This is a genomic window from Epilithonimonas tenax DSM 16811, assembly GCF_000428485.1.
GTDB lineage: Bacteria > Bacteroidota > Bacteroidia > Flavobacteriales > Weeksellaceae > Epilithonimonas > Epilithonimonas tenax.
Genome location: NZ_AUAA01000021.1, coordinates 1 through 57,671, shown reverse-complemented (window position 1 = coordinate 57,671; position 57,671 = coordinate 1). Strand labels below are relative to the sequence as shown.

Below are 57,671 nucleotides of genomic sequence, written 5' to 3'. Positions count from 1 at the left end.
CGCCCAATCTCGTTCCTCGATTTCACCAACGGCTACTGCTATTGAATCCTTCAGAGTCTTTGTAATTGCATTATTTTGGAACGCCATACGATTGCAGCCCGGCCTGAACGGAAATCCTTTTTTGCGTGGTAATCAAGTGATATTTTAAACTGAAATCGTCTGCAAAAAAGATTGACTTCTTCGAACCACTCCGTTAGGTTTGGCAGTGGAGGACGGAAAAGCTGCCCAAAATAATATCTCATTCATCATCATTTTACAAATCGGTCACACAACCTTGTGACGCATCTGCTACGGATTTAGCATATTTGTACAGCACACCTTTTTTCACCTTATAATCTGGCTGTTGAAATCCGGCTTTTCTTTTGGCAATTTCTTCCTCTGAGAGAAGTGCATTGATGGTATTTTTTTCTGCATCCAGTTCTATCACGTCGCCATCTTTTATTAAGCCAATCAGACCTCCGGAGAAGGCTTCCGGCGTAATGTGACCCACCACAAAACCGTGCGTTCCTCCGGAAAATCTACCATCGGTAATCAAGGCCACGTTTTTGCCCAAACCAGAGCCCATTAATGCGGATGTTGGTTTCAGCATTTCCGGCATTCCGGGTGCGCCTTTTGGACCTTCGTTCTTGATAACAACTACATTTCCTTCTTGGATTTTTTTGTCTTCGATGCCTTTGATAAATTCTTTTTCACCGTCAAAAACGATGGCTGTTCCTTTGAAATAATCGCCTTCTTTTCCTGTAATTTTCGCCACAGAACCTTTTTCAGCAAGATTTCCGTAGAGAATCCGAATATGTCCTGTCGCTTTGATTGGGTCTTTGATATCGTGAATGATATTTTGTTGTCTATCGATAATTGATGTGACGTGTTCTAGATTTTCAGCAATCGTTTTGCCTGTTACCGTCAAGCAATCGCCGTGGAGCAAGCCCAGATCCAATAGATACTTCATCACTGCCGGAACGCCGCCCACATTGTGAAGGTCTTCCATCAGGTATTTTCCACTAGGCTTAAGGTCAGCTAAAAATGGAGTTTCATCGCTTATTTTTTGGAAATCGTCCAAAGTCAAATCGTATCCGATGGATTTTGCAATCGCGATAAAATGAAGAACAGCGTTGGTACTTCCGCCTAAAATCATAATCAACCGTAAAGCATTTTCGAAGGCTTTTGGCGTCATTATGTCGGATGGTTTGATGTCTTTCTCCAAAAGGATTTTCACATAATGACCAGCGAATTGGCATTCTTCTTTTTTTTCTTTGCTTAAAGCTGGATAAGATGAAGAATACGGCAAACTCATTCCGAGTGCTTCAATCGCCGACGCCATTGTGTTGGCTGTGTACATTCCGCCGCAAGCACCGGCGCTTGGACAGGAATTTTTTATCACGCCTTTGAAATCCTCATCAGAAATTTTTCCTGCGATTTTATTTCCCAAAGCTTCGAAAGCCGAAACGATGTTCAAATCCTGACCTTTGTAATGTCCGGGCGCAATACTTCCACCATAAATCATAATTGAAGGTCTATCCAATCTTGCCATCGCCATCAAAGAACCTGGCATATTTTTATCGCAACCTGGAACGGTAATCAATCCGTCGTAATATTGACCAGCGCAAACGGCTTCGATGGAATCTGCAATGATATCGCGGCTTACCAGCGAATAACGCATTCCGTCTGTTCCATTGGTCATTCCGTCACTGATTCCAATAGTGTGGAACATCAATCCGACTAAGTTTTGTTCTTTGACGCCTTTTTTCACAATCTCAGCCAAACCGTTCAGGTGCATATTGCAAGTGTTGCCGTCGTAGCCCATACTTGCGATTCCGATTTGTGCTTTGTCAAAATCCTCTTCTTCAAAACCAATTCCGTAAAACATTGCCTGAGTGGCTGGTTGCGTCGGGTCTTTCGTCAGTGTTTTGGAATATTTATTAAGTTCTACGTTACACATATTGAAGGTCTTTTTTTAAATAAGAATAATCTGCTTCTAACACCAAATGACGGTAAGCTTGTTGGACTTTCGATGCTACACTTTCTTCCCAATTCAATTTGAAAGGAACATCATCAAGAGAACCTAATGCTACGATTTCGGCTGCAGTTCCACAGAAAAAACCGGCGTCTGCGCCTTTCATTTCTTCTGGTTTGAAGCATTTTTCCTCGTAAGGAATTCCCAGTTGGTCGCAGATTTCGAAAACTGTTTCTCTTGTGATTCCGGGAAGAATACTGCCTTTTGCAGGTGTGAAAAGTTTACCGTCTTTTTCGAAGAAGATATTGGCGCCGGAACTTTCTGCTACATTTCCGTCAGCATCTAAAACCAAAGCTTCATCAAAACCTTTATCCTTAGCTTCCTGGCAAGCCAAAATCGAATTCACATAATGACCGCTTACTTTTGCTTCAACCTTGAAAGCTTTTGGATTTGGACGTTCGAATGATGACGTCATAATTCTCATCTGATTGGCCATATAACCGTTGTCCCAATTCCAGACCTCGATGACGAGATAACTTTTTTGTCCTTTTGATAAAGCCATATTTGGAGAACAAATGACCAATGGGCGAATGTAAGCGTTTGATAAATTATTAATCTCCAATAATTTGTAGGTTGCTTCCATCATTTCTTCGGTTGAATAATCGAAAGGTATCATCATCGTTTGTGCAGACTTTCTTAGTCTGTCGTAATGCTCCTCTGCTTTGAAAATCTTGGTTCCGTTCGCGGTTTTATAAGATTTAATCCCTTCGAAAACAGCATATCCGTAGTGTAACGATTGACCGTACAAATCGGTCTTGGCTTCTTTTGCTTTCACATATTCCCCATCAAAAAAGAGAACACTGTCGTCATTGTAATACATTCTTTATTATTTTTAATTTTATCCATTTTTCAAAAAAAAACCATCCTCGTGATGAGAATGGTTTGTATTATTTCAAATTCAATAATTAGTACAAGCCATCACTCACCATCGGAATCCGATAATGACAAGAATGACAAGAATAATGATTGTGCTATTCATCTGTTTGTTTTCAACGGTACAAATGTATAAACTAATTCCAATAAACATTGGCACTTTCATAAAATATGGCTTTTAAAGTTATCAAAAACACATAAAATAGTGCTATTTTTACGATATTCATCAAAACAAAATTTAGATATAAAGTATTGGTTCTCAAGTTATGAAAGCTGAAAAAATTACGATGCCTGAAATTTTACTGTGAATCTCATTTTTTACCTTTAGATTTTAATTTTCGGTAAAATTTTAATCAGTAAAAACGAAAAATCCACCGAATTGGTGGATTTTATATAGTAGACACTTCGACAAGCTCAGTGTGACAACTTACTTTATTACTAAAAATGAACCTGCTGGATTTCTTCTCCAATTTCTTTCGGAGTTTCTTCCTGAGATTTGATAAAAATCAAAGTAATCAAAGCACCTAACAACATACAAGCACCTCCAACGACAACGTAATCAATCGCCATATTTCCGAAAAGATTTGCAACTATTGGTCCTCCGAACACACCGTTGATGATTTGTGGGACTACAATGAAGAAATTGAAAATGCCCATATAAACGCCCATTTTTCTTTGAGGAATGGCATCAATCAACATTGCATAAGGCATTGCCAAAATACTTGCCCACGCAAATCCCAATCCTATCATCGATATCCAAAGCATAGAAGTATCTTTGATAAAATACATTGAAATCAATCCCAAACCGCCACTTGCCAAAGCTAAAGCGTGCGTTTGTTTTTTCCCAATAGCTTTTGCAATCGGCGTTAGTAAGAATGCAAATGGAATTGCAAAGAGATTATATAAACCGAATAAATGTCCGGTCAAATCTCCAGCTTTGTTGAACTCAATCGATTTTGTGTCTTCCGGAGAAAGCCCGAAATGATGCGTCGCCAAAGCACTCGTGGTGAAAACCCACATTGTAAAAAGTGCGAACCAAGAAAAGAACTGAACGATTCCCAATTTCTTCATCAGATTAGGAATATTTGCAAAATCCTTGAACATATCAGAAAACTTCGAATGTTCTTCTGCCACTTCTTTTCCACCTTCGAATTCTGCAAATTCCTGCGGTGAATATTCTTTAGTTGTAAAAATCGTATAAAGAATCGAAATAATCAGAACTGTTGCTCCAACGTAGAAAGCGTAAATCACATTATCTGCCACGTAGCCTTCCGGTGCAACATTAGAAACACCTAATTTTGTCAGCCAGTTTGGCATTTCTGAACCAATCACCGCTCCAATTCCAATCAAAATAGTCTGGATCGAAAAGCCCAAAGTTCCCTGATGTTTCGGTAGCATATCGCCGACCAAAGCCCGGAAAGGTTCCATTGCAATGTTGACAGAAAAGTCCATCATCGCTAGGAAAATTACAGCTAACAATAGAACATTCGCTGCAATCATATGCGTTACGGAAGCCGCATTTGGAAGCAAAACCAAACCGATGGCACAGAGGACTGCACCAATCAAAAAGTAAGGTTTTCTACGGCCAAGCGGACTCCAGGTGTTGTCGCCCATATGACCGATGATTGGCTGAACGATCAATCCTGTAACAGGCGCCACCAACCAAAACCACGAAAGCTCGTGGACATCAGCACCAAGGTTTGCGAGGATACGGCTCGCATTTCCGTTTTGCAATCCAAATGCCATTTGGATTCCCAAAAATCCCATACTCATATTGATAATCTGGGCGATGGAGAGATTGGGTTTAACTTTTTTTATCATCGTTTATTTTAAGGTATATAATTATTTTAATTTCTGAATCAAAGCATCTTCAATCGGTGATTTTATTTTCACCACTTCGTCCACCACTTCATTTGGAACTGTTACCGAAAGAACGTATTGTTTCACTTTCCATTTCCCACCGATTTTTTCTGCAACGCCGGAACCTCGGCAGATTTTCATTTGCGTATCAAGAATTTCATCGAACCAAGCGTAATTTCCGTCTTTGCTGAAGTAGATATTTCGTTTCAGAGATTTGAAATTCCAGGTTGTTTTTTTATCGAAAAATGGTTTCGCCCATTCTTTGAATTCTTTTTTGTTCCAGACTTCGGTCGCATCTGTTCCGATGAAAGTAGATTCTTCCGCGAAACAATCAAAGTATTTATCGAAATCTGCATGGGCTGCAAAGGTGTTGAAGTTATCTAATAATTTATTGACATTCTTCTTTTGAACATTCTCATAAAAGCCTTTTTTCTGGGCAGAAAGAGGAATAGAAACAGAGAGAATTAGAAACAGTAATAGAGAAAAATATTTTTTCATAATCTATTTTATGGTTTTAAGTTTATTATTTTCGAGTAAAGATTTCATTTGAGTGATGGCCACTTTATTGAGTTGAACAAGTCTTTCGTGTTGAGACAGATTTTGCTGGATAAAAAATGCATTGATACTTTCAAGATTACTCAAAATTACCAATTGTTCCAATGTTGCCTCATCTCTAATATTTCCTTTTTTCTCAGTATTGTTGTCTCTCCATTCTTTGGCTGTAATTCCGAAAAGTGCGACATTCAGCATATCTGCTTCATTAGCATAAACAAAACTACATTGTTGTTTTGTGATTTCTTTAGGAATCAAATTAGCTTTGATAGCGTCTGTATGAATCTGATAATTGATTTTGGAAATGGTTCTTTGTAAGTTCCACTCGAGGTTCAATCGGTTGTTCTCATCATCCTTGAGACGTTGGAATTCTTTGATTACATACAGTTTAAATTCTATAGAAATCCACGATGCAAATTCCAAAGCAATATCCTTATGAGCAAAAGTCCCTCCGTATCTTCCTGCTTTTGAAACTATTCCTTTTGCATTAGTGCTATCTATCCAGCGTTTGGGTGTCATTACAAAACTGTTCAGTCCAGCCTGTTTCCTAAACCCCTCGAATTCGAGGGGTTTAAAATCGGGATTGTATATCATTTCCCAAAAACCCAAAAGTTCAACAGTATTTCTATTTCTCATCCAATTCTGAACAATAGTATCTGTATTTTCAGAATCTTTATGCCTTGCAATATCAGTCAAAGAAATAAAATCACTGCTATTGTCTTCATATAAAACAATATCAACTCCTTGAACATTTATCTTTTTATTTTTCGCCATTTCAAAACGATAAAACTAATTTTATTTAAGTTCTAAAATTAATGAAGATTTCCCGGCGACAGACAAATTTGTTTTCAAATCAAAATCTTTGTCAGAAAGGATGTCTTTTCCTTTTGTCAAATTATTAAGACCTTCGGAAAAACGCTTCAAATCCAGGTTTTGAGTTTCTTTGTTGTTATTGATGACCACCATTACTCTTTTGTTATCGGTGTAACGGAAGTAAACATAAACATTGTTATTTGGGATGTAATGCAAGGTTTTTCCTTTGTGGATCGCTTCGTTTCCTTTTCTCCAGTTCAGGATTTTTTTGGTGTAATCGAAGTATTCATTTTGGGAAGAAGTTCTTCCTGATTTTGTAAAAGCATTGTTTTTGTCGCCAGCCCAACCTCCAGGAAAATCCTGACGAATCTCGCCGTCGCCGCCTTTTCCTTTGTCACCCGCCATTCCGATTTCTGAACCGTAATACAATTGCGGAATGCCACGAACAGTTAAGATTAAGCTCATTGCGAGTTTGTAATCTTCAACTTTTGGAAATATTTGGTTGAATCTATTGGTATCGTGATTTTCTGCAAACACCAAAAGATTGTTGATATCCGGATAAAGGAAATCGTTTGCAAAATTATCATAAACCCTTTGCATTCCAGAATCCCAGCCGGGCTCTTCTTTGAAAACCTGACCGATGGCATCGTGGAGTGTAAAATCCATCACCGAAGGCAGATAGGAATTGTAACCTTCTATCGCAGCAATCTTAGAATCTTTTTGCCAGTAAGACATCTGAGCTTGGTCGTGCATCCAAACCTCACCTACGATGTTGAATTTTGGATATTCGTCCGTTATTTTTTTGGTCCAATCTGCAATTCCTTTTTTATCGTTGTAAGAATAAGTGTCGACTCGTAATCCGTCTAGTCCAGCGTATTCTATCCACCAAATCGCATTTTGCGCCATATAATTGACAACCATTGGATTGCCTTGGTTCATATCCGGCATTGTAGTATCAAACCAACCGTCCATACAGGCAGCTTCATCAACTTTAGCTGCGTTGGTATCGAATTGTGTGGTCATTCTGTAATTGCTTCTTTGGAAACCATCTTTTCCTTCGTTCCAATAATGAATCCAATCTTTGGAAGGCAAATCCTGAATGATCCAGCTTTTTGAGCCCCAGTGATTGGTGACATAATCCATCACAAGTTTCATTTTGCGTTTGTGAAGTTCGTCCGCCAGATTTTTATAATCTTCGTTGGTTCCGTAACGCGGATCGATTTTGTAATAATCGCTTTGTGCGTAGCCGTGGTAAGAATAAGAAGGCTCATTATCCTCCAACAAAGGCGTGTTCCAAAGTGTGGTAACGCCCAATTCGCTTAGATAATCTAGGTTTTTTACGATTCCGGCAATATCGCCGCCGTGACGGCCGCCGGTTTTGGTTCTGTCAGATTTCTCTGCTGTGTCTGGTGTGTTGTCGTTTTTCGGATTTGCGTTGGCGAAACGGTCCGGCATGACCAGATACATCACATCTGAGGAAGTGTAAGAATCTCTGTTGGCAGAATTCTGTTGTCTTTGTTTGAATTCGTAGTCGATGGTTTTGACGGTTTTGTTTCCGCTTTTGAAATTCAGTTTTGTTTTTCCGGGCAGAATACCACTGGTGTCTATGGTTACGAAAAGGTAATTTGGGTTTTCAACTTTTTTGACTTCTTTGATTTTGATGCCGTTGGCGAATTCGGGTTGAAGGTTGTTGATGTCTTTTCCGTACACCAAGAGTTGAAGTTCCGGATTTTTCATTTCGCTCCACCAGAATGCAGGTTCTACTTTCTGAACCTGAGCATAGAAAATGGAGGAAAGTATGATTGAAGAAAATGCGATTATTTTTTTCATAATGTTAATTTAGATTTTGATATTTTATTTGTAAGTTCTTTTGTCTTGAAACAAAAGAACCAAAAATTCAAGACTCTAAATTTTTGACTACAAATTAATATTTCTGACTAAAAAATTTAAACTCGCTTTGCTCAAACAGTAAATTTTTCTTAACGTCAAAAATATTAATTTGCTTAACGTCAAAATTTTAAGGTCGTTAAAATGAAGACCAAACTTGTTTTTGTTCAGAAACCCATAGCCCCGATTGCAACGGCATCCTTTTTTGTTTTTTGATAAATTTCGATTTGAAGACAAAACGTCGTAAAACAAAAAAGATATAGTGGAAAGCGGGATTAAGCTTCTAAAAAAACTACCCCCGATTATAGAACAAGTTTGAAAATCTCCCCTTCAGGGAAGGGGAATTTATAATCATTTTACAGGTTTCAAAGAAATGGCGTAACCGCCGCTTCTTACCAGATGGATTGGCAATTTGGTTTTGTTGTCGATTGTTTTTTTGTAAATGTGGTAACTCTGTGGATTTGTGATGTAATCTGCGTCTTTTCCGTCTTCGTACACGGTGGCTTCGTACTTTTTGCCTTTGTCCAAGAAGGAGAAATCTACGGTGTAATCTCTTGCATTTTCGTCTGTAACGCCGCCTACGAACCAGTTTTCTGTTCCTTTAGCTTTACGCGCGGTGTGGATGTAATCGCCAGGTTCTGCGGCAAGGATTTTGGTATCGTCCCAATCTGCGGCAACGTCCTTAATAAATTGGAATGCGTCCATATGTTTGGCGTAGTTTTCCGGTAAATCTGCTGCCATTTGTAACGGCATATACATCACGACGTAAAGCGCCAACTGCTTGGCCAAAGTCGTTTGAACGAAACGTTTGTCGCCTGGGAAATAGTAATCTAACTTGGTTTGGAAAATCCCCGGTGTGTAGTCCATAGAACCGCCCATCCATCTTGTAAACGGAAGAATTGTCTGGTGGTCCGGCTTGTTTCCGCCGAAGGCTTCGTACTCTGTGCCACGAGCGGCTTCTGCAGAAATATAGTTCGGATATGTACGGCTTTCTCCACCCGGACGAACAGATTCGTGAGAGTTGACCATAATCTTGTAGTCGTTCGCTTTTTCGACAATTCTGTAATAATGGTTAATCGTCCATTGGGAATAATGGTGTTCGCCTCTTGGAATGATGTCGCCTACGTAACCGGTTTTCACGGATTTGTAGCCGTATTTGTTCATCATTTGGAACGCTTTGTCTGCCCATCTTTCGTAGTTTGAAGCTGAGCCGGAAGTCTCGTGGTGCATGATTAGATCCACATTTTTTGAATGGGCGTAATCATTCAGCATCTTGAGGTCGAAATCCGGATAAGGTGTAATGAAGTCGAAAACAAATTCTTTGGAATGTCCAAACCAATCTTCCCAACCTGTGTTCCAGCCTTCTATCAACAAGCCATGGAAACCGTTTGCAGAAGCAAAATCGATGTATTCTTTGACTTTTGTATTGTTGGCAGCGTGTTTACCGTTGGGTGTTAATTTTGAGAAATCGGTTTTATCGATATGGACATTTTCTGCTGTAGAATAGGCCCATTGGGATTTTCCGATGATCATTTCCCACCAAACGCCCATGTATTTGGTTGGTTTGATGTAAGATGTGTCTTTGTATTTTGTAGGCTCATTCAAGTTGAACATCATTTTGGAATCCATCACCACTTCTGCTTTTGGGGAGACGATGATGGTTCTCCAAGGTGTTGTAGAAGGTGTTTGGATGTAACCTTTGGCACCTTGTCTGTCGGCTGTCAAATGGGTTTTGAATTTAAAATTCTGAGCGTCCACTTCCAGATGCGAGGCCGGATAGCCTAGCACTGCAGCTTCACCAACATTGACGTAAAGTGGTTCTTTGCCTTCTTTTTTCAGCATCAATGGTGACTGCACGGCATTTTTGATCAAGGTCTGAGAAGCGTTGGCGTCAAAAGCTTTTGGCCATTGTGCCGGGATCTCGGAGATTTTGGTGGTTTGGTATTGGTATTCCTGAGAATCATAATCTGCAACGATCCACCACGCTTTCATATCTGTCGGAAAATCGATCTCAGAATCTTCTTCTCGGATGACGAAATAATTCAGGTTTTTCTGTTGAGGAAACTCGTATCTGAAACCTAAACCGTCGTTAAATAATCTGAATTTGATAATGATATTTCTGTCGGATGAAGTCTGGTTAAGAGTCAGCGCTAGTTCGTTATAATCATTGGTGTAATTCTTTTTTTCTCCCAAAATTGGTTGCCAGCTTTCGTTTTTGGAATCTCTTTTTTCGGCTGTTTTTGTGAAGCCGTTGTTGAGGTCGAAAGTTGCATCTTCCGGTTTTGCAATTTCGGAAGCGAACTTGATAGATGAATCTTTGAAAAGTCTCAATCCTAATTTGGAATCCTCGACCACTACGTTCCCGTTATACTTTAAATTGTAAACTGGAATGCCGTTTTTCAGTTGGAAATTCATTTCGAATTTACCGTCTGGGGATTTTAAACTTTGGGCATTGATTCCTGTAAACATCATAGAGAGCAAAGCTGCTCCAATGGTGAATTTTTTCATTTTTTCTAAGGTTTATATATGTTCTACAATATAAAAAAAGTGCTGCACTTTGGCAACACTTTTTTATTTGAAAATCTATTTTATTATTGTTTAACCACAGTATAAATTAATTTGAAAGGGTTAAAAGTTATTTTATATGTGCCTGCTTCGGTAACTGCAATATTACTTCCGCCGGCTGATGCAGATCCGTTTGTACCACCATAATTTTCATCCCAAGCATTGTTAACTCTGAATTTCAGACTTCCTACTGCCAAAGTTGTGGTTGCAGTCCAGGATAAGTTGGCATCATCCCATGTCATTGCGACATCTGGGCCATTCCATCCATTGGTTGTTGCGTCTCCTACCAATCCCATGGCATAAGGAGCCAGGCTGAATGTAAGATCATTGGTGTTAACCATCAACTTCTGATAACCTGCAGATGTAGCTGACAAATTGCCTCCATCGTTATAAAGCAAATGTACATTGTCATTGGTTCCATAGCTATTATCCCAAGCTCTTGCAGGTGTCACTTTGAATTCAAGATTACCAGCCGTAAAATCGATAAAACCAAAATACACACCATTACTAGTAGAAGAAACAAGTGTATTAGCTGTGTCTATAGACCATCCCTGGTAAGCTCCGGGAACATATAGATATGATAACATCTCATAAGGTGTCACGTTGAAGGTCACCAAATCTGATACTTTGCTAATAGTCCCTCCTGTAGATACAGAAGTAGCTGTTACACGGATGTTGACATCTGAAGGGCTTCCTGCCTGTGCACCAGTTTTAAGAACAAGTGTATTCAGTTCTTTTACACTGATTGGTGAGGACTTTGCATTGATCACCGTTGCTACTGGATAATACACTGTTGATCCTTTTTTAGCAATCTCTAATAGATATTTCACATCCACACCATAAGTTGCATAATCATCCCAGGTAAAAGTAATGGCATTAGCATCTGGGGTTGTACCGTTCAAGACTAACACTTTCCCTGCTGTAGGTGCCGTGATAACGGGTATTGCTACAGGATAAGGGGTCACTGCAAAACTGATAGCATTAGACACTTCTGATCCGGATTCTATTCTTATATATAATGTTTTTGAGGCATAAGGAGAAAATCCGGCTTGTAAAAGTTTAGTATTTACATCACCTATCGTTGTAAGAAAAGTATTGGTTGTTGCAGTTCCTAGTGTTACTTTCGCAGCAAAATCTGCAGTAGCCGACATTACTACAGTGTAGTTAGACGTTTTAGCGCTTTCCCAAGTTAGAATAAAAGGATTATTCTTCATTGTTTCATACAACACATTGCTGCCAAGAGAAGTGTCTTTGAGCTTGAAACTAGCTTCTGGAGTTGTCCAGTCTCTATCTGCTTCATCACTACAAGCAACGAATAATAATGCCAGTAAGACTATTGCAAAAGCCGATTTAAATATATGTTTCATATTGATTTTTTAATTAAAATTTACAGAAATCATTTAACAGGAATAAATGTATAACTCCCTGAAATGTCGTTAAAATATATATCATATTGCCATTCAGCAGAAACCGGAATGTCTGCGCCGCCGTTGACTCCAACCCCAAAGAATTCACTGTTTGTGCCCCAATTTACAGTTCCGGAATTGTTTGCACGGAATTTGAAAACACCTTCTTTTAAAGTAACCTTTGAAGCAGACCAAGAATGGGGATCAAAAGTTGATTTGGTAAGTTGAATATCTGTAGATAAAGTTGATGTTCCAAAAAGAGAGACTGTCGTATAAGTCACCGCTGGATTTGGAATCTTCACCAAAGAGAAACTAAGAGCGCTTGTATCAATAGTCAATTTGTAATACCCTTCTTCAGGAACTGTAAGGTTTCCGGAACCTCCGCTGGTACTCAAATTTCCTGGAGATCCGAAACCGAATTGAGCATCCCAAGACCCTTTCACTTTGATAATTTTGAATCCTACATCTGTACCCATTTTAAATAGGCCTGTATACGTATACACATTGGCGCTAGAGGTTTTCAAAAGTGGAAGAAGGGTGTTATTGGATGCCGCATTATCCCAATTTCCAACAGCTGCATTACCTATTAGAAACAAATCCGAATAAGGGTACGTAGGACTTGCCAAATATGGCGTTAACATCAAATTTGTAATGTTTGACACCTGAGCTAACTGATTACTGGTCGTAAGAGAAGTGACACGAAAATACATATTCTGAGCTTGATAAGCTACAAGACCAATGCTTTTCGCTGCCTCATTCAAATCCTTAAAAGTAAATGACAAATTTGTCTGTGATTGATTTGTTGAAGCCAAAACCTTGGAATTGGTAAATGCTTTATTAGCACTAATCTCTAGATTATACTTGAGTTCCACAGGAACTGTGGTTTTCGCAGATTTCCATGTGATCGTTAGCGCTGGGTTAGCAGGAAAATTAGGATCTAACACAAGGCTACTTTTTGATAAGTCCATCAACACCGGAGTGGTCTCTGTGTCTATCGTAACAATCTCGCGATCATCGCAGGCAGACAATCCTGATAAAATAATAATGCCTGCTGCCAGTTTTTGAAATATTGAATGTTTCATAATTTTATTAAATTATATATTAATAACCAGGATTTTGGATCAGGTTTGGATTTGCAATAATATCTTTTGCCGGAATTGGATAAAGATTTCTGAAATTAGATACCGCAACACCGTCTTTTACACCACCTTTCCAAGGCCATAAATATTCTGAAGTTGTAAATTTGTTAAATCGGATCAAATCGGTTCTTCTGGTCATTTCCCAACCAAGCTCTCTTGCTCTTTCGTCCAGAATAAAATTCGGGGTCAAAACAGAGACTACTGGTGCATTAGCTCTCGCCCTAAGTGCATTAACGAAACCTAGTGCTTTGGCAGCATCTCCACCGCCACCTCTCGCGAAAGCTTCTGCATACATTAGATAAACATCACCTAGTCTTAATAGAGGAATATCTGTGTCAGCAAAATTTCCTGCACCATCGGAACCCTTAACACCAGTACTTGTCACATTTTTATATTTTACAAATGCATAACCATCTGAAAAAGAACCCAAATCATTTATTTCTAAACTTTGACCATCTTTGAAGAAATTACCGCGAAGATCTGCTGCTGGGAACAGATTGACATACGCTTTCGTCGTTCGAAGACCTCCCCAGCCTCCATTGATTCCAAATTCTGATGCATTCATTTTACCTCCTACAGATGCATGAATCATGTATGTACTTCCGCCATAGCTTTGGATTCTAAGTCCATCAAATGCTACAGGCAAAATAGTTTCTGTATTATTCTTATCATTATCTGCTAAAAATAAATCTGCATATTTCGATTTTAAAGAATATCCTGCACCAATTACTTTTTCACAATTCGTAATGACATCAGCATATCTTGCTGTTCCTGTATAGACCTGAGCATTCAAATACAATCTAGCAAGCAAGGCCCAAGCAGCTGCCTTATCTGCTCGTGCATATTGATTGGTTTTAGCATCTTTCAGATCTGTTGCACAAGCCAATAATTCCGATTCTACAAATTTGAATAATTCTGGTCTGGTAATTCTTGCTGGTGGATTGATAGACCCTGGAAGATAATCCTCTTTTACAAATGGAACATTTCCGAACAAATCTAATGCATCATAATACGCATAAGCTCTTAAGAATCTTGCTTCAGCTCGCATGTATTTTGCTTCTGTAAGATTTGCTCCCGTGATATTATTACTTGCTAATTTCTCATCCGTTGTATTTCTCAAAAACTCATTACAGAAAGCGATCTCTGTATAGATTCTATAATACATTGCTCCGACGAATTCATTTTGAGAATCCCAAGTCATTTTATGAATCGTTTGCAATGTCCCATCATTCCAAGCAATTACAGCTTCGTCCGTAGGTAAACTTTGCATTGTAAATAACTGTCTGGTATATTGGGAGAAGTTACCGTCGATACCATTGATGTCCGCGTTTCCTCCACCACCTTCTTGTCCACCATTGGCAAGTCCGCCATACACTTTAGCTAAAGCACTTGGATAGTTGGCAAAATCAGCAAATACACTTACTGAAGTTACATCTGTGATTGGCTCTTGTTCCAAATCTTGAAGACACGAAGTTGTGCTAACTACGCTCAAAAATGCCGCAGCGATTGTTATTATTTTTAATTTATTGTATTTCATTTTTTTTAGAATTGAAAGTTAAAACCTAGCGAATAAATTTTTGGCATCTGATAATAGCCGTTATCTACACCATTAAATACTTCAGGGTCAATTCCGGAATATTTTGTAATCACAAAAACATTTTGAGCCATCCCATAAACTCTTAAGCTAGATCCTGGATAAAAAACATCTTTGAAATTGTAACCAAGATTTGCATTATCTAGCCTAAAAAAGGAAGCATTCTCTACATAAATATCAGAAAGAAGTCTAGGTGTTGAAAATTGATAAACTGGTGCTGTACTGTAAACATTTTGCAAGTAATCATTGGTAGAGGCAGACTGTAGAGAACTGTTGGATGCTGCATTGTTATAGACATAATTCCCTAATACAGCTCTAGCACTGAAACCAAAATCCCAATTGCGGTGTGTTAACTTGGTGTTAAATCCTAAAATAGCATCTGGTTGAGTAGATTTGTAGAAATACATATCTTTTGCATTTATGGCACCATCTCCGTTTCTATCCACGTAAACACCGTCCATAGGTTTCCCATTATTATCATATACCTGCTGATAAACATAATAAGAATAAGGTTTTCCTCCCACATAATGAGCCTCAATAGTGTTACCTACACCTCCGGCAATCCCAGGATCTGTCACTGAAATGTTATAACTGGCATCTGCACCATTGATCAATTTTGTGATTTTGGAATTGTAGTGAGTTGCATTGACTGAAAACTCCCAAGTTGTGTTTTCGCTTTTTACAGGAATGAAGGTTATATTTCCTTCAATCCCTTTGGTTTCCATATTACCTACATTCAAAATATTGTGATTACTCAAATCTCCTGCAGCAATAGGGCTGTCTAATATCAGATCATTGGTGTTTTTTTGATAAATCTCCACAGATCCATTAATCCTATTTTTTAGAATGCCAAAATCTAACCCAACATTTTTAGTAATAGTAGTTTCCCATATCAAATTTGGGTTATAGATATTGGGCCTGTACATAAAGTAATATTGGTTACCAAATTGATAAGATGCACCACCATTACTGGTATTATAAGCAGCAAACGCAGGGTAAGTTCCACCGGTAATCTGTTGGTTACCTGTTTTTCCCCAACCTCCTCTTAATTTAAGATTGTTAATTCCTGAATCTTTCAAGAAATTCTCTTCATTAACTTTCCAAGCGACAGATACACCTGGAAAAGTTCCCCACAAATCGCCCTTATTGGTTCCATCCCAAAATCTAGATGATCCATCCCTTCTAAGTGATCCTGAAATAATATACTTATTGGCAATTGTAAAAATGGCCCTTCCGTAAAAAGACAATAAAACAACTTTGTCTTTATAGTCAGCAGATGGTACTATTGGCGTATTAATACCATCTCTAGTTGGTGCAAATGGTACATAATTTTGAAAACTTTGATACGCATATCCAGCTACCAAGTCTAAACTGGTGTCGATAGCCGAAATATTTTTCACATAATTGAAGTAAGTTTCCAACAATTTATTTTTCTTATCCTGAGAATATTCTCTAAAGGTTCCTTTGTTTGCATATCCAATCTTGTACGTTCCATCTACGGTTTTTGCGCCATCACCTTTAGAATAATCTATCCCTGCATTGACATTAAAATGTAAATCTGGAAGAAAATGAAATTTATAATCCAACTGTACATTACCAAGACCTCTAAATATAGAAGAAATGTCTCTGGTAGCAGCCAAGGAAGCCAGTGGATTCGGGTTTCCATTAACATTCAAGCCTCCATTGAGCAACCATTCGTAATATCCGCCATAATTTGAATTTCCAGAATATACGGGTTGCGTAGGATCAAAACGTACGGCATCACCAATCACACTCGCTGGAAATCTGTTATCCGTAAAAGTTCCTTTTGCATTCACGTTTACAGAAAGATGATTATCCAAAAATTTCGGGTTGATGTTTAAACCAACTGATGTTCTTCTAAAATTGTTAGTTCTGACAATACCATTTTGCTCATTATAGCCTAAAGATAATCGATATGGTAAACCTTTGACACCGCCAGAAAAAGATAAATTATTATCAGTACCCCAAGCTTTTTGATAGATTAAATCCTGCCAATTGGTATCAGCATTTCCTAATCTTGCCTTATAACCTGCAGAAGCGTAAGTGTTTACAAAATTTCTGAAATCATTTGCACTCAAGACATCTACATTTCCCATTTTGGTAGAAACAGATGCTAATGTCGAAAAACCAACTTTCAGTTTTCCTGCAGATCCTTGTTTTGTGGTAATTAAAATAACACCATTGGATGCTCTGTTTCCGTAAATAGCTGCTGCAGAGGCATCTTTTAGAATATCAAAACTTTGGATATCATTAGGATTAATAAGCGACAATGGATCTGAAGCTCCAGAAATCCCGCTAAAATCTTGAGGAACCCCATCGATCACGATAAGCGGCGAATTATTACCAGTTAAGGATGAAATACCTCTCACTCTAATAGAAGAACCCGCTCCTGGCGCACCACCATTGGAGGTTATTTGAACCCCTGGAGTTTTACCCTGAATCAGCTGTGCTGGTGATGTCGCACCTCCATTAAAATCCTTCGCGGTAACAGAAGTGATAGACCCCGTAAGATCAGATTTCTTCTGCTTACCGTAACCAATCAGCACAACCTGCTCGATAGCGGTTTCTTTTTTCACCGAATCGGAGCTTTGTTGTGCATGTAACATTGATCCAAGCAATAGGAATGCAGGAGCAATTTTTAATACATTATAGTTTCTCACAAAAAATAAATTTTTAAGGTTTATATTATTTTCAAATTTGTTTCAGAATCATACCTGATCCTGTTTCGCAATTTATAAAAAAAACAACATTCTGTTAAAATATTTTAAAAATTGTTATTTTCAGGCATGTCATTTTAGACAAAAAGGGCATACAACAGACTCAAATCTTTAATAATCAACACATTAAAACTATTAACACTTTTGCAGGAAACGTGAAATTTTAACACTTTTTTTAAACGTTTGTTTAACGTTTTTTTCTCCTAAATTAACCAATATTAATCCTATATTAATGAAAAATGAAATAAAAATCAACAAATGTTAAAATTTTAATTATTGATATTCAAACACTTTTTAACAATCATCATCAAATTAATAATGATACAACCCCCGATAATTTTTAATCGAAAAGTTGTATTTTTGCAAATCTAATTTCAGATTATAATGTCAGACAGAAAATTGATTACGGCAGCGTTGCCTTACGCAAACGGACCGGTTCATATAGGGCATTTGGCAGGTGTTTACATTCCTGCAGATGTCTATGCAAGATTCCAGAGAAGATTGGGAAAAGATGTTGCTTTCATCTGTGGAAGTGATGAGCACGGCATCCCAATCACCATCCGGGCAAAAAAAGAAGGCGTAACGCCACAGGATATTGTGGACAAATACCATGGGATCATCAAAAAATCATTTGCAGATCTGGGGATCTCTTTTGATGAATATTCCAGAACGACATCTCCAAAACATTACGACGTCAGCCAGGATTTTTTCAAAACACTTTATAATAAGGACAAATTCACAGAAGAAGTTTCTGAACAGTATTTTGATGAGCAGGCCAATGAGTTTTTGGCAGACCGTTATATCGTAGGAACTTGCCCCAATTGTGCTAATGAGAATGCTTACGGCGATCAGTGTGAAAAATGCGGTTCCACCCTTTCCCCTTCAGAACTCATCAATCCTCACTCTATGTTGAGCGGCAATGTGCCGATTCTTAAGGAAACCAAAAACTGGTACCTGCCACTTAATGATTACGAAACTTTCTTAAATGATTGGATCATAGAAGGTCATAAAAACGACTGGAAAACCAATGTGTACGGACAGGTAAAATCCTGGCTGAACGACGGTTTGAAGCCTAGAGCCATGACAAGAGACCTCAACTGGGGCGTTCCTGTACCATTGCCGAATGCAGAGGGAAAAGTACTGTACGTATGGTTTGATGCACCCATTGGCTACATCTCCTTCACCCAGGAATGGGCTGAGAAAACCGGAAAAAACTGGAAAGATTATTGGCAGAGCCCGGAATCTGATTTGATTCACTTTATCGGGAAAGACAATATCGTGTTCCATTGTATCATTTTCCCTGCGATGATGAAGGCACACGGCGATTACATCATGCCAACCAATGTTCCTGCTTTTGAATTTCTGAATCTTGAAAACGAGAAAATATCGACTTCCCGCAATTGGGCAGTCTGGGCACACGAATATGTAGAAGAATTCCCAGGACAGCAGGATGTTTTGCGCTATGCACTACTTTCTTCCGCACCGGAAACTAAGGATAATAACTTCACCTGGAAAGATTTTCAGACCAAGAATAATTCTGAACTGGTAGGGATTTTCGGGAACTTTATTAACAGAGTGGCTGTTTTGATCCACAAATATTACAACGGTATCATTCCTGCAGGAAATGCAGATGCCGAAGAATTAGCTGAAATCAAAAAATCAGCAGCAGAAATTGCACAACATTTAGAAAACTTCGAATTCAGAAATTCTTTGTCAGCTTTGATGAACCTGGCGAGATTTGGGAATCAATATCTTCAGATCGAAGAACCTTGGAAAACCATTAAAGTGGATCCTGAAAAAGCAGCCCATTCCTTATTTGTTGGCGCTCAGATTGCAGTAGCTTTGGCTCAGTTATCAGAACCTTTTATGCCTTTCAGTTCAGAGAAATTATTGACGTTGTTCAATCTTGAAAAGCTAAACTGGAGTGACATTGAAACCAAAAACATCCTGATAGAAACCGGACATCAAATCGGTGAAGCGTCTCTTCTTTTCTCCAAAATAGAAGATGCCACCATAGCGTTCCAGATTCAGAAATTAGAGAATACCAAAGCGGAAAATAAAAATACAGTTTCGCTGATCACCCAATCACAGTCCGAAGGTGCAGCATCTGAAGTACAAGTTCCTCAGACCGTAATGCCTGTAAAGGATGAAATACAATTTGATGATTTCTCAAAAATCGATTTGAGAACCGCAACAATCCTGACGGCAGAAAAAGTAGCCAAAGCAGACAAACTCTTGAAATTCACTGTGGATACCGGTGTTGACATCAGAACCGTTGTTTCCGGGGTTGCAGAAAGTTTTTCTCCGGAAGAATTGGTTGGAAAACAAGTGATGATTTTACTCAATCTTGCACCAAGAAAAATCCGAGGCATAGAATCCCAAGGGATGTTCCTCCTCACGACAAAAGCAGATGGCAAGTTGACTTTTGTGACGCCTGATGAGACCGTTGGGAACGGAATTGAAATAGGATAAAAATTAAAATCGCTGAAGTTGGACCTCAGCGATTTTTTTTGAAAAAAATATTTAATTAAAAACGCTTCGTTTATTTTGCAGAAAGACGGGTAGAAAAATCTGAAATCACATTTTTATATTTTCTCAAAACCCGATCCCATTCGTGGAATTGCTCATCAGCTTTAACACTGGAAGCATTGGAGCCGGAGAACTCGCTGTTCAGTTTTATTTTGAAAGTCAAAGGATCAGATTTGGATAGTTTGATAATCAATCTGGTCCGGATTGTATTTTGGGAGAAAGACTGTACGCTCCATGCTGTTCTCAGATAAGATGTTTCTTTGTCACTGACCTCGATGGCGTCGAAGTAGTCGGTCACGATTTGTGTCGTCAGTTTCCAGGCATCAGTCGGGGAAAGGTTTTTATTGACTTCAATCTCAAAATCTATATTAGCCTGGTCCGTTTTGATAGAAGCCTCTTCTGAGTCATCTTTTTTCATATCAAAGAACAAGGTTTTGGGAGGTTCGGGACCTGCTTTTTTTCCACAGACTGTCGCTTCGTATTTCAGAAAGCTCACCTTTTGCACTTTTACGTTATAGCATTCATTTTTATCGGTTTTCAGGACGTAACTACCAGATCCCACCAATTGTCCGTTGACTACAATTCTGGCGTCATCTTCCGAAGCAGAGATCGTGGTTTTCTGCGCAAAAGTGAGTTCACAAAAAGTAGATAACATTAGTAAAGCAATTTTTTTCATACAGTTTATTTTTAGTGATTTATAATATGAATATCCGCTATTCTTCATCTTACTTAATCAAATCCAAGGTCAAACAATTATTTTTAGTAACTAAGCGTCTTAACCTATAAAATGGTATCAATATAATCCAAATACATCAAGTGTTTGCAACTGATTACTAATGACTGGCGATCCCATTTATACTGGAATAGAATAAAAACGTGACGGCGCTGATTGGATTTTTTTGCTCAGCTTAGATTTTATTAGACATTATTTCAAAAAGGAAAGTGCCCGATATTTGTCATAAAGTCGTTAGAAAAACAAAAGTACTTTGCGCCTTCATAGTTATTAGTTTAATAATAACAAAGCTATATTGTTTTTTAGCCAAAAAAAATACCCCAAAAGGAGTATTTTTCATCAAAATCCAGCAGTATTAAATCTTTATATAACGCCCTGCTGCATGCAATTTTTGATCAGTTGTGCGGTATTACTGCAATCTGCTTTGTCCAGAATATTACTCCTGTGCTTCTTCACCGTTAGCGGACTTATAGAGAGTTGCCGGCCAACCTGCTCATTGCTTTTCCCTTCGCTGATAAGGCGGATGATCTCGATCTCCCGTCTGGAAAATTCGACTTTGTTTTTACCGTGATCATCCAGACTGATGTTCATAAAGGAAGGCTCACCATTGAGGCCAATTAGAGAAATCTTATAGGTATTATGCTGGCTGAGATGATCGATCTGGGTATGGATATTGAGTGACTTGGCACTGTTGCCATTCTCATCCAAGGAAAGAAGCAATGCCTGATGATTTAAGAGTTTATAATCTCCGTTTTTTGACCTGCTTCGGAAACTGTAGTTCATTTTATAATTAAGGATTTTGCTCTTCCCTATTACTTCATAGAAGAATTTGGTAATGAGTGCTTCCGCTTTTATCACAAACTCCATATCGTCCGGATGTATGGTTTCTAAAATGTGATCCAATGACACCTTGTCAGGTTCCAGCCCATGAAGATCATAAATACCAGGACTGATGTTGGACACAGACAGATCAAAAAAATCAATAATGTAATAGTAAAACGGTCCCGAACTGATAATCGAATTAACAAGGTCATCATAGTTCATCTGGTCAAAAGAAATCACCTGCGCAGAACGGCTAAGAGACCATACTTCGTGCAGCTTTTCTATCTGCTGTAGATTTTCTTTCATAATTGTAGTTTGCTGTAAATATAATTAATATTCCAATATTAACTATATATGAATCAAAAATCATCACAAATAATATTAATTATATAAACATACCACAATCCCACTCCATAACAACAGATAAAATGACAATCACCATCACCACCAAAAGCAAAGCCCCGTTTCAAAACAAAACGAGACTTTACGGTAAAAAAACAAGGTTTCTTTATATCGCAGGACCTGCTGCTCCTTTCAGATCTTCTGCTAATTTTTTTCTCTCGCGAACCCGTCTTCGGGCGATGACCGATTTTCCTTTGAGGATTCTTACAATTCTTAAATATTCTTTAGGTTTCTCGCCAAAATGATGAGTGATTACGTAAAGCATCACTCCAAAACCAGCGATAATAACGTATCCAAATATTTTTTTGTTGGCGGCGATAATCGCGTTCAGCTGAATGGTTCTCATATTAGCAACAACGGTTTGTGGAGAGATTGTCATTCCATCCATATAAACTGCAGAATCGCCTAAACTGGTGATCTGAAACTGATATTGAAACCACGAAAACAATGCTGAAAAAATACCCACAGCAAGGAATGTTCGCCATACTAAAACCAAACCGATTGCAGCAAGCATTTCATTTAATTCTAATTGATCTAAAGCATAAAACCAAATGGAAATAAAAAGTGAACCCATACCAAAACCTTTCAGAAACATTGGCAAATACCAATTTTCATAGTTGAATTCTAAGACCATTGAGAAATACATTATCACTGCATAAGCCGTCATAGAAGCGAATCCAGAAAAGACTAGCATCTTGAGAGGTTTCTCTTTTTTGAACCAGAAAACAGCAACAATCCCTGCCAATAGCAACCCGGGAATCATCATTAAATTGAGCTTGGCATTCGTTAATTGATCATAGCCTAAAACTCCGACCGAATAGATGTTTTGAATAGAGGTGGTTCCCAAAAACATTCCCAACCAAAGCAACATAAACAAGCCGTGGATAACGTTGTTTTTTGTGAAAATACCAAAAGAAATATAGGGTCTTTTTAAAGTTAACTGACGAATTGCCATTAACGCAAAGCTTACAAACGCTGCGATACTGGCGCTGATAATATTTTTTGAATTGAACCAATCTTGCTGTTTCCCGAAAGAAAAAACGTACGCCGAAAACATAAAAGTGGTCACAAATAACAGAATACTCAGCCAATCGATGTAGTGCAAAGGAACTTTTAGGGCAAAATATTGATCGTGCATCAAAACCCAACACAAAAGCGCAAGAACAAAACACAAAATCGCTGCAAAGATGAAAAATTGTTGATAATTATAAAGTATCGAAATTTCTACCGCATAATACGCTGTAATTTGATTGAGCAGCAAAACAAAAGTATAGAAAACCCCATAAAAAACGCCACGATTACCAAGCATTACCATTAACGGAAGAAATAATTCTATGGTAATAATCATTTTCAAAAACCCGATTATTAATGAAACAATCACGATGACCATTGGGTTTTGCGTGGTTGCATTCACATAACTCAACAAGCCCAAAAGCACCAGTAAAATCACCACTTTATCCCGAACTTTGAATCGTAACTTCAATCTCAAAACCACAGGCATACTCGCTCCCATCCCAATGGTAGTAGCATAATTTGCCCACAGAAAATACTCCTGCATCGCGCCGGTTCCGCTTACCATAAAACTGATATTCCCGGTGTAAACTCCCCCAATCGGCATTACCACGATAAGCAGCAAAACAATCATCAGAAGTTGTACGGGTTTCGGAACCCAATCGCTGAAAAGACCTTTGTTGTACATTTTTGTTTAGACTAAAAGATGAGAGACTAAAAGATGATAGATAATAGACTAAGAGATGATAGATTAATAGATGATAAACGATAAATGATAGACAATTATAGATTCACAAGATTTTTAGAATTTAATGAAAAATCTATTGTCTATGCATCTTTTTTCTATTCGTCTATTATCAATCCGTCTATATTCTCTTCGTCTTTTATAAAGAAACATTCATATTCATTCCCGCGCTCAGTTTTGCCACATCTTCTTTTTTGTTTGATGCAGTAAACTCTATTCTTACCGGAATTCTTTGTTGAACTTTAATGAAATTTCCCGTTGAATTATCCGTCGGAACATTAGAATATCTTGAACCTGTAGCTGCGGAAACTGCGGTTACTACGCCTTCAAACTGTTTTCCACCCAAAGCATCGGCTGTCATCATTAATTTTTGTCCGATTTTAATATTCGGCATTTGGCTTTCCAAGAAATTGGCGGTGACCCATTTTTGATTATTCAAAACGATGGTAGCAACCTGTTGTCCGGGTTGTATTAATTGTCCTTCAGAAATCGTTCTTCTTCCCATTGTTCCGTCGTACGGAGCAGTGATTACGGTGTATGAAAGATTGATTTTCGCCATATCTAAAGCTGCTTTTGTTCTTTTAATTTCCGCGTCATTTATTCCCAACCTGCTTTTCACTTCGGTTGTAGAAAGATTTGCAGATTGTTTTTGATTCTTCAATGTTTCGTACGCTGCTTTCTGAGCATCATATTCTGTTTTTGCTTGGTCAAATTGCTGTCTTGTCACAGCTTCTGCCGCCAAAAGATTTTTGTAACGGTTTAAATTCTGTTCGGCATTCCACAATCTTGCTTTTGCACCTGCGATATTAGATTCCATTACGTTCACGCTGTTGGAAACGGTGTTGATTGAAGAACCAGTTGCAAAACGTTGCGCCAAAGCATTTTGATACGCCGCTTCTGCCTGTCCCACTTGCGTGATGATTTCACGGTCATCTAAAATTGCCAGCGTATCTCCTTTTTTCACTTGTTGATGTTCAATGAATTTTATTTCTTTAATATAAGCCGAAACTCTGGTGTTGATCGGGTTGATAAATTCCTCAACCTGAGCCGCTTCCGTATAAGTTTTGTCACCAATGTGAAAATACTCACGAATCAGCCAGAATAATCCGAAACCGATTAAAGCAAAAACGACAATATTTGAAATAATGACTCTGATTTTATTTTTTTTATTTTGTTTTTTCTTGGTTTCAGCGTTTGAAACTGCAGGTTTTACCGGTGCTTGTGGTTGTGTATCTTGAGTATTTTGTTCCTTGTTTTCCATTGTTTTTGTTTTATATTTTTTTGAACACGAAGTTCTCGGAGTATTTATTATTAATGTCTTTTTAGAGTTTCACTTAAAGACTTTTTATTTTATTTTTAAACGCAAAGATGTTATTTGCGAGTGTTTATTTTTAGAGTGCAAAGGCAAATGAATTTGCTTCGCAAAGTTTATGCATAAGCTTAATAAAATCAACTTGTTGAGTTTTGTTTATTATCTTTCCCTAGTAACTACTTGGACCATTTAAAATTGATTAAAATTCTTTCCCCCGACCCTAAAGGGAGTAATTTCAATCAATTTTAAGAGAGTTTTTCCTCCCTTTAGGGTTGGGGCGAAGAAAAATTCTCTAAAATTTACACCTGAAATTAAAGCGTTCCTGTCGATTTCAACAGATTATAATATTGATATAAAACATTAATTTCTGCGTTTGCGAAATCCAATTCAGATTGAAGTTTCTGGTTTTGTGCATCAATCATTTCTGCTTGTACTGCCAACTGATTAAGGTATTTCGCTTCGGTAATTTTATAGTTTTCATCGGCTAATCTTTTGGCATCGTTTAAAATATCCGCTTGTTGAATCGCTTCCTGATATTTGATGTAAGAAGCATTTACATTCATATCAATATTCTGCTGGGTTAATGTTAAAGCATCATTCGCTTGATTTTTCTGCATCTCGCCAAGTTTTACTTTTTCTTTGGTTTTATAGAGATTATCGATGTTGTAGCTCAAAGAAATTCCGCCTTGCCAACCGCTTGCGTACATATCCAAAACGGGATTTCTATTGGTAATCGGTCTTTGCAAACTGTAACCACCAAAACCAGAAAGTGTAGGCATTCTGTCTGTTTTAATGATTTCTATATTTTTATCCGCAACACCAATGTTGGTTTGCGCAGATTTCAATTGCGGATTGGAGTCGTGAGCGAGATTTAGATAATAATCCATCCCAATTCCCGACTCTTTATTTCCTAAATTTTCCACAGGAATAATTTCCGTATCCTCAGGCAAACCTAAAGCGATATTCAAATTATAATTAAGAATTTTTTTATTATTAGCTAAAGTCAAGATTCCTTGGTCAAGATTTTTTAGAGCTAATTCTCCACGAATAACTTCATTTCTCGTCACCATTCCTTGTTTATAAAAATCATTGATGTTTTTTAATCTTTGTAGAGCAAGTTTTTTATTGTTATTAAATACCGCCTGTTGATTAATAATTTTATAAACGTCGAGATAATTAGAAATCACTAAAAATTTTACGTCTTGCTTATTTTTCTCTAAATCCAATTCAGAAAGTTGTTCCCGAAGACCCGCCATTTCAATAGACTTATTTACCAATCCTCCTTTAAAAATTAATTGAGTTGCCTGCACACCATAAGTGCTTCCATAATGAGGCATCGGAATGGTGGTAGAATTAGAAAAATCTTTATCAATTGCCACCACATTTCCCAAATAAAATTGAGTGGTAGAAGCAACTACGGAAGGAAGTTTCTGAAGTTTCGTGATATTGGTTTGCTGTTTAGTAATATTAATATTTTGCGCAGAAACCTTCAACTGATAGTGATTTTGCAGTGCCAATTCAGCCACCTCATTCGCTGTCATCTGTTTTATTTCTTGTGAAAAGAACAGCGCAGGAAAAAGACCTATCCATAGTGATATTGCTGTTTTTATGTTCTTAACCATTTTACCTTGTTTTACAGATGCAAAGTTATGGCAAGAGCACATTCAAACAAATGTTTGAATTTTGGAAAAAGATGTTCAAATGTACGATTATCTTATTGGTACTGTTGTCTGTATTGACTAGGACTGATGCCTAAATGTTTTTTAAAAAAGTGAGAAAAAGAATATTGATCGCTGAAGCCAAGTTTTGTAGAAATCTCTGAAATTGGCATTTTAGATGAATTTAAATAGACTTTTGCTTCATTAATAACGATTGAAGCAATCACGTGGCTTGCCGACTTTCCTGTAATCATTTTAACAACCGAAGAAAGATGTCTCGTTGTAATAGACTGACGTGCGGCGTAGAAATCTACTTGGCGATTATTGAGATGGTGATTTGCCAAATCATTAAGAAAAACAAAAACAATTTCCTCCTGTCTAGACATTTGATTCATAGAATTATTGTCTTCTTTGGATATAATTCCTGCCATTTGATAACAAAAAACCGAGAAAAGATGTTCTACAATTTCTTTTTTGTAAATCATTTCAGTTTCAGAATCCAGAATGTATTTTAAAAAATTCACACTTTTCCAAACCACATCCAAATCATCTTGAAAGAGAGGAACAGCCACATTCATCTGCTGACGAAAATACCTGTAAGTAATTAACCGATTGAATTTCAGAGACAAAGCCGAAATAAATTCTCGTTTGTATGAGACCATTCTCGATTGAAAATCATCGCTTACAGAAATCAATTCATATACCGTCTGAGGATCTGTAACCATAAATGTATTTGCAGAAAGCTCCAGATCTCTGAAGTGTTGACGAAGTTTTATAGACCCACTTTTAATAAAGATAAAAGCAGGATTATCCGGACGAAAAGGCTTGTCTGTAGAGATTCTTTCAAAAATATTGTTTTGGGTGAAAATCTCAACTCCAAATTGTTGTAAAGCAGACATTTGCAAATTTTGTGTTTTTATCAATTTATTTTTTTTTGAAAATTTGACGCTAGTTATAGAGATTTCTGAATAGATTTTAAGAGGCACCACCTCCATATTAACCAAGGTCATTTTATACAAACGGCGATATTACGGTGCATCATATGATTGCACATCAAATGGTAATTAACAATAGTATTTTTGTTTCTATTTTCAAAGATAACTGAAAACAAAAAACCTCAGAGAAAACTCTATGAGGTTGTAGTCATTCATAGCCCCGATAGTAGCGGCATCCTTTTTTGTCTATTGACTAATGCCTAGATTATAAAAAATCTTCAATGACAAAAAAGATAGAGCGGATAGCGGGATTAAGCTCCTAAAAATTTATTTTGTAACGACGTAAACCTCCTCATAAGGTTGGATGAGAACCCAACCGCTTCCGGAAAATTTCATCTGGAATTCTTCACCGCTTCCTCTGCCGATAAGGCTTTTGAGTGATACGTTGGTTTTCAGTTCTGGCGTCAGGTTGCCGGACCAGGCGACGGTCGCATTGGGGTCTGTGAAAACTGGATTTTCTGGAGTCACCAGAAGCGTCAGAGGATGTCCGTGTGTTGTGATGGCGATGTGGCCTGTTCCGCTCAACTTAACCTGGAAAAGTCCTCCCGCCATAACGCCTGCGATGCTTTTCAGCATTTTGATATCGCTTTTGATGCTTTGATCGTGGGCAAGAACATCGTTTCCGTTGACTGAGATGGATTCGTTCTCAAGGTAAAGAATTCTTACTTTTTTGCCGTTGTCTGCCACGTAAAGCCTGCCTGTACCTTGGGCTTTCATCAATGCTGTGCCTTCGCCGGAGATTGCTTTTTTGAGAAGGTTACCGAGTCCGCCAGAAAGCATTCCCTGTCTTTCAAAATTGACATTTCCGACATAGCCAACCATACTGCCTGTTTTTGTCCAGACTGCCTGATTGTTGAGATTGATTTCCAAAAGTTCTGGTTTTTCCAGTTCAAAATAGTCTTTTTCCTGTGAATTCTCTTTTGTCTCGTTGACGAAAGCTTCAATTGAAAATTTGCTCATTTTTTTATTTTTTTGATATTACCAAAATAATAATTTAATTCATAGCTTAAAAATTAAATATGAAGATCTGCAATTTTAAAATACTGCAAATGAAATTTTAAAATAAAAAAAGTCTGATAAAAAAATGATCAGACTTTAAAATATAGGGCGTAAAATTTGGTCTCTAAAATTGTCCTCCACCTAGCGCGCGGTAAAATTCTGTAACAGCCTGCAATTGCTGTAATTTATCATTCACGCCAGAAAGTTTTGCTTGAAGGAGTGCTTGTTCCGCAGTCAACACATTTACATAATTAATATTGGATGAGTAAGTTAACAACTCTTTATTGAACTCGAGTGCTTTTTCTAGAGACTGAATTTGGAGCTGTCTTGTGCTTTCTTTCTCTTTCGCTTTTTGATAAGACAACAGCGCGTTGGAAACCTCTGATCCTGCCGTCAACAGTGTTTTTTGGAAGGTAAAATAAGCCTGTTGTTTTCTGGCTTCTGTCACTCTTACCTGCGCTTTTCTGTTGCCTTGCTGGAAGATATTCTGCGTCAAAGTTCCGCCAACGGTATAAAACAAAGAGTTGGTAAAGAAGTTTTCCAGAGTTCTTGTCGAAAGTCCTAAAGTAGCTGTGATATTAAATGTGGGATAGACTTGCGCCAAAGCGACATTTTTGTTTTCAAAAGCCTGGCGGAAGGTCATTTCTGCGGCCTGCACGTCTGGTCTGTTTTTCAGTAACGAAACCGGAATCCCAGTCTTCAAATCTGTATAAACGATTTGAGAATCTATAGAATTTCTGTCAATAGCCTGCGGATTATCATTCATCAAAATACTCAAAGCATTTTCTGTCTGCTGGATCTGTAACTCCAAATCGGGTACAGATAATTGCGCCGAGTAAAGATTGGCCTTGCTCTGTTCCAGATCTGCACCTGTAAGATAAGCCGCATCCATCAGCAACTGCACAGTTTCTATATCCTGCTGACGCAGCACAATGGTTTGTTTTGTTATTTCCAGCTGTTTATCCAGGGAGATCAACTGGTAATATAAAGTTGCTGCTTGAGCAACCAATTGCGTCTGCACTGCCCTCTTGGCAGCATCTGACTGCATAAAACCTGCGTAGGCAGCGCGTTTCAAAGATTTGATTCTTCCCCAGATATCCACTTCCCATCCTGTGGAAATCCCCAACTGGTAGTTCATGAGATCTGGCATGACAAAATTACTTCCCTGTGCCGCAGCACTATTTTTGGTATCTCTCACAGAAGCGATCCCATCCAAACTTGGAAGATTCTGTAACTGCGACTGTTTGAAAACGGCATCAGCTTCCTGAATTTTTGCAACCGCTACTTTCAGATCCAGATTATTCTCAATTGTTTTCCTGATGATGTTCTGCAGCATGACATCTGTGAATATCTGATCCCAGGCTACGTTGGCAATAGATGTACTGTCATTATTTGTTTTTTGGCGAAACAGATGATCCTTTTGGTTTTTCTCAATTTCCGGGTCATTATAAGTATCTGTGACCTTGCAAGAATAGAAGAAACCAGCGACACCTGCTAATATGATTAAATTTTTTAATTTCATTTTTCTCAACTTTTAGTTATTCGCTTAGTTCGCCTTCATATTTATCCGACACTTTTTTGCTGCTTACTTTCTCCTGAAGATACATAAATACGGCAAAGAGAATCGGAATAAAGAACACACCGAAAACAGTCCCGAACAACATCCCTCCAATAGCACCAATTCCGATAGACTTGTTACCAACGGCACCCGCACCTGTAGAAATTGCCAAAGGAATTAGTCCGAAAATGAATGCAAAAGAGGTCATCAAAATTGGACGTAGTCTTTGCTTTGCCCCACTGATTGCAGCGTGCGCAATAGAATATCCTTTTTTTCTGGCATCCAGGGCAAATTCGACGATCAAGATCGCATTCTTCGCTAGGAGACCAATTAACATAATGAGTGAAATCTGGGTGTAAATATTGTTGGAACCACCAATCCAGCTACTAAACATCATTACACCAGCCAAACCAACAGGCAGTGACAACATCACAGCAAACGGTAAAATATAACTCTCGTACTGCGCTGCCAAAAGGAAATACACGAATACACAACATAATATGAAGATATAAACAGTCTGTCCACCAGCAGTCACTTCTTCTCTCGTCAAACCAGAAAACTCATAACCATAACCTTGTGGCAAAGTTTCTTTGGCCACTCTTTCTACGGTACTAATGGCATCTCCTGAAGAAAATCCAGGATTAGGTGTACCATTCAGAGAGATGGCGGTAAATAGATTGAATCGGCCAATAGCCTGCGGTCCGTAAACCCTCTTCGTTGTGATGAATCTACTTAGCGGAGCCATGTCGCCGTTTGCATTCCTAACCTGAATCATGTTGAAACTCTCCAGATTTTCTCTGTCTTCAAAAGGTGCCTGGTAGATCACACGGTATTGTTTCCCGAAAAGATTGACATTCGACGCGTAAACACCACCGTAATAACCCTGCATTGTTGTCAAAATATCATTAACGGAGAATCCTGCGGCTTTTGTGGCAGCAATATCGATATCAATCATATATTGCGGATAATTCGGATTAAAAGATGTGAATGTTCTTTGAATATCTGGCTGTTGATTCATTTTATCGATGAAGTCATTGGTCACTTTCGTAAGATCAGCAATGCTTCCCCCTTTTTGATCCTGGATCTGCATTTCGAAACCGGCAGCATTACCAAAACCCTGAAGCGTTGGCCTTCCGAAGAAGGTCAATTTTGCATCTTTGATTCCGGCAGTTTCTTTGTACATCCTAGCCACAAAAGATTGGAGATCTTCCCCTTTTTTGGTTCTGTCTTTCCAGTCCTTTAGTTTTACGATGAGCATCCCGTTGTTGGAACCACTACCACTGATCATTCCTCGCCCAGACACTTTGAAGATGTGCAGAACTTCAGGCTGTTTTTTGACGATGTCTTCTACGCTCTGCATGACAGCCTTTGTTCTATTTTCATTGGAACCAATTGGCAGTGAGATATCCATAAAAATACCGCCCATATCTTCACTGGGAACGAAGGACTTGGGTGTGGTGTTCATGAGCCAAACAAAGATCCCAGCAAAAACAGCCAGACCGGCAAAAGCCATCCATTTTTTCCTTAATAAGAATAAAATCCCTCTCGTGTATTTTTTCACCATGGTATCAAAAATGATATTAAAATTGGTAAAAAACCTTTCCAGAAAATTCTTTTTCTTTTCTTCGTGCGAATGTGGCTTCAGGAAGATTGCACATAAAGCAGGACTTAACGTCAATGCATTGACAGCTGATAATATAATGGCGATTGCTAAAGTCAATCCAAACTGTTTGTAAAAAACCCCCGCAGATCCGGAAATAAAACTCACCGGAATGAAAACCGCGGCCATTACCAACGTAATACTGATGATGGCTCCACTGATCTCATCCATCGCAGTGACTGAAGCCCGAAGTGGTGATTTCTCACCATTTTCAAGTTTACTGTGAACGGCTTCTACCACTACAATGGCATCATCCACGACAATACCTACCGCCAAAATAAGGGCGAAAAGCGTTAATAAATTGATCGTAAATCCAAAGATACTCAGGAAAAAAAAGGTCCCAACAATTGCAACCGGAACAGAAATGGCAGGAATCAACGTTGAACGCCAATCCTGCAAGAATAAGAAAACCACTATAAATACCAAGATAAACGCTTCGAACAAGGTATGAATTACCTTCTCAATAGAAGCATCCAGGAAGTCATTGGCATTCACCAATGCTTCGTATCTCACGCCTTTCGGAAAAGATTCCTGAGCCTTGTCCAGAACCGCAATGGATTGATTGATCACATCCTGAGCATTGGAGCCGGCTGTTTGCGCTACTGCCATACCAATGGACGGATGACCGTCTGTAAAACTACTTCCTGTATAATCCTGCGAACCCAGTTCTACTCTAGCAACATCTTTTAGTTTTAAAATCTGCCCATTCTCTGTTGCTTTGACAATAATATTATCGAATTCCGGAATTGCCGTTAATCTACCTTTATATTTCAAAGTATATCGGAAGCTTTGGCCACTTTCGTCCCCTAAACTTCCCGGTGCCGCTTCGATATTCTGCTCAGCCAAAAGCGTGCTGATATCCGAAGGAACAAGCCCGTAAGAAGCCATCTTATTGGGATCCAACCAAATTCTGATTGAATAATCCTTAGAACCAAAGACCGTCACATCACCAACGCCCGTTACTCTTTTGATCTGAGGAACAATATTGATATTGGTGTAATTCTGAAGAAAAGTCATATCGTAGTTGGGATTCTCACTGTAAAGCGAGAAGATCAACACGTTGGAGCTTTGTCTTTTCAATACAGTAACGCCGGCTTGCGTCACCTCTCTTGGTAGAAGTGAGTTTGCTCTTGAGACCCTGTTTTGTACGTTTACCGCAGCAATATCGGGGTTTACGCCTTGTTTGAAGTAAACGGTAACAGATCCAGAACCATCATTGGTTGCGGAAGAGGTCATATAGGTCATGCCTTCTACGCCATTGATTTGCTCCTCCAGAGGAACGATAACACTTTTTAGGATCACGTCGGCATTCGCACCCTGATAACTTGTATTGACGACCACCGTTGGCGGTGCAATATCCGGATATTGAGAAACCGGCAGAGTCACCATTCCCAAAACACCAAGGATCACAATGATGATGGAAATAACGGTGGATAATACCGGACGTTCTATAAATTTTTTAAACATATGTAATTAGACTAAGAGAGAAAAGACAAAAGATAAAAGAGAAAAGACTTTCAAAATTAAAAGCTTTCAAATTCCACTTTTCACATTGATATATTGATACGACTCATCTTATTTTTTGTGGATGACGTTTTGTAATGTTGTCTCCTTTGGAACCACTACTGTTTCATCTTTCAGAAGACCGATGCCTTCTACCACTACTTTGTCACCTGCTTTCAGTCCGGAGGTCACAGCGTAAGTCAAACCGTCTGGCAGATCTTCCACTTTGATTTCTGTCGATTTCACTTTGTTATCAGCACCAATCAGATACACTAAAACTTTGCCCTGAAGTTCATAGGTTGCAGCTTGTGGAATCGTTATCACATTCTCCAGATTGTTTGGCAACTGAACTGTTGCACTGTAACCACTTCTGATGAGGCCTTTTGGATTTAGAAAAGTAGCTCTCATAGAAAATGAACCGGTGTTGGGATCTACCAATCCACTGATGGATTCTATTTTTCCTTTTTCGTCATATAGGCTTCCGTCAGAAAGAATCAATTCTACCAAAGGTGAATTTTTCAATTTCTCTTGGATAGTTACGCCAGTAGCGTGTTTGAAAAAGTCCAGCTGTTGCTTTTCATTAATCGAAAAATAAGCGAATATCTTTGAAATATTAGAAACCGTCGTCAACGGTTGTGCTGTAGCTGTGCTGATGTAACTTCCTGCTTTGTATGGTAACGTCCCTACAACACCGCTTACCGGACTGTAGATTTTTGTATAACCGGCATTGACCTGGGCATTGGTTAGTTGCGCCTGCGTTTCTGCCAAAGATGCTTTTGCTGATTTCAGTGCTAATTCTGCAGATTGGAGTTCGTAAGCTGAGATGATTTTTTTATCCACCAAAGGTTTGGTTTTTGTCACTTGCATTTGAGCAGTTGCAACGGCTGCCCTTGCGCTGTTTACCGTGGCCTGCGCTGCTAAAACTGATTGTTCGTACTGGGGATTTCTGATGAGGAAAAGCAATTGTCCTTTGCTGACCTGGCTGCCTTCATCGATGTAGATTTTTTCAACAAAACCATCTATCTTCGGGCGGATTTCTACATTTTCTACACCTTCCAGTCGGGCAGGATACTGCGTTAAACTTTCAGCGGGACCACTTTTTGCAACAATATATTGATATGGTTGAGGCGGTAATTCTTTTTTCTCATCTTTGTTTTCTGACTTGGAGCAAGCCGTTAATAAACTTAAAACAACAAAAAAGCTAAGCGCGATATTCCTCATAAATACTAATTTTTTAGATGTGTTTTCAAACAAACGTTCAAATTTATTGATTAAATACAAAATACACCTTATGTATCCAATAATAATATCTATCAAATATCATGCACAAAAACTATTATTGCTGACTGCCAGTTCTTTACAAATTAATTTTAATGAATATTTAACACAACCCTATCAAACAAATGTTTGAATTTATTCTTATTGATGATTGATTGAAATTAAAAGATGAAGATCTACCATCCTTCTAGTCGTTTAATATAAGGCAAGGTCAAACAAAGTATTTTGCTGACTAACTGTTTTTAGATATGCAAAGGTGTCAACTTAAGTAATAAACATCAAGCTTTTATAAGGGATTACTAATGACGGAAAATCACAAAAATCTTTTAAATACTTAAACGAAACTTCATTAAAACCCAAAATATCAAAAAAGGATGTTTTATCGACTACGAGAGTTCTTGGATTCAACGTAGATCCATCTAATTCTTGTAGGCATCGAACTAACATGACTTCAAGTGATTAAAACAAGGCAAAGACATGATCATTTTTTCCTCACAACCGGCAGAATCTCATTCTTATTCAAACCAAACCTGTGAATATCAGAATCAGAAAATTTCTGAGAATAGAAGTTGATATCCACTTCAAAACCAACACTTTTCAAACGGTCGAAATAATCCATTCCGTACCAACGAACGTGGTCGTACTGTCCAAAATGTTTTTGGCGTTCTTTGGGATCTGTGATTGTAACATCTTCGTAGGTGGTTTCCAGAGAATTTTTCATCGGCACCTGCAAAATTCCCCAACCGTTGGGTTTCATGACGCGGTAAAGTTCAGACATCGCTTTTCTGTCATCAATAATGTGTTCCAAAACGTGGTTGCAAATGATAACATCGTACGTATTATCTTCAAAAGGTAAATCCAGAATATCGGCCTTTACATCCACAATTGGTGAGAAAAGATCGGCGGAGGTGTAATCCAGATTGTTCATTTTTTTTAATCTTCTGAGAAAATCCTGCTCAGGCGCAATATGAAGCACTTTCAGTTTTGCGGTGAAAAAATTGGTTTCGTTTTGAAGATAAAGCCACATTTGACGGTGTCTTTCAAGAGACAATGTTCCAGGTGAAAGTGCGTTGGAACGCTGTTTTCCGTAGCCGTAAGGTAAAAACTTACGGTAAGATTTTCCATCAATTGGGTCCGTAAAATGATCTCCTTTGAAAAATAAAACGATCAACGGGCGCAAAAAAATGCTTAGATTTATAAGCATTGGCCTCGGGATCTTATTGAGTAGAAATTTGGTGATTTTTTTCAATTTTTTGAGAATGTATTAGAATCCTAATCGTTTTAGCTCAGCCTTTATTTTAGACGTGGTATTAAATATGGCACCAGACTTTTCTCCAGCATCATTGGTTCCATCGAATTCCATTTTGAATTTTTTCATTTCAATCGGCTTCAGTTTTATGTTTTTTGAAATGAACTTAGGATAATCATAGAAATAAACCTGATACAATTTTCCGCTCATCCCGTAATGCCTGCTCTGGTCCCAGGAAACCAATACCCCTAATTCTTTGTCCAAATCTTTGTCGGCATTCGCAAAAAAAACAGATTCTATCTCAGCTGTTGCCCCTTCTTCAGCATAGGTATCTATGAAAATTTTCGCATATCTGCTGTTCGCTACCGGAACAAAAATGTAACCATCAACATAAGTATAATTGAAGCCGTTCTTTTTTCCATTTTCTATGCCAGGCTCAGAATAGTCATAAAAGGCAAAAACTGGTTTTACAAGAGAATTCCATCGACTTACTTCCAAAACTTCTCCTTGTATTTCAGAATTTCGTATCGGTTTTAGTCTTTCAGCAAAGAGTTCTTTCGTCTCACCACTATTTCTTTGATATGTTTGAGCAAAAATGCTTAAACTGAAGTTTATCAAAACAACAAAAAGAAATCTTCTCAAAATAAGTTATTTTTCATCACTTAAAAATCCAACTGAAAGGCCTTTTCCTCATCAGATTTGATCCCAAGCGCATCATAGATATAATCGAAAGTCGAAAGCAACACGGGTTTTCCGTTGATAATACAGACATCGTGTTCAAAATGGGCGGATGTTTTGTTGTCCAAGGTCGTCACTGTCCAACCGTCATTATGGAATTTCACTTTCTCGGTTCCAAGGTTGATCATTGGTTCTATTGCCAGCGCAATACCGTCTTTCAGGACTTTTCCGCTTCCTGGTTTTCCGTAATTTGGTACTTGAGGATCTTCGTGCATTTTTCTGCCAACGCCGTGCCCCACCAATTCCCGGACAACGCCATAGCCTTCTTTTTCACAATGTCTCTGGATCGCATTGGAAATATCACCAACACGCTTTCCTCTGATACATTGTTCTATGCCTTTATAAAGTGATTCTTTCGCCACTCTGAGCAACTTTTTATTCTCTGCAGAAACCTCTCCCACTTCAAAAGTATAAGCGTGATCGCCCACAAATCCGTTCCAGAAAACACCACAATCTACGGATAGAACGTCGCCTTCTTTGAGTATATCCGCGTTTGGAAATCCGTGAACCACTTGGTCATTCGGAGAGATACAAAGTGATGCAGGGAAACCGCCGTAACCTAAAAATGCAGGTTCGGCACCGTGGTCTTTTATAAATTCGTGTGCTAATTTGTCAAGAGATAAGGTGTTGATGCCCGGTTTTATTTCCTTCGCCAACATTCCCAGAGTTTGGGAAACCAATCTTGCACTTTGCTTCATCAACCGAAGCTCCTCTATTGTTTTGAGTTGAATCATTGTTTTATTTAGATGTTAGAAATTAGATTTTAGAAGTTAGATTAGTATTTGATGCATTAGAAAATCTAATTTCTAATGTCTAACCTCTAATTTCTATTCTGTTACCAGAATAAGCCCTTTTTCTTTTCTTTTTTCATTTTGGAGTAAGCGTGAACTTCGCCTCCTGCCACTTGAAATTCTATTCTTTCTGTAATGATCTGATAGATCTCTCCCCAGCCAGGAAATCCACCAAGATTTCTGTCATCTATGAAAAGATCAGCGTCTAATTTTCTGGATTGTGTCTCTGAATCAAAAACCTCACCTTCGAAACTAGAATTGACAGCGTAGAATTCCAATCCATTTTTTCTGCAGAATTCTACAGCTTCATCCAATGCTTTACCGTGACGGTAAGTCCATAGGACCAAACGGTATCCTTCACCCTGAAGTTTTTTAAGCGTTTCAAAAGCGAATGTTTTTGCTTTTCCAATTCCCGGATAAGCATCATCAACAATAGTTCCGTCAAAATCGATCGCCAGCTTTTTGTTACTTTTTATCATCTTGCATTTTTTTTGTAAAATAAGTGTACAAATATACAAAATATGTAGAGGTAAGAAAATAGAGAATAGATAAAAGACTGTCAGCCAAGGTTAAATTATCAATTACGAAAAAATGCGCTTATTCAGCGCATTATATTTTAATTTTTCACCCATTTGAAACTGTAAGGCAGTTCCGGGGTTTTTATTCTGTCTGAAATATTTTGTAATCTGTTTGGTAATTTCATCAGATAATCTCTGGCTCTTTCTGCTTTATCGTTCAGATTTTTCATCTGATCAATTTTCCATTCATCCAAAAGATCAGAAAGTATATTGATATAATCCTGAGCGGTGTAAACCATTGCTCTCTGTGCGGCATCGGAAAAATGTTCCCAAAGTTCGCCTGCTTTCTGTCCCGATTCTCTTAGTAGATGTGCCGGCATGACGATTTTTCTTTTCATCATATCTTCGAAGGCGAGCATCATTCCGCTGGCATCCATCTCGAAAATTCTTGCTGAAAAATCTTTGTAGGCTTTGGCATGTCGGGCCTCATCTGCAGCAATAACACCGCACATCTGAGCCAATTTTTTATTTCCGGATTGTTTTGCCAAAGTTCCTACTCTTCTATGAGAAATATTGGTAGCTGTTTCCTGGAAACTGGTGTACACAAAGTTTTTATAAGGATCTGAACTGGTGCCGATATCGAAACCGTCGCTGATCAGATGCTGGGTTGTAACCTCCATCTCACGCATGTTTACACGACCACACAGGTACAGATATTTCCCGAGAAGATCACCGTGTCTGTTTTCCTCAGCTGTCCAGGCTCTGATCCACTTGGTCCATCCTGTATTTTTTTCCTGATTCACACCATCCAGATTCATCAGCCAGGATTCATAAGTGGGCAATGCTTCCTCTGTAATGCAGTCTCCAATGAGTGTTACAAAAAGATCATAAGGCATTTCTCTGGCAAATGTCTGCAGCTCTTCGATTTCGTACTTGAAATTTTCACTCGAACTGTCCGGAAGGAAGTCCGAAGGTTGCCAAATTTTTTCGATTGGTGTCAAATAGGATGCGATAAACTCATCCATGTTTTTTTCCATCGATCTCATGACTTCTATTTGTAACTCTTTTTCGTGCATTAATTCAAATTATTTTCTATCTTCAAAGATACGATAAAAAGATATTATTGGTTTTTAAGTGTGTAAAATTTAATTCAAATAAAAAAAACCTGATCAAATGGATGAACAGGCTTAAATTTAGGATAAAGTATGGCTTAATTCGCTATGATATTTCCGGTCATTTCTTCAGGAATATCCACGCCCATCACTTTCAGGATTGTTGGTGCTACGTCGCCCAATTTCCCTGGTGTTAGATTCCACGTGTGGTCTTTGTCCATTACGATGAATGGAACCAAGTTGGTGGAATGTTGCGTGTTCGGCGAACCATCCGGATTGATCATCACATCTGAGTTGCCGTGGTCTGCCAGGATGAAAACCGCATAACCGTGCTCGTAAGCCGTTTCTGCCACTTTTTTGATGCAGGAATCCACCACCTCCGCTGCTTTAACTGCTGCTGAGAAAACACCTGTGTGTCCCACCATATCTGTATTTGCAAAGTTGAGCACGATGAAATCCGCGCTTTCTCTTTCCAATTCCGGAACGATGGCGTTTGTGATATCGTACGCCGACATTTCTGGTTTCAAGTCATAAGTTGCAACGTCTTTCGGGCTTGGGCAAAGCAATCTTCTTTCCTGAACATACTCAGCTTCTCTACCTCCCGAAAAGAAAAATGTCACGTGTGGATATTTTTCTGTTTCTGCAATTCTGATTTGGGATTTGCCCGCAGATTCCAACACTTCGCCCATTGTTTTTTGGAGCACATTCTCATCAAAAACAACTTTTACATTTTGGAAAGATTTATCGTAATTGGTCAAAGTCACATAATACAAGTCCAGCTTTTTCATTCCGTATTCCGGGAAATCTTGCTGTGTCAAAACTTCTGTGATCTCACGACCTCTGTCAGTTCGGAAGTTGAAAGAAATCACCACATCGTGATCCTCAATCTTAGCAATTGGAAAATGATTCTGAATCGCAACAATCGGTTGGATAAATTCATCCGTAACATCCTCATTATAAGAATCCTGAATCGACTGTACAAAATCCTTGCTTTCTTTTCCAACACCGTTTGCCAAAAGGTCATAGGCCAATTTCACACGTTCCCAACGCTTGTCTCTGTCCATCGCATAATAACGACCGATCACCGACGCCAGTTTTCCCGTTGTGGTTTTCATATGCGCCAAAAGTTCTTCTATAAAACCTTTTCCGGATTTCGGGTCACAATCTCTACCGTCTGTGAAAGCGTGAACGAAGACATTTTCATTCAGTCCATATTCGTGAGCGGCTGTCAATAAACCTTTTAAGTGGTTGATATGAGAATGCACGCCACCGTTGGAAACCAAACCGATGAAATGCACTTTTTTGTTGTTTGCTTTTGCATATTCGAAAGCGTCCTGGATGACTTTTTCTCTGCCTAGACTTCCGGTTTCCACAGCCATATTAAGTCTTACGAGATTTTGGTAAACTACTCTACCAGCGCCAAGATTCATATGTCCAACTTCGGAATTCCCCATTTGTCCAGCGGGAAGACCAACAGCCAAGCCACTTGCTTCGAGGGTTGTGTTGGGAAAAGTTTGAAGGGCATAATCTATGAAAGGTGTTTTGGCTTGTTTGAGTGCGGAAACCGAATCATTAAGACCGATTCCCCAGCCGTCTAATATTGCAAGGATTGCTTTTTTTGACATTTTGATTTCTTATTTTGTTTAGACAAATTTACGAAATGGAAAAGTGTTCTAATAATTTTTGAGGATTTTTTTAAGTGAGTTGACTTTATGCGCGCAAGCTTATAACTAAAGTATTAGAATATTATGGATATGAACGTTACACTTTTTAAAGCAATGCAAAAATTGATAATAGTTAAATATTCTAAATTATTTTATAATTTCAGGATGATCGTACAACCATTCAACCTTAAAAACAAATAAATATTCATTAACCACATCCTTAACTTGAATTGGTAACATTAATTTTAATTCACCCGGATTTAATCCATTTTCTCTTGGATACATTGAATCAGTAACCCATTTTTTTAAAACATCACTATATCTAACATTAGATGTAGGTACTACTACTTCGCTTAATATAGCATCTTTAATGATAATCGAGCTCGGTTGATCTTCATTTTTCTGTGAGTATTTAATCCCTTCATGCATCACCTTTGATGACTTTCCATCAAAATCTACAAAAACTGATTCATTCCAAATCAATTTGATACTATTTTGAGAAATATTTTTCAACATAAAACTAAAATCGTCCTGTGTACCAAATATTAAGATATCAATGTAATCATCTATATAACTATATTTCTTTACACCTTCACTTTCAACAAGTTTAGTTTTTCCATATCTTATTTTTGAATCTGCAGGTTTTTCTATTTTCACTAAATTGGAAACATATTTTCCTTTTAAATCCTTTTTAAAAACATTTTTTTCAGCACCTTCTGCAGGAAGTGTTTGTTTTTCCTCTGTCATCAAATTTTTTAAAACATAATTCACTGTTGGATATGGCTTGTCAAAGATACGATCACTTTTAACAGTTAAAACCAAAACATCAATTACTTCATAAACTGATTTTACTTTATCATTTGTAAATTTTAGACCTATTAAATTTACTTTATCCTTATTAAATTTATCAATTAAAAAAAGAGGGACTGTGTAATAATCAGTAATGCAGAAAGGAATAAAATAGTCGTAATCGCCATTAGCTATTATCATTTTAAAATTAGATTTCCCGCCGTTTTCTTGAAGGATAAAAGTCATCTGTTTGTCATTACCTGTAATTTTAGTAATCACATATTCTTGATTGAATTTTCCTTTAAAATCTTTCTTATCCTCATATGATAGAGGTTCAGTTGGTAAATAAGTAACAATCTCCCCAACATATTTTTGATATTCTGCTAAAGTAGAGTATTTCTGAATTCCATATTTTCCAAAATTTGCTTTTGGATGTTCAGCAAATAAATTAGTAGAAAAAAAGGTTAGAAAGAAAATGAACAGAATAGAAGTTGTTTTCATAATTGTAAGTATTTATTGTTATTTAAAATTAGTTATTACGTTTTAATTATAGAAACTTAACATTCAGAATTAATCATAATGATTACTTTAATTAGTTTTAAAATTCTTCCAAATATAACATACATTTTAAAACATCTTTTACGGTTTTCCGTATAACAGAAAAATAATTACAATTTTTAATTATAAATTTGACAAATAAATCTATTGAACTCAAACATCAATCGAAATCCTCACTTTCCCACCCAATCCTTTCTCAACAATATCAAATAAAGTTTTAAGTGTCAGATTACTTCCATTATTTTCGATTTTGGAAATATACTCGCGTTTTTTATCTACTAAATTTGCTAATTCAGATTGGGTAAGGTTCTTTTCTTCACGGGCTTTTCTCAATTGAAGTCCGATTGCAAAAGATTCAAAATCCCTTTCCAGTTCATCTCTTCGCTCAGTTCCAACTTTTCCGTAAACATTATCTTTTATTTCTTTCCAATTTTTAGTTTCCATTTTCTTTTGATTTTTGTTCGTAATATTCAGCCATTATTTTCAAGGCTTTTGCAATTTCATTTTTGGGAGTTTTCTGAGTTTTCTTTTGAAATCCGTTCATCAGTACAACTAATTTTTCACCATCAAAAAAGCAAAATACTCTCCATATATTTGAACCCAATTGTATCCTTGCTTCATACAAACCATTGGTTCCGACAATATGTTTTAAGTAATTCGAAGGGATACGTTCCAAAGTTTCTATCGCCTCGATTATCTTAAATATTTTGTCTTGAACTTTCTTCGGTTGCTCCAAAAGAAACTTCTCAAAATAATTTTTAAACGATATGACTTCCCGAACTTTCATTCAACAAAAGTAATTTAAAAGTTACATTTAAACAAATAATTTTCAAAATTAATTCTCTAATACATCTTTCCCAGAATAATAAATATCATTACCTTTAAAACCCTTATTTAAATTGATAAAATGGACTTGAGAGACCAACTAAAAAACCTTTTCCCAACCCACGAAGAACAGGATTTTGAAATGCCAGATGAAGAAAAAGAAAACTTCAAACAGAAAGAACCGCTCGTTTGCAAATTCGAGAAGAAAGGCAGAAACGGAAAACCAGTCACCATCATAGAAGGCTGGGAAGGCGACGACGAAGGCCTGAAAGAAATCTCAAAAAAAATCAAAACAAAACTCGGCATCGGTGGCTCGGAAAAAGACGGCGTCATCATCATCCAAGGCGACAACCGCGACAAAATAATGACCATCCTAAAGGAAATGGGCTACAAAACAAAACGTGTTGGAGGTTAATTATAAATGATGAATGATAAGTGATGAATGATTTTAGCTTTGTGAGTTAAACACAAGGGCACAAAGATTTTTTTATTATCAATCATTTTTAAAGCACAAGGAAAATCTTTGATTTATTCTTAGCGAAGCTAAACTTTGTGCCTTAAAACACAAGACATTCATTAAAAAACCTCGTGCCTTCGTGTAATTTTCGAATCTTCCAATCTTCTAAGAAAAACCGTTTTTTTGAAACAAACCCCTAATAATCAAATCATCATTATTGGCGCTGGTCCAGCGGGATTGATGGCTGCACAAATCCTTGCTGAGAAAGGCTTCAAAGTTCAAATATTTGAACAAAACAAAGCTTCTGGAAGAAAATTCTTGGTGGCAGGAAATGGCGGTTTCAACCTGACACATAGTGAAGAATTAGAATCTTTTATCGAAAAATATGATGCGCCAGAAATTCGGGAGATTGTAAAAAGTTTCGATAACAAAAAAGTGGTGGATTGGCTTTCTGACTTGGGAATCACGACTTATGCGGGAAGTTCCGGGAAGATTTTTCCAACGAAGAATTTCAAGCCGATTCAGGTTTTGAAAGCTTGGTTGGAAAGGTTGGAAGAATTGGGCGTTATCATTCACTACGAACATATTTTTGTTGATTTTGATGAGAATTCTGTCACTCTTAAAAATAAGGAGAACGAACTTCATTTTGAATATTCAAAATTAATTTTGGCGATGGGTGGCGGCTCGTGGAAAAAGACTGGTTCTGATGCGAAATGGATTGAGATTTTAAAATCAAAAAATATTGAAATCACAGCTTTGGAATCCGCCAATTCCGGTTACGATACGGATTCTAAATTTCACCAATTGCAAGGTCAATACCTTAAAAATATCAAAGTTTCTTTCGAGGTCAATAACAAAATCGGTGAAGTCGTTTTCACAAAATATGGTATTGAAGGAAGTCCAATCTATTATCTGAATCGGTTTACGAGAAAACACAATTTTCCTTTAACCTTATATATAGACTTAAAACCAAATCTTTCAGAAGCAGCAATCCTGGAACAGTTAAACGGAACTGATAAGATAAGCCAGGTTTTGAAACGGAAATTAAAACTCTCAACCACAGCGCTCAATCTTCTGAAAACTTTAGACAAAGAAAGTTATACGGACATAGAAATTTTATCGAAATTAATCAAAAAATTCCCGATAGAAGTTCTGAGTTACCGTCCCATAGATGAAGTGATCTCGACTTCTGGCGGTGTTCCATTTTCAGAATTAAATCATAGGCTAGAACTAAACAAATTCCCAGACGTTTTCTGCGCTGGCGAAATGATAGATTGGGAAGCACCGACTGGCGGTTATCTTTTGCAGGCATGTTTCAGTACGGGAAATTGGCTTGCAAATCAGATTGCCAAATCTTAACCACAAAGGACAAAAAGTGTCTTCACAAGGAGCACCATTTTTTTTTCACCGTGATAAAAGTGTTGAAATATCGTGTTATAAAATTTCAGTAAAAGCTTTTGTGACTTTTAGCGTTTTAAACGGAGAATTTTGTTAACTTTAAGACCTTTTTTAACCCAAAAAAAACAAACTTTTAATTAAAATTAAATGATAGATATGATCAACAAACTAGCAGCTTCCGAACTGGTACTAAACGATGACGGAAGTGTTTACCACCTCAATCTTCTTCCCGAAGATCTTGCAGACAAAGTCATTCTAGTCGGCGATCCGGACAGAGTTCCGAAAGTCTCAAAATATTTTGACACCATTGACGTCAAAAAGAACAAAAGAGAATTCTACACCCACACAGGAACTTTGCGTGGCGAAAGAATCACCGTAATGTCAACCGGAATAGGAACAGAAAACATCGATATCGTGATGAACGAGCTGGATGCTTTAGTCAACATCGATTTGAAAGAAAAGGAATTTAAAAAAGAGCATAAAGCGTTGGAACTTTTCCGTCTGGGAACTTGTGGCAGTGTGAATCCGGATATCGAGGTCAATAATATGTTGGTCACAGAAAATGTGGTTGGACTTGATGGACTTTTACATTTCTACCAGGATTACGCCTTTGAAAATGAGTTCAGTAAGAACTTTATGGCAAAATTCCCTTATGAGAAGATCAAACCGATGCTCTATTTCTCAGATTGGGCAAAGGATATATCTGATTATTACGCCGATGCAAAATACAAAGGAAACACCGCAACTTTCCCAGGATTTTACGCACCTCAAGGTCGCCAGTTGAGACTGAAAGCTTTGGATGATCAATTCTTGGAAACCTTGAATGACCTTGGTGTTTCTAACTTTGAGATGGAAACGTCTGCCATTTATGGCCTGTCCAAATTATTAGGACACAAAGCATTGACGGTCAACTGCGTCATCGCCAACAGAAGACGCGGCGAATTTGCCAGTGACCACCACGCATCAGAAAAAATGATGATCGAGTGGGTTCTTGAAAGAATCATTAAATAGAAGTTGGAAATTGTTTTACCCCCGCCGTAAAGGGAGACGAATTGCAATAATGAAAATTTCCACCCTTTAGGGTTGGGGAAAGAAATTTTCTAATTAATATTAATAAGCAACATTCACAATTGAATGTTGCTTTTTTTGTTTGGTTTTATTTATAATTAAATTAACATTCATTAAGATTTTGCGGCATTTTAATTGAATAATAAAACACATCAAATCAAATTTTCAATTAACTCACAAAATAAATAATTATGAGCACGCAAGATCAAAACTACAACGACGCAGAAAGAGCTGTTAACAAAACAGAGAACTCATTAGAAAACGCGGCTGATAAAGCAAAAAACACCGTGAATGAATATGCCGACAAAGCAAGAAATTACATTGACGAGCAAAAGAACAAAAATGAAGAACCCACCCGAGAAGGCTTCTTTGAAAACCTGAAAGCAAACGCCAATGACGCTTGGGAAGATACGAAAGACTTCGCAGAAAAAGCGTGGGAAAGCACAAAAGATACAGCATCAGATGCTTGGGAAAAAACCAAGGATGCCTCTGAGGACGTGAAAGCGGAAATCAGAAAAGCAACGAATTAGTTTTTAAGTTAGTATAGTTTTTTTTTAAACGAAAGGAGAAGACCATTATCAAGTCTTCTCCTTTTTTATTTATATTTGCACATTATGATATATGCAATGAGAAACTTACTTTTTTCAGTTATTTTTTTAGGAATTTTTGCGAATTCTCAAACCTTCAATCAGGATTACGCCAATGTCAGCAATCTGGTTTCTCAGGCAAACATCAATGCCACTCTACAGGAATTCGAAGCTTTAGGCGTGAAAACAACAGGTTCTGCCAGCAACAACAACGCTTACACTTGGCTGAAAAACAAATATTTATCTTTCGGATATTCAGAAGCTGATATCACAAAAGATACTTTCACCTATAATGGCAGCGCGACATCCAATCTGATCGTCACCAAAACAGGAACCAAATATCCCAACATCTACATCATCGTCTGTGGACATTATGATACCATCACCGGAACTGGAACCAATGATAACGGCAGCGGTGTTTCCGTCATTCTGGAAGTTGCCAGACTTTTGAAAAATGTCACCACAGAATACTCGATCAAATTCATCAATTTTACTGGTGAAGAACAAGGTTTACTCGGATCTGCACATTACGTTTCCAACGTGGTGAACGCCACCAATCCTAAAATGAATATCCGCTTGGTACTGAATATAGACGAAGTGGGCGGCATCAAAGGCCAAACCAATGATACCATTACCTGTGAAAGAGACGAGTCTAATTCACCAAGCGCAAACAATGCCTCCTCAAATATATTGACGCAGCAATTGATGAATTGTGTGAAGCTTTATTCACCTTTAAAGACTCATCTCAATTACGCATATGCCTCAGACTATATGCCTTTCCAGTCCAATGGTGAAGTCATCACAGGCCTTTTCGAATACAATGAAACACCTTATGCACACACTGCAAATGACAAATATATCTATCTAGATCCAGTCTATATTTACAACATTGCAAAAGCAACAACAGGCGCTGTCCAGCATTTTGCGATGGCAGGCCAGACTTTAAGCACCCATACAGTACAGAGCCCATCTACAGACTTCAGATCCTACCCCAACCCGGCAAAAGACTACCTTCAGCTCGAGTTTTCTAACAGCAAAAATCAGGATTTCAGTTTTACGATCACTTCGCTTGACGGCAAACTGATTGCCAAAACAGAAAACCAAACCAGAATCGATATTTCTTCCCTCCAAAAAGGCAACTATCTAGGGACTTTCAAAATAGGAGATCAAATCATCACCAAGAAAATGATTGTAGAATAAGTGAATATCGGCAATTGCATCATTTCATTATTATCACCTATTTAGTGGTTAAAGTCTGTTGTTTCTTTTCTAAATGAAATGCCATTGTTTATCTAAAAAATCACAAAACCATCTCTCTCCTGGCAGGAAATAGTTCATACGGAGCCAAACAAAACTGTTGCACTTATTTTCGAAAAACTATAATCCAAATACATACCAGTCGCAGTCATATTTTATCATTGATCAACTATAAAAAGTTGGGCAATCCCCTTGCCTGCACTTTCACCAGCACCTTGGGTCGCGCTATCCGCTATTATCTTTTATTTTTTTCAGGAGTTTCGGCCGGGAACCAGCCAGGTAAGACAAAAAAAAATAAAAGGATAGCCGCTACTATCGCTATTGCAAAGGCGATTTGTCATGCAAAAAGCATCCTTCAAGTTGATGAGAATACGTTTGTATTTTATTTTTCACAATAAACAATCATAATTATTTAGTATTACGAAATCAAAAAAGTCGTATCTTTGCACCTATGCAAAAAATATTAATCGTAGAGGACGAAAAAACAATATCTGGCGTTCTACACAGTATTTTATCGGACGAACTCCCTGATTACCAATTCGAAATAGCAGAAGATGGTCTGGAAGGTTACAAATTCATAGAGAAAGAAGATTTTGCTTTGGTCATTTCTGACATCAAAATGCCAAAAATATCAGGAACGGAACTTTTGAAACAAAGTCTCGATTTAAAACCCGAGAGCACTTTCATCATGATCTCCGGACACGCTGATATAGATACCGCAGTAGGTTGTTTGAGAGAAGGCGCTTATGACTTTATCTCAAAACCGATTGATATCAACAGATTGATCACCAGCGTCAAAAATGCATTAGACAAAGGCAATCTTCAAAAAGCAAACTCGCATCTGAAGCAGGAGAATTCTCAGCTGAAGAAAAAAGTCAATAAAAAATACCAAATGATTGGGCAATCGCCTGCGCTGAAGAAGATTCAGGAAATCATAGACAAAGTAGCTGTTTCTGACGCAAGAGTTCTGATCACCGGGCCAAACGGTGCCGGTAAAGAATTGGTAGCCCACGCGATCCATTCTCAAAGCGAAAGATCTCGCGGTCCAATGATAGAGGTTAACTGCGCTGCAATCCCGTCTGAACTGATAGAAAGTGAATTGTTCGGACACGTGAAAGGATCTTTTACAGGCGCAATCAAAGACAAATCAGGAAAATTTGAACAGGCAACTGGCGGAACTATTTTCTTGGACGAAATTGGTGATATGAGCCTTGTTGCTCAGGCCAAAGTGCTTAGAGCTTTGCAGGAAAGCAAAGTTTCCCCTGTAGGAAGCGACAAAGAAATCAAAGTGGATGTCCGCGTGATTGCTGCAACCAACAAGAATCTGGCTAAGGAAATTGAGCAAGGAAAATTCCGTGAGGATCTTTACCACAGGCTTTCTGTGATAGAAATCAGCGTTCCTTCACTTAATGACAGAGCAGAAGACATTCCATTATTAGTCCATCATTTCACCAACCTGATTGCTTCAGAAAATGGTTCTGCGCCTAAGAAATTTGATGATAAATCCATCAAATCTTTGCAGCAGTATGACTGGACAGGAAACATCCGTGAGCTAAGAAACGTTGTAGAAAGGTTGATCATTTTAGGTGCTGATCCTGTGACTGCTGACGATGTTTCCAATTTTGTAAAGAAGTAAACTTAATTAAATATTATATTTGACCGCAGTTTCTTCTGCGGTTTTTTTTTGAAGTTTTTTGAACACAAAGTCCACTAAGAATTTCAAATAATACTTATCATCATTTAAGTTCACAAAGGCGCAAAACTTATCAAAGGTTACAAAATCTTGTTTGAGCAACGCGCCTTTGTGAACCAAAAAAAATAAAAACTTTGTAGACTTTATGTTCAAAAAAAAACAGACTTAAAATATAAAAAAATGAGATTTTTAGATAAACAATACACACAGCAAGGACTGAAATTGGCGCTTCCTGTGATGTTGACACAAGTCGGGCAAGTGTCCGTGAATCTCTTCGATAATATCATCGTTGGGAAACTTTTGGGCGCGCAGGCTTTGGCTTCTGTGTCTTTGGGAAACGCTTTGTTCTTTTCCATTTTTGTATTGGCATTGGGATTTTCTTTTGCCATTCCGCCATTGGTTTCCGAGGCCAGTGCGCAAGGCAAACACGGCACGATCAATTCTGTTTTCAGACACGGATTTGTTATTAATCTTGGCGTTGGAATATTATTGATGATTTTGTTATTGGCAGGACTTCCAATCATTAAACATATGGATCAGCCAGCAGAAATTATCCCGGATACGATTAGCTTTTTGAGCATTATGGCGTTTACAATGATTCCGTTTATGATGTTCCAGACTTTGAGAGAAGTTTCGGAAGGATTATCATTCACTATTGGTGTTACCAAAGCAACCATCATTGCCAATGTCATTAATATTGCATTGAACTACGTCTTCATCAAAGGGCTTTTTGGCTTGCCGGCAATGGGCGTTCAGGGTTCTGCTTTGGCAACGTTGATTGCGAGAATATTCATGGTGGTGTTCCTCTATTTTGTCTTGGTTAAGGAGCCAAAAACCAGACGATACATCAAAGATTTCTCTTTAAAGATTGCAGAATTCAGTAAAGAAATGTTTACCAAAATGTTCAAGCTGGGATTGCCAACTGCTTTACAAATGTTCTTTGAAGTGACAGCGTTTGCGGCGGCGGCTTTCATCTGTGGATTGGTAAGTAGTCAGGATATTGCGTCGCATCAGATTGCTTTGTCGATGGCGTCTTTTACCTTCAATCTTTGTATTGGTTTCAGTGTGGCTTCTACGGTGATGATTGGGAACAAAATGGGTGTAGGCGATTATGTGGGCTTGCGGAAAATCGGGATTAATAATTTTAAACTGACTTTACTTTATATGGGATTCTGCGGGATTATGTTTATTATTTTCAGGAATGTTCTGCCGCATTTTTTCACCAAAGAAAGTGATGTTTTGGTCATTGAATTGGCCTCGAAACTAATGATCATCGCCGCACTATTCCAATTGTCTGACGGAATCCAAGTGACGGCATTGGGTTGTCTGAGAGGAATACAAGATGTGAAGATCCCGAGCGTGATTACATTTTTGGCGTACTGGGTTTTCACGATTCCGATTGGCTATTTCCTTTGTGTGACGATGAAAATGGGTGCTTTTGGGATGTGGATTGCTTTGGGAATTGGGTTGACAATTTCTGCAATTCTTTTAGTTATCAGATTTTTGAGGCTGAGTAAGAGGAGAGCTTTGGCTGTAATTAATTAACTTTTTATCGCAAAGGCGCATTAGCTTAACAGCCAAAAAGCTTAAAAGTCGCCAAGTTGAAATCTGGGAAAAGTCTTCGACTCCGCTCAGACTGACATTGATATCAAATTTTGGAGACAAAACGATATTAAGAATGCGAATCTGTAGCCCGACTTATCTCAATTTTTTATTTTTTTATTTGAATCGATGAACCACTTCGGTAGGTTTGAGTGGAGCTCTTTTTTGTCATTGCAATTATATAAAAGTTCAACTTAATGCTTTAGTTCGTTTGCAATGACAAAAAAGCGGAAACGGAAGGCCGATAAAGCTGCCCAAATTATCTCACAATTATAATTTGCGACTTTGCTTCAAAAAGCTATTTTAAATTTTTAAATTTGCAACACAAAATTCTGACATGAATATCATACAACATATACAATCAAAAATAGCCGAGATCATCCCAAAACTTTATGACGTGGAAGGCGTGAATCTGGATGTTCAAAAAAATAAAACCGAGTTCGAAGGTGATTTCACGATCGTTATTTTTCCATTGGTAAAACTGGCGAAGAAAAGTCCGGACGCTATTGGAAACGAACTTGGAGAAGCCATCAAAAATGAGATCGATTTTATTGAAAGCTTCAACATCGTAAAAGGTTTTCTTAATCTTACATTGAAAGCCGAGGTTTTTGCGAAGCAATTGTCTGAACTTCAGGACGATTTTGACAATGTAACGCCGAAAAACGCAACGGTGATGGTCGAATATTCTTCGCCAAACACCAACAAACCTTTGCACCTGGGACACGTTAGAAATAATCTTTTGGGATACTCTGTTGCCGAGATTTTGAAAGCTGACGGTTACAAGGTCATCAAATCTCAAATCATCAACGACCGTGGGATTCACATCTGCAAATCGATGCTGGCCTGGGAGAAATTTGGGAACGGCGAAACGCCTGATTCTACAGGTTTGAAAGGTGACAAATTGGTCGGTAATTATTATGTAGAATTCGATAAGTTATATAAGTCTGAGATCAAAGCGATGGTTGCGGACGGCATAGACGAGGAAACGGCGAAAAAGCAAGCGCCGAGCATCATCCAGGCTCAGGAAATGCTTTTGAAATGGGAACAAAATGATCCTGAAGTTCGTCAGCTTTGGGCGATGATGAATGAGTGGGTTTATGCAGGTTTTAATGAAACGTATTCCCGACTGGGCGTTAATTTTGACCAGGTTCAATATGAAAGTAATACTTATATTCTTGGAAAAGATCTGATTCAAAAAGGTCTGGACAATGGCATTTTGTATAAAAAAGAAGATGGTTCTGTCTGGTGCGATCTCACGGATGAAGGTTTGGATCAGAAACTGCTTTTGCGTTCGGACGGGACTTCGGTTTATATGACGCAGGATCTTGGAACAGCTGTGCAGCGTTTTGAAGAAAATGACATTCAGAAACTGATCTATACGGTTGGAAATGAGCAGGATTATCACTTCCAGGTTTTATTTAAAATCCTGAAAAAATTGGGCTACCAATGGGCAGATCAGCTTTACCACTTGTCTTACGGTATGGTAGAATTGCCGGAAGGAAAAATGAAATCCCGTGAAGGAACCGTGGTTGACGCAGACGAATTAGTCGAGGAAATGATCGCCACTGCGAAAGAAAAATCTGAGGAATTGGGGAAATTGGAAACGCTTTCTGACGAAGACAAAGTGAAATCTTACGAAACAGTGGGACTAGGTGCTTTGAAATATTTCATTCTGAAAGTAGATCCTAGAAAGAAAATGCTCTTTAATCCTGCAGAAAGTATTGATTTTAATGGGAATACGGGACCGTTCATTCAATATACTTATGCGAGAATCCAGTCGCTTTTGGCTAAGGCAGAATATGCCGGAAAAGGCAATTTCGGTGCTTATGTTCCGAACGAAGATGAGAAAGAAGTGATTATGCTTTTGGCTGAATTTAAAGAAGTGATTGCACGTTCTGCGGAATCTCTAAGTCCTGCTTTGGTAGCGAATTACGCATATGAATTGGTAAAATCCTACAACTCTTTCTACCAAAATAATCCGATTGTAAAACAGGAAGATCTGGATGCGAAACAGTGCCGTCTTCAGGTTTCTGATCTGGTTGCGAAAACGATTAAGAAAGCTTTATCAATGCTCGGAATTAATGTGGTGAATAGAATGTAATTCACTTTGAAAATCAATGTAAAACTCTGCTTTTGGGCGGAGTTTTTTGTTTTTGAAAATTATGGTTGTTAAATTTGAATCTAATACGAAAATAGAAAACGCCACCAATTCCTTCAACGAAAAAATACTAGAGCAACATTGCAATGCCCACAAAAACCTCTCCCAAAGCAGCGGAAGATGGAAGATCTCGTTGATCTTTATCTTAAAAACTGACCACATTAAATAGTCAGAATTCAAATTGATGTTGCCCAATGTGACCAACAGAACATTGACGAAGCAACTGAAAGTACTTACAACATTTTTCGTACAGCCTATTTTGATAAGATATGCGTTTCCAACATATGTTTTGTGAGATGCTTCAACTCTTTTCCATTTTCAGGATTTTCGCCATCTGCAGTGAAAAATTCCACAATATTTTTGTGTTTTGAATACCAGACTTTGCTGAGCGATTTCTCTGTAATTGTATCCGGCCTTGTGATTTTTCTGAAAAACCTCAGCTTCTCATCGTCCATTGGAATTACTTCGCGGTAAGAACCAAGAGAGGCTTCATCAGTTGCGACAAAATGTTCTCCGTTCCAATACATATAATTTTCCTTTTTTTCTTCAGCATCGTTTTTCTTTACACTGATCACTTCCTCAACCGGAATAATCCTGATGTCAGAAGAAGTCACATTTTCTTGTAACGTCATTCTGTCCTTTGAAACAGAATCCGTCATCTGTGCCAATTTCGCAACCGGACTTTCTTCTTTCTTCAAATAATGATCGGCTATCAATCCACCGAAGATCAACAATCCAACCCACCCAAAACCACTTTGTTTTGCGAAAAACTCCTGCAGTTTCAGAATTGGATTGGTTGTGATATTGACTGTAATATTCGGATATTTTTTATCAGAATCATCGTCATCATCAATCCTCACCTTCACGCTCGTACGCGAAGAATCTCTATTCATCTTTGTAAAAGTTTCTGTTTTGCAAAAGTCCTTATAATGCTTGAACTCTAGATACTGACTCATTTTATCAAGAACCTGGGTATCAATATTCTTATCCTCATGATCTATCAAAAAGGCGTCATAATATCTCACAAAAGTTCTTTCTGATATTTCGAATTTCCATTCGTCATAAAAATACAAGCTAAGAAATAGCGCCACTCCACTTTTGCTCTCTCGTCCCGATTCTTTCTTTCCTTTTTCGAAAACTTCACGAATTAGTAGTTTTTTGGACATAGTTGGTTTTTAGTCATTACAAAGTACATGATTTTTTGACACTTTCTTTTACGGATATCCGTATTTCATCATTTCATTATGTCCGTTGGTGTCCAAACATTGTCTAACACCCACTTCTGTTTCCGCTGCATCTTTGCCTCGGAAATCAGTGATAAACAAAACATTACAAAAACAAAGTTACAAAACTGATCTCAAAAAACAACCAGCTAAAACGCAGGAAAATCTCTGACTTGGGAAGCAGATGTTTCTCTTTCGTTTTTCAAGGTTCTCTTCCCAAAATTTAAGAAGCGCTTCTTTTTTTTTCAAAAACTGTGTCTATCTGCTCGTGATCTGTTTCGCGGGAAAGAGCACGACTGCTAATTTTTAAATTTTTAAAATAATGACTCAACTACTTTTAATATTACTAGGATTATTTTCAAATCCTTCAAGTTCAAACACCTCAAACAGTGGAAGTGATGGCTCTGCCTCCACCCTTGCACAGCCCACAGACCCAGGAGATACAGGTGGCGATGATGGACATCCTGTTCCGCCCAAAATCATTGAAATTTAAGGTATTTGGTATGGATATCCGCTCTTGTTCAACTTGTTTCATTTAAGGAAAGGTCGAAGAAAGAATTTTACGACCTTATTATTTTTAAGCGATACAGAGGCGTCAACCTAAGCAAGAACTACAAAGTCTTTACAGCGGATGATCAATGGCGGAGTATCACCTATCTTGACTCTGATTGTAAAAAGTGATTAGCGAAAGCATGTTCTTTCGCTAATTTTCTTTAAATTCGGTGAAAACTAAAAAATTGAGAATTTTTACATTTTTCTTACTCATATTCATTTATTCTTGTTCAGACAAAACGCCACAGGACCAAAAAAAAACCAATAAATTTTACGACAAAGCTTTTGATTACCGCGATAAGGGCGAAATAGACAGTTCTTTCTCGAATTTCTATAAGGCAAAAGACCTTTTCATCCAACAAAAGGATAGTTTGGGTGTAGCCAAAAGCCTTGTGAATATGGCCATCATTCAGGAAAAATACGGTGACAACTTTGGTAGCCAAGAAACAGGGCTAGAGGCGATCCATTTTCTAAATAAAAAAGACAGCACCCACAAAATCTACATTTCTATCAATTATAATACTTTGGGGATCATTTCCAGCAAGCTGAAGAATTATAAGCAATCGATCGTTTTTTACAAACAAGCTCTTTTTTTTGCAGATAATGCAACAGACAAAATTATTTATCAGAATAACTTAGCCACCAATTACAGGAGAAACAGTAATTACAAAGAAGCTGTGTCAATTTACAAGTCTATCCTTAAAGAAAACCCAAACAGCCAAACCGAATATGCAAGAACCACCAACAATCTTGCTTATGCGAAGTGGCTTCAGAATCCGAAGTACGATCCAAATCCTGAATTCCAGAAAGCTTTACAGATAAGACTGAAAGAAAAAGACCAATGGGGCCTCAACTCCAGCTACGCTCACATCGCCGACTACTATAGTGAAAAACAACAGGATTCTGCATTGATCTACGCAAAAAAAATGTACCGCATTGCCCAAGAAATCAAAAGTCCAGATGACCAGACTGAAGCACTTCAGAAGTTAATTTCGTTGGAAGAGCCAGAAAAGTCTAAACACTACTTTAAGATCTACCAGAAACTTGATGACAGTTTGCAAACCGCCAGAAACAAAGCAAAGAATCAATTTGCGCTCATCCGCTATGAAACCGAAAAGAACAAAGCTGACTTTTTAAAAGCAAAAAATGAAAGCAAACAAAGACAAAACCACATCATCAAACAATATTTTGGGCTTGGAAGCCTTATTATCGCTCTGATTCTAAGCTATCTTTGGTTCAGAAAAAGACAAAAAACGATGCAACAGGAGAAGCTGCTGGAAGTAAAACAAACCGAGCTGAAATATTCCAAAAAAGTTCACGACAGAGTAGCAAACAAAGTCTATCAGGTCATGTCGGAAGTAGAAAACATCAAAGATCTGGACCGGACTACTCTTCTGGACCGGCTGGAGGAGATCTATGAAATATCCAGAAATATTTCTTACGAAAAAGAAGCAACAGAACCACTTAATTTCCGGGAACAGCTGGCTCAGATGCTGAAATCTTACGCCTCCGATTCTGTCAAAATTTTCATCACAGGTAATGAAGAAGAGATTTGGAAAAAAACACACCAGAATCAACAAAATGAGGTCTATTGCATCCTTCAGGAACTGATGACCAATATGAAAAAACACAGCCAGGCCGATAAAGTTTTTCTGAAATTTTCAGAACAAGACGCTTGCGTAAACATCTCATACATAGATAACGGCATCGGAATAAAAATATATTCACCGAAAAATGGTTTGCAAAATACGGAAACCCGTACAAAAGCTATTCACGGAACGATTAGTTTTGACACAGAAACAGACCGGCTGCTAAAGATCAACCTTTCATTTCCGGTTTAAAATCAAATGTATGTTCAAAAAAGTCCTCATTGCGGAAGATTACGAAAGCTTCAATATATCTGTTCAAAAAGTCGTAAACGATCTGAAAATACCGAATCCTAAATTTGACAATTATTGTGATGAAGCATTTAGCAGACTGAAAATGGCCATCCGCGAAAATGATCCTTTCGAATTACTGATCACAGACATCTCCTTCGATGCTGATCACAGAAAACAAACCCTGACAAGTGGTCAAGAACTCGTAAGCGCTGCAAAAGAAATACAGCCAGACCTAAAAGTCATCGTATTTTCTGTAGAAAAACGGCAGGAGATCATCGATAAGCTTTTTAATGAGCAAAGTATCAACGGCTATGTAAAGAAAGGCAGAGAAGATGTAAAAGACCTAAAGAAAGCTATAAAAGCAGTGTACAAAAACGAAAGATTTATCTCGTATGACTTAAAAAAACCGATAAAGGATAGAAACTCTTTTGAGTTTTCTACACTAGATACATTACTGGTTTCACTTCTAGCAAAAGGAATTCTCGTGAAGGAAATCCCCGAATACCTGAAAAACAACAACATTAAACCTGCAAGTATGAGTTATGTTGAAAAGAAACTAGGCAACATCCGCGAATCTTTGGATGTCAAGAGCAACGAGCATCTGATTGCCGTCTGTAAGGATTTCGGGATCATCTAGCATTTCTAGGATCAATTCCAAAACTTGGGGAGAAAGATAAAAATTAATAATTTTGAAGGATGTTAAATGATGTCGAACTCCTTAAATTATTTTTACCGGAACTTCTCATTGAGTATTTTGAGATTGTAAAATTTGAAGAAGAAAACCAAATCCTGCACATCTATTTTGAAGAGAAAAATACTGCTCCGAAAGAGTTTTCTTCTCTGCTATTACAGTCAAAAGGTTTTGTTCCGGAAATAACCGTTGATGATTTTCCTCTGCGTGGAAAA

The 57,671-nt window shown here is 37.9% G+C and carries 44 protein-coding genes; 13 read left to right on the top strand and 31 right to left on the bottom strand.

Translation table 11 applies throughout. From position 1 onward, the window contains the following. Positions 1-253: 253 nt before the first annotated feature. From ilvD to F564_RS0111515, 11 genes are all read right to left on the bottom strand, one after another. Positions 254-1,939: a dihydroxy-acid dehydratase gene (ilvD, locus tag F564_RS0111565; protein ID WP_028122792.1), complete on the bottom strand. Its 1,686-nt coding sequence runs from the start codon at positions 1,937-1,939 to the stop codon at positions 254-256. Then, positions 1,932-2,834 carry a branched-chain amino acid transaminase gene (locus F564_RS0111560; RefSeq protein ID WP_028122791.1) on the bottom strand — a complete coding sequence of 301 codons (903 nt, stop codon included), beginning with the start codon at positions 2,832-2,834 and terminating at the stop codon, positions 1,932-1,934. The genes ilvD and F564_RS0111560 overlap by 8 nt, the downstream gene beginning before the upstream one ends. Before the next feature lie 491 nt (positions 2,835-3,325). Further along, entirely contained in the window at positions 3,326-4,708 is a 1,383-nt protein-coding gene (locus F564_RS0111555; RefSeq protein WP_028122790.1) for an MFS transporter, read from the bottom strand. Positions 4,709-4,729: 21 nt separating this feature from the next. Beyond that, positions 4,730-5,245 (bottom strand): nuclear transport factor 2 family protein, encoded by a 516-nt coding sequence (locus F564_RS0111550; protein WP_028122789.1) that lies wholly within the window; start codon positions 5,243-5,245, stop codon positions 4,730-4,732. A 3-nt stretch (positions 5,246-5,248) separates the two neighbouring features. After that, positions 5,249-6,073, bottom strand: coding sequence for a KilA-N domain-containing protein (locus tag F564_RS0111545; RefSeq protein ID WP_028122788.1), 825 nt, complete (start codon positions 6,071-6,073; stop codon positions 5,249-5,251). Between the two features lie 21 nt (positions 6,074-6,094). After that, positions 6,095-7,942 (bottom strand): glycoside hydrolase family 13 protein, encoded by a 1,848-nt coding sequence (locus F564_RS0111540; protein WP_028122787.1) that lies wholly within the window; start codon positions 7,940-7,942, stop codon positions 6,095-6,097. Positions 7,943-8,350: 408 nt separating this feature from the next. Next, positions 8,351-10,507 (bottom strand): glycoside hydrolase family 97 protein, encoded by a 2,157-nt coding sequence (locus F564_RS0111535; RefSeq protein WP_028122786.1) that lies wholly within the window; start codon positions 10,505-10,507, stop codon positions 8,351-8,353. A gap of 83 nt (positions 10,508-10,590) precedes the next feature. Continuing rightward, a complete protein-coding gene (locus F564_RS19170) occupies positions 10,591-11,931 on the bottom strand; it encodes a SusE domain-containing protein (protein WP_051259651.1) in 1,341 nt (446 codons plus the stop codon). Positions 11,932-11,960: 29 nt separating this feature from the next. Beyond that, positions 11,961-13,052 (bottom strand): SusE domain-containing protein, encoded by a 1,092-nt coding sequence (locus tag F564_RS0111525; RefSeq protein ID WP_028122785.1) that lies wholly within the window; start codon positions 13,050-13,052, stop codon positions 11,961-11,963. Positions 13,053-13,071: 19 nt separating this feature from the next. Further along, positions 13,072-14,646, bottom strand: coding sequence for a RagB/SusD family nutrient uptake outer membrane protein (locus F564_RS0111520; RefSeq protein WP_028122784.1), 1,575 nt, complete (start codon positions 14,644-14,646; stop codon positions 13,072-13,074). Between the two features lie 5 nt (positions 14,647-14,651). Further along, the gene (locus tag F564_RS0111515; protein WP_028122783.1) at positions 14,652-17,384 is read right to left on the bottom strand and encodes a SusC/RagA family TonB-linked outer membrane protein; all 2,733 of its coding nucleotides are present in this window, start codon (positions 17,382-17,384) and stop codon (positions 14,652-14,654) included. A 441-nt stretch (positions 17,385-17,825) separates the two neighbouring features. Here F564_RS0111515 and metG point away from each other — a divergent pair, with 441 nt between their 5' ends. Next, positions 17,826-19,913 carry a methionine--tRNA ligase gene (metG, locus tag F564_RS0111510; protein WP_028122782.1) on the top strand — a complete coding sequence of 696 codons (2,088 nt, stop codon included), beginning with the start codon at positions 17,826-17,828 and terminating at the stop codon, positions 19,911-19,913. A 70-nt stretch (positions 19,914-19,983) separates the two neighbouring features. Here the strand turns inward: metG and F564_RS0111505 are convergent, their stop codons facing one another. The 19 genes from F564_RS0111505 to F564_RS0111415 all read right to left on the bottom strand — a co-directional run bounded on the left by F564_RS0111505 (position 19,984) and on the right by F564_RS0111415 (position 42,852). Beyond that, positions 19,984-20,646 (bottom strand): hypothetical protein, encoded by a 663-nt coding sequence (locus tag F564_RS0111505; protein WP_028122781.1) that lies wholly within the window; start codon positions 20,644-20,646, stop codon positions 19,984-19,986. A 420-nt stretch (positions 20,647-21,066) separates the two neighbouring features. After that, the gene (locus F564_RS0111500) at positions 21,067-21,831 is read right to left on the bottom strand and encodes a LuxR C-terminal-related transcriptional regulator (RefSeq protein ID WP_028122780.1); all 765 of its coding nucleotides are present in this window, start codon (positions 21,829-21,831) and stop codon (positions 21,067-21,069) included. 202 nt (positions 21,832-22,033) lie between these two features. Then, the gene (locus F564_RS0111495; protein ID WP_028122779.1) at positions 22,034-23,626 is read right to left on the bottom strand and encodes an MFS transporter; all 1,593 of its coding nucleotides are present in this window, start codon (positions 23,624-23,626) and stop codon (positions 22,034-22,036) included. A 196-nt stretch (positions 23,627-23,822) separates the two neighbouring features. After that, entirely contained in the window at positions 23,823-24,944 is a 1,122-nt protein-coding gene (locus F564_RS0111490; protein WP_028122778.1) for an HlyD family secretion protein, read from the bottom strand. A gap of 362 nt (positions 24,945-25,306) precedes the next feature. After that, positions 25,307-26,617: a TolC family protein gene (locus F564_RS0111485; RefSeq protein WP_028122777.1), complete on the bottom strand. Its 1,311-nt coding sequence runs from the start codon at positions 26,615-26,617 to the stop codon at positions 25,307-25,309. Positions 26,618-26,709: 92 nt separating this feature from the next. Continuing rightward, on the bottom strand, positions 26,710-27,552 hold the full coding sequence (locus tag F564_RS0111480; protein ID WP_028122776.1) for a helix-turn-helix domain-containing protein: 843 nt from the start codon (positions 27,550-27,552) through the stop codon (positions 26,710-26,712). A 363-nt stretch (positions 27,553-27,915) separates the two neighbouring features. Further along, positions 27,916-28,608 carry an AIM24 family protein gene (locus tag F564_RS0111475; protein WP_028122775.1) on the bottom strand — a complete coding sequence of 231 codons (693 nt, stop codon included), beginning with the start codon at positions 28,606-28,608 and terminating at the stop codon, positions 27,916-27,918. 163 nt (positions 28,609-28,771) lie between these two features. After that, entirely contained in the window at positions 28,772-30,169 is a 1,398-nt protein-coding gene (locus F564_RS0111470; protein ID WP_034981434.1) for an efflux transporter outer membrane subunit, read from the bottom strand. Positions 30,170-30,185: 16 nt separating this feature from the next. After that, complete coding sequence (locus tag F564_RS19165) at positions 30,186-33,332, bottom strand: efflux RND transporter permease subunit (protein ID WP_034981431.1); 3,147 nt, start codon at positions 33,330-33,332, stop codon at positions 30,186-30,188. A 108-nt stretch (positions 33,333-33,440) separates the two neighbouring features. Then, the gene (locus F564_RS0111460) at positions 33,441-34,589 is read right to left on the bottom strand and encodes an efflux RND transporter periplasmic adaptor subunit (RefSeq protein WP_028122773.1); all 1,149 of its coding nucleotides are present in this window, start codon (positions 34,587-34,589) and stop codon (positions 33,441-33,443) included. A gap of 538 nt (positions 34,590-35,127) precedes the next feature. Then, positions 35,128-35,895 carry a class I SAM-dependent methyltransferase gene (locus F564_RS0111455; RefSeq protein ID WP_028122772.1) on the bottom strand — a complete coding sequence of 256 codons (768 nt, stop codon included), beginning with the start codon at positions 35,893-35,895 and terminating at the stop codon, positions 35,128-35,130. A gap of 15 nt (positions 35,896-35,910) precedes the next feature. Beyond that, complete coding sequence (locus F564_RS0111450) at positions 35,911-36,537, bottom strand: hypothetical protein (protein WP_028122771.1); 627 nt, start codon at positions 36,535-36,537, stop codon at positions 35,911-35,913. Positions 36,538-36,557: 20 nt separating this feature from the next. After that, positions 36,558-37,367, bottom strand: coding sequence for a type I methionyl aminopeptidase (gene map, locus F564_RS0111445; RefSeq protein WP_028122770.1), 810 nt, complete (start codon positions 37,365-37,367; stop codon positions 36,558-36,560). 101 nt (positions 37,368-37,468) lie between these two features. After that, a complete protein-coding gene (locus F564_RS0111440) occupies positions 37,469-37,900 on the bottom strand; it encodes a BT0820 family HAD-type phosphatase (RefSeq protein ID WP_028122769.1) in 432 nt (143 codons plus the stop codon). A gap of 140 nt (positions 37,901-38,040) precedes the next feature. Beyond that, positions 38,041-39,018: an acyl-ACP desaturase gene (locus F564_RS0111435; protein WP_028122768.1), complete on the bottom strand. Its 978-nt coding sequence runs from the start codon at positions 39,016-39,018 to the stop codon at positions 38,041-38,043. Positions 39,019-39,152: 134 nt separating this feature from the next. Beyond that, complete coding sequence (gpmI, locus tag F564_RS0111430; protein ID WP_028122767.1) at positions 39,153-40,679, bottom strand: 2,3-bisphosphoglycerate-independent phosphoglycerate mutase; 1,527 nt, start codon at positions 40,677-40,679, stop codon at positions 39,153-39,155. A 186-nt stretch (positions 40,680-40,865) separates the two neighbouring features. After that, positions 40,866-42,008, bottom strand: a complete 1,143-nt coding sequence (locus F564_RS0111425) for a hypothetical protein (RefSeq protein WP_028122766.1) — start codon at positions 42,006-42,008, stop codon at positions 40,866-40,868. A 210-nt stretch (positions 42,009-42,218) separates the two neighbouring features. Continuing rightward, entirely contained in the window at positions 42,219-42,509 is a 291-nt protein-coding gene (locus F564_RS0111420; RefSeq protein WP_028122765.1) for a helix-turn-helix domain-containing protein, read from the bottom strand. Further along, positions 42,499-42,852, bottom strand: coding sequence for a type II toxin-antitoxin system RelE/ParE family toxin (locus F564_RS0111415; protein WP_028122764.1), 354 nt, complete (start codon positions 42,850-42,852; stop codon positions 42,499-42,501). Before F564_RS0111415 ends, F564_RS0111420 begins: the two co-directional genes overlap by 11 nt. A 120-nt stretch (positions 42,853-42,972) precedes the next feature. Here F564_RS0111415 and F564_RS0111410 point away from each other — a divergent pair, with 120 nt between their 5' ends. From F564_RS0111410 to argS, 8 genes are all read left to right on the top strand, one after another. Then, the gene (locus F564_RS0111410; protein ID WP_028122763.1) at positions 42,973-43,305 is read left to right on the top strand and encodes a translation initiation factor; all 333 of its coding nucleotides are present in this window, start codon (positions 42,973-42,975) and stop codon (positions 43,303-43,305) included. Positions 43,306-43,530: 225 nt separating this feature from the next. After that, entirely contained in the window at positions 43,531-44,706 is a 1,176-nt protein-coding gene (locus F564_RS0111405) for a BaiN/RdsA family NAD(P)/FAD-dependent oxidoreductase (RefSeq protein ID WP_028122762.1), read from the top strand. Positions 44,707-44,901: 195 nt separating this feature from the next. Continuing rightward, entirely contained in the window at positions 44,902-45,756 is an 855-nt protein-coding gene (locus F564_RS0111400; protein WP_028122761.1) for a nucleoside phosphorylase, read from the top strand. A gap of 248 nt (positions 45,757-46,004) precedes the next feature. After that, entirely contained in the window at positions 46,005-46,343 is a 339-nt protein-coding gene (locus F564_RS0111395; protein WP_028122760.1) for a hypothetical protein, read from the top strand. A 96-nt stretch (positions 46,344-46,439) separates the two neighbouring features. Beyond that, complete coding sequence (locus tag F564_RS0111390) at positions 46,440-47,600, top strand: M28 family peptidase (RefSeq protein WP_034981427.1); 1,161 nt, start codon at positions 46,440-46,442, stop codon at positions 47,598-47,600. 508 nt (positions 47,601-48,108) lie between these two features. After that, positions 48,109-49,293 carry a sigma-54-dependent transcriptional regulator gene (locus F564_RS0111380; protein WP_028122757.1) on the top strand — a complete coding sequence of 395 codons (1,185 nt, stop codon included), beginning with the start codon at positions 48,109-48,111 and terminating at the stop codon, positions 49,291-49,293. Between the two features lie 237 nt (positions 49,294-49,530). Next, a complete protein-coding gene (locus tag F564_RS0111370; RefSeq protein WP_028122756.1) occupies positions 49,531-50,895 on the top strand; it encodes an MATE family efflux transporter in 1,365 nt (454 codons plus the stop codon). 394 nt (positions 50,896-51,289) lie between these two features. After that, a complete protein-coding gene (gene argS / locus F564_RS0111365) occupies positions 51,290-53,053 on the top strand; it encodes an arginine--tRNA ligase (protein ID WP_028122755.1) in 1,764 nt (587 codons plus the stop codon). Between the two features lie 311 nt (positions 53,054-53,364). Here argS and F564_RS0111355 read toward each other — a convergent pair whose 3' ends face one another. Next, complete coding sequence (locus F564_RS0111355; protein ID WP_028122754.1) at positions 53,365-54,276, bottom strand: hypothetical protein; 912 nt, start codon at positions 54,274-54,276, stop codon at positions 53,365-53,367. Positions 54,277-54,655: 379 nt separating this feature from the next. On the opposite strand from F564_RS0111355, the gene F564_RS20615 reads away from it, so the two are divergent. The 4 genes from F564_RS20615 to F564_RS0111330 all read left to right on the top strand — a co-directional run. Next, a complete protein-coding gene (locus F564_RS20615) occupies positions 54,656-54,826 on the top strand; it encodes a hypothetical protein (RefSeq protein ID WP_154656857.1) in 171 nt (56 codons plus the stop codon). Between the two features lie 244 nt (positions 54,827-55,070). Further along, entirely contained in the window at positions 55,071-56,726 is a 1,656-nt protein-coding gene (locus F564_RS19160) for a tetratricopeptide repeat-containing sensor histidine kinase (protein ID WP_154656856.1), read from the top strand. Between the two features lie 10 nt (positions 56,727-56,736). Beyond that, on the top strand, positions 56,737-57,402 hold the full coding sequence (locus F564_RS0111335; RefSeq protein WP_028122753.1) for a response regulator: 666 nt from the start codon (positions 56,737-56,739) through the stop codon (positions 57,400-57,402). Positions 57,403-57,461: 59 nt separating this feature from the next. Next, a partial coding sequence (locus F564_RS0111330) for an ISAon1 family transposase N-terminal region protein (protein WP_028122752.1) occupies positions 57,462-57,671 on the top strand: 210 nt, incomplete at its 3' end.

What these genes read in the sequence shown, in the direction of transcription:
- ilvD (WP_028122792.1), bottom strand. Translation starts at nt 1,939, where the DNA reads ATGTGTAACGTAGAACTTAATAAATATTCCAAAACACTGACGAAAGAC.
- F564_RS0111560 (WP_028122791.1), bottom strand. Translation starts at nt 2,834, where the DNA reads ATGTATTACAATGACGACAGTGTTCTCTTTTTTGATGGGGAATATGTG.
- F564_RS0111555 (WP_028122790.1), bottom strand. Translation starts at nt 4,708, where the DNA reads ATGATAAAAAAAGTTAAACCCAATCTCTCCATCGCCCAGATTATCAAT.
- F564_RS0111550 (WP_028122789.1), bottom strand. Translation starts at nt 5,245, where the DNA reads ATGAAAAAATATTTTTCTCTATTACTGTTTCTAATTCTCTCTGTTTCT.
- F564_RS0111545 (WP_028122788.1), bottom strand. Translation starts at nt 6,073, where the DNA reads ATGGCGAAAAATAAAAAGATAAATGTTCAAGGAGTTGATATTGTTTTA.
- F564_RS0111540 (WP_028122787.1), bottom strand. Translation starts at nt 7,942, where the DNA reads ATGAAAAAAATAATCGCATTTTCTTCAATCATACTTTCCTCCATTTTC.
- F564_RS0111535 (WP_028122786.1), bottom strand. Translation starts at nt 10,507, where the DNA reads ATGAAAAAATTCACCATTGGAGCAGCTTTGCTCTCTATGATGTTTACA.
- F564_RS19170 (WP_051259651.1), bottom strand. Translation starts at nt 11,931, where the DNA reads ATGAAACATATATTTAAATCGGCTTTTGCAATAGTCTTACTGGCATTA.
- F564_RS0111525 (WP_028122785.1), bottom strand. Translation starts at nt 13,052, where the DNA reads ATGAAACATTCAATATTTCAAAAACTGGCAGCAGGCATTATTATTTTA.
- F564_RS0111520 (WP_028122784.1), bottom strand. Translation starts at nt 14,646, where the DNA reads ATGAAATACAATAAATTAAAAATAATAACAATCGCTGCGGCATTTTTG.
- metG (WP_028122782.1), top strand. Translation starts at nt 17,826, where the DNA reads ATGTCAGACAGAAAATTGATTACGGCAGCGTTGCCTTACGCAAACGGA.
- F564_RS0111505 (WP_028122781.1), bottom strand. Translation starts at nt 20,646, where the DNA reads ATGAAAAAAATTGCTTTACTAATGTTATCTACTTTTTGTGAACTCACT.
- F564_RS0111500 (WP_028122780.1), bottom strand. Translation starts at nt 21,831, where the DNA reads ATGAAAGAAAATCTACAGCAGATAGAAAAGCTGCACGAAGTATGGTCT.
- F564_RS0111495 (WP_028122779.1), bottom strand. Translation starts at nt 23,626, where the DNA reads ATGTACAACAAAGGTCTTTTCAGCGATTGGGTTCCGAAACCCGTACAA.
- F564_RS0111490 (WP_028122778.1), bottom strand. Translation starts at nt 24,944, where the DNA reads ATGGAAAACAAGGAACAAAATACTCAAGATACACAACCACAAGCACCG.
- F564_RS0111485 (WP_028122777.1), bottom strand. Translation starts at nt 26,617, where the DNA reads ATGGTTAAGAACATAAAAACAGCAATATCACTATGGATAGGTCTTTTT.
- F564_RS0111480 (WP_028122776.1), bottom strand. Translation starts at nt 27,552, where the DNA reads ATGTCTGCTTTACAACAATTTGGAGTTGAGATTTTCACCCAAAACAAT.
- F564_RS0111475 (WP_028122775.1), bottom strand. Translation starts at nt 28,608, where the DNA reads ATGAGCAAATTTTCAATTGAAGCTTTCGTCAACGAGACAAAAGAGAAT.
- F564_RS0111470 (WP_034981434.1), bottom strand. Translation starts at nt 30,169, where the DNA reads ATGAAATTAAAAAATTTAATCATATTAGCAGGTGTCGCTGGTTTCTTC.
- F564_RS19165 (WP_034981431.1), bottom strand. Translation starts at nt 33,332, where the DNA reads ATGTTTAAAAAATTTATAGAACGTCCGGTATTATCCACCGTTATTTCC.
- F564_RS0111460 (WP_028122773.1), bottom strand. Translation starts at nt 34,589, where the DNA reads ATGAGGAATATCGCGCTTAGCTTTTTTGTTGTTTTAAGTTTATTAACG.
- map (WP_028122770.1), bottom strand. Translation starts at nt 37,367, where the DNA reads ATGATTCAACTCAAAACAATAGAGGAGCTTCGGTTGATGAAGCAAAGT.
- F564_RS0111435 (WP_028122768.1), bottom strand. Translation starts at nt 39,018, where the DNA reads ATGCACGAAAAAGAGTTACAAATAGAAGTCATGAGATCGATGGAAAAA.
- gpmI (WP_028122767.1), bottom strand. Translation starts at nt 40,679, where the DNA reads ATGTCAAAAAAAGCAATCCTTGCAATATTAGACGGCTGGGGAATCGGT.
- F564_RS0111425 (WP_028122766.1), bottom strand. Translation starts at nt 42,008, where the DNA reads ATGAAAACAACTTCTATTCTGTTCATTTTCTTTCTAACCTTTTTTTCT.
- F564_RS0111420 (WP_028122765.1), bottom strand. Translation starts at nt 42,509, where the DNA reads ATGGAAACTAAAAATTGGAAAGAAATAAAAGATAATGTTTACGGAAAA.
- F564_RS0111415 (WP_028122764.1), bottom strand. Translation starts at nt 42,852, where the DNA reads ATGAAAGTTCGGGAAGTCATATCGTTTAAAAATTATTTTGAGAAGTTT.
- F564_RS0111410 (WP_028122763.1), top strand. Translation starts at nt 42,973, where the DNA reads ATGGACTTGAGAGACCAACTAAAAAACCTTTTCCCAACCCACGAAGAA.
- F564_RS0111400 (WP_028122761.1), top strand. Translation starts at nt 44,902, where the DNA reads ATGATCAACAAACTAGCAGCTTCCGAACTGGTACTAAACGATGACGGA.
- F564_RS0111395 (WP_028122760.1), top strand. Translation starts at nt 46,005, where the DNA reads ATGAGCACGCAAGATCAAAACTACAACGACGCAGAAAGAGCTGTTAAC.
- F564_RS0111390 (WP_034981427.1), top strand. Translation starts at nt 46,440, where the DNA reads ATGAGAAACTTACTTTTTTCAGTTATTTTTTTAGGAATTTTTGCGAAT.
- F564_RS0111380 (WP_028122757.1), top strand. Translation starts at nt 48,109, where the DNA reads ATGCAAAAAATATTAATCGTAGAGGACGAAAAAACAATATCTGGCGTT.
- F564_RS0111370 (WP_028122756.1), top strand. Translation starts at nt 49,531, where the DNA reads ATGAGATTTTTAGATAAACAATACACACAGCAAGGACTGAAATTGGCG.
- argS (WP_028122755.1), top strand. Translation starts at nt 51,290, where the DNA reads ATGAATATCATACAACATATACAATCAAAAATAGCCGAGATCATCCCA.
- F564_RS0111355 (WP_028122754.1), bottom strand. Translation starts at nt 54,276, where the DNA reads ATGTCCAAAAAACTACTAATTCGTGAAGTTTTCGAAAAAGGAAAGAAA.
- F564_RS20615 (WP_154656857.1), top strand. Translation starts at nt 54,656, where the DNA reads ATGACTCAACTACTTTTAATATTACTAGGATTATTTTCAAATCCTTCA.
- F564_RS0111335 (WP_028122753.1), top strand. Translation starts at nt 56,737, where the DNA reads ATGTTCAAAAAAGTCCTCATTGCGGAAGATTACGAAAGCTTCAATATA.